Annotated in this window: 60 protein-coding genes, 2 tRNA genes and 1 pseudogene (2 of these 63 only partly in view); 28 read left to right on the top strand and 35 right to left on the bottom strand. The window is 74.3% G+C overall.

Annotated features, from left to right (window positions below):
• From A3CO_RS33350 to A3CO_RS33345, 5 genes are all read left to right on the top strand, one after another.
• Positions 1-344: the final stretch of a glycosyltransferase gene (locus A3CO_RS33350; protein ID WP_018334020.1), read on the top strand. It extends 1627 nt beyond the left edge of the window; only the last 344 of its 1971 coding nucleotides appear in the window; the start codon falls outside the window, past its left edge; its stop codon occupies positions 342-344.
• 117 nt (positions 345-461) lie between these two features.
• Positions 462-2240, top strand: a complete 1779-nt coding sequence (locus tag A3CO_RS0119975) for a carbamoyltransferase family protein (protein ID WP_018334019.1) — start codon at positions 462-464, stop codon at positions 2238-2240.
• Positions 2237-3256 carry an LLM class flavin-dependent oxidoreductase gene (locus tag A3CO_RS0119970; protein WP_211214508.1) on the top strand — a complete coding sequence of 340 codons (1020 nt, stop codon included), beginning with the start codon at positions 2237-2239 and terminating at the stop codon, positions 3254-3256. The genes A3CO_RS0119975 and A3CO_RS0119970 overlap by 4 nt, the downstream gene beginning before the upstream one ends.
• Positions 3253-4833 (top strand): amino acid adenylation domain-containing protein, encoded by a 1581-nt coding sequence (locus A3CO_RS0119965; RefSeq protein ID WP_018334017.1) that lies wholly within the window; start codon positions 3253-3255, stop codon positions 4831-4833. Before A3CO_RS0119970 ends, A3CO_RS0119965 begins: the two co-directional genes overlap by 4 nt.
• Positions 4833-5093: an acyl carrier protein gene (locus tag A3CO_RS33345; protein ID WP_157647723.1), complete on the top strand. Its 261-nt coding sequence runs from the start codon at positions 4833-4835 to the stop codon at positions 5091-5093. The genes A3CO_RS0119965 and A3CO_RS33345 overlap by 1 nt, the downstream gene beginning before the upstream one ends.
• A 70-nt stretch (positions 5094-5163) precedes the next feature.
• Here the strand turns inward: A3CO_RS33345 and A3CO_RS0119955 are convergent, their stop codons facing one another.
• From A3CO_RS0119955 to A3CO_RS0119945, 3 genes are all read right to left on the bottom strand, one after another.
• The gene (locus tag A3CO_RS0119955) at positions 5164-5916 is read right to left on the bottom strand and encodes a vWA domain-containing protein (protein ID WP_018334015.1); all 753 of its coding nucleotides are present in this window, start codon (positions 5914-5916) and stop codon (positions 5164-5166) included.
• A 149-nt stretch (positions 5917-6065) separates the two neighbouring features.
• Complete coding sequence (locus A3CO_RS0119950) at positions 6066-6992, bottom strand: AAA family ATPase (protein ID WP_018334014.1); 927 nt, start codon at positions 6990-6992, stop codon at positions 6066-6068.
• Positions 6993-7024: 32 nt separating this feature from the next.
• On the bottom strand, positions 7025-8143 hold the full coding sequence (locus A3CO_RS0119945; RefSeq protein ID WP_018334013.1) for an NDMA-dependent alcohol dehydrogenase: 1119 nt from the start codon (positions 8141-8143) through the stop codon (positions 7025-7027).
• A gap of 169 nt (positions 8144-8312) precedes the next feature.
• Here A3CO_RS0119945 and A3CO_RS0119940 point away from each other — a divergent pair, with 169 nt between their 5' ends.
• The 3 genes from A3CO_RS0119940 to katG all read left to right on the top strand — a co-directional run bounded on the left by A3CO_RS0119940 (position 8313) and on the right by katG (position 12403).
• The gene (locus tag A3CO_RS0119940) at positions 8313-9644 is read left to right on the top strand and encodes an ammonium transporter (RefSeq protein ID WP_018334012.1); all 1332 of its coding nucleotides are present in this window, start codon (positions 8313-8315) and stop codon (positions 9642-9644) included.
• Between the two features lie 87 nt (positions 9645-9731).
• Positions 9732-10199: a Fur family transcriptional regulator gene (locus tag A3CO_RS0119935; protein WP_018334011.1), complete on the top strand. Its 468-nt coding sequence runs from the start codon at positions 9732-9734 to the stop codon at positions 10197-10199.
• Positions 10200-10225: 26 nt separating this feature from the next.
• A complete protein-coding gene (katG, locus tag A3CO_RS0119930) occupies positions 10226-12403 on the top strand; it encodes a catalase/peroxidase HPI (RefSeq protein WP_033414714.1) in 2178 nt (725 codons plus the stop codon).
• 124 nt (positions 12404-12527) lie between these two features.
• Here katG and A3CO_RS0119925 read toward each other — a convergent pair whose 3' ends face one another.
• The 3 genes from A3CO_RS0119925 to A3CO_RS36115 are packed head-to-tail and all read right to left on the bottom strand — an operon-like array spanning position 12528 to position 14786.
• Positions 12528-13322: an MOSC domain-containing protein gene (locus A3CO_RS0119925; RefSeq protein WP_018334009.1), complete on the bottom strand. Its 795-nt coding sequence runs from the start codon at positions 13320-13322 to the stop codon at positions 12528-12530.
• A 1-nt stretch (position 13323) separates the two neighbouring features.
• Entirely contained in the window at positions 13324-13734 is a 411-nt protein-coding gene (gene tsaA, locus A3CO_RS0119920) for a tRNA (N6-threonylcarbamoyladenosine(37)-N6)-methyltransferase TrmO (RefSeq protein ID WP_018334008.1), read from the bottom strand.
• Positions 13731-14786, bottom strand: a complete 1056-nt coding sequence (locus A3CO_RS36115) for a flavin-containing monooxygenase (RefSeq protein ID WP_026204801.1) — start codon at positions 14784-14786, stop codon at positions 13731-13733. The genes tsaA and A3CO_RS36115 overlap by 4 nt, the downstream gene beginning before the upstream one ends.
• A 12-nt stretch (positions 14787-14798) precedes the next feature.
• Between A3CO_RS36115 and A3CO_RS33335 the strand changes: the two genes are divergently transcribed.
• The gene (locus A3CO_RS33335; protein ID WP_018334006.1) at positions 14799-15578 is read left to right on the top strand and encodes an aldo/keto reductase; all 780 of its coding nucleotides are present in this window, start codon (positions 14799-14801) and stop codon (positions 15576-15578) included.
• 4 nt (positions 15579-15582) lie between these two features.
• On the opposite strand, the gene A3CO_RS0119905 is transcribed toward A3CO_RS33335, so the two are convergent.
• Both A3CO_RS0119905 and A3CO_RS0119900 read right to left on the bottom strand, forming a co-directional pair.
• A complete protein-coding gene (locus A3CO_RS0119905) occupies positions 15583-16761 on the bottom strand; it encodes a cytochrome P450 (RefSeq protein ID WP_018334005.1) in 1179 nt (392 codons plus the stop codon).
• A gap of 59 nt (positions 16762-16820) precedes the next feature.
• On the bottom strand, positions 16821-17267 hold the full coding sequence (locus tag A3CO_RS0119900) for a MarR family winged helix-turn-helix transcriptional regulator (protein WP_018334004.1): 447 nt from the start codon (positions 17265-17267) through the stop codon (positions 16821-16823).
• Between the two features lie 131 nt (positions 17268-17398).
• Between A3CO_RS0119900 and A3CO_RS0119895 the strand changes: the two genes are divergently transcribed.
• Positions 17399-17698, top strand: a complete 300-nt coding sequence (locus A3CO_RS0119895) for a hypothetical protein (RefSeq protein WP_018334003.1) — start codon at positions 17399-17401, stop codon at positions 17696-17698.
• A gap of 7 nt (positions 17699-17705) precedes the next feature.
• Here the strand turns inward: A3CO_RS0119895 and A3CO_RS0119890 are convergent, their stop codons facing one another.
• The 3 genes from A3CO_RS0119890 to A3CO_RS0119880 all read right to left on the bottom strand — a co-directional run bounded on the left by A3CO_RS0119890 (position 17706) and on the right by A3CO_RS0119880 (position 20625).
• Positions 17706-18782, bottom strand: coding sequence for a type I phosphomannose isomerase catalytic subunit (locus A3CO_RS0119890; RefSeq protein WP_018334002.1), 1077 nt, complete (start codon positions 18780-18782; stop codon positions 17706-17708).
• The gene (locus A3CO_RS0119885; protein WP_018334001.1) at positions 18779-19624 is read right to left on the bottom strand and encodes a glucose 1-dehydrogenase; all 846 of its coding nucleotides are present in this window, start codon (positions 19622-19624) and stop codon (positions 18779-18781) included. Before A3CO_RS0119885 ends, A3CO_RS0119890 begins: the two co-directional genes overlap by 4 nt.
• Before the next feature lie 68 nt (positions 19625-19692).
• Complete coding sequence (locus tag A3CO_RS0119880) at positions 19693-20625, bottom strand: DUF808 domain-containing protein (protein ID WP_018334000.1); 933 nt, start codon at positions 20623-20625, stop codon at positions 19693-19695.
• Between the two features lie 103 nt (positions 20626-20728).
• Here A3CO_RS0119880 and A3CO_RS0119875 point away from each other — a divergent pair, with 103 nt between their 5' ends.
• From A3CO_RS0119875 to A3CO_RS38295, 3 genes are all read left to right on the top strand, one after another.
• The gene (locus A3CO_RS0119875; protein ID WP_018333999.1) at positions 20729-20992 is read left to right on the top strand and encodes a hypothetical protein; all 264 of its coding nucleotides are present in this window, start codon (positions 20729-20731) and stop codon (positions 20990-20992) included.
• Positions 20993-21058: 66 nt separating this feature from the next.
• The gene (locus A3CO_RS33330) at positions 21059-21667 is read left to right on the top strand and encodes a polysaccharide deacetylase family protein (RefSeq protein WP_051086018.1); all 609 of its coding nucleotides are present in this window, start codon (positions 21059-21061) and stop codon (positions 21665-21667) included.
• A 168-nt stretch (positions 21668-21835) separates the two neighbouring features.
• Positions 21836-22000, top strand: coding sequence for a hypothetical protein (locus A3CO_RS38295; RefSeq protein ID WP_018333997.1), 165 nt, complete (start codon positions 21836-21838; stop codon positions 21998-22000).
• 38 nt (positions 22001-22038) lie between these two features.
• On the opposite strand, the gene A3CO_RS0119860 is transcribed toward A3CO_RS38295, so the two are convergent.
• From A3CO_RS0119860 to A3CO_RS33325, 6 genes are all read right to left on the bottom strand, one after another.
• Positions 22039-22111: transfer RNA gene (locus A3CO_RS0119860), tRNA-Arg, on the bottom strand.
• Between the two features lie 117 nt (positions 22112-22228).
• Complete coding sequence (locus A3CO_RS0119855; RefSeq protein ID WP_018333996.1) at positions 22229-22888, bottom strand: SDR family NAD(P)-dependent oxidoreductase; 660 nt, start codon at positions 22886-22888, stop codon at positions 22229-22231.
• Between the two features lie 20 nt (positions 22889-22908).
• Positions 22909-23313, bottom strand: coding sequence for a nuclear transport factor 2 family protein (locus A3CO_RS0119850; protein WP_018333995.1), 405 nt, complete (start codon positions 23311-23313; stop codon positions 22909-22911).
• Positions 23310-23636, bottom strand: a complete 327-nt coding sequence (locus tag A3CO_RS0119845; protein ID WP_018333994.1) for a rhodanese-like domain-containing protein — start codon at positions 23634-23636, stop codon at positions 23310-23312. The genes A3CO_RS0119850 and A3CO_RS0119845 overlap by 4 nt, the downstream gene beginning before the upstream one ends.
• A 92-nt stretch (positions 23637-23728) precedes the next feature.
• Positions 23729-24298: a TIGR03086 family metal-binding protein gene (locus A3CO_RS0119840; RefSeq protein ID WP_018333993.1), complete on the bottom strand. Its 570-nt coding sequence runs from the start codon at positions 24296-24298 to the stop codon at positions 23729-23731.
• An 11-nt stretch (positions 24299-24309) separates the two neighbouring features.
• Positions 24310-25236, bottom strand: a complete 927-nt coding sequence (locus A3CO_RS33325; RefSeq protein WP_157647722.1) for a DNA-3-methyladenine glycosylase family protein — start codon at positions 25234-25236, stop codon at positions 24310-24312.
• A gap of 64 nt (positions 25237-25300) precedes the next feature.
• Here A3CO_RS33325 and A3CO_RS0119830 point away from each other — a divergent pair, with 64 nt between their 5' ends.
• The 3 genes from A3CO_RS0119830 (at position 25301) to A3CO_RS0119820 (ending at position 27655) form a co-directional block, all read left to right on the top strand.
• A complete protein-coding gene (locus A3CO_RS0119830) occupies positions 25301-26245 on the top strand; it encodes a helix-turn-helix transcriptional regulator (protein ID WP_018333991.1) in 945 nt (314 codons plus the stop codon).
• Positions 26246-26296: 51 nt separating this feature from the next.
• Entirely contained in the window at positions 26297-26866 is a 570-nt protein-coding gene (locus tag A3CO_RS0119825) for a hypothetical protein (protein WP_018333990.1), read from the top strand.
• A gap of 102 nt (positions 26867-26968) precedes the next feature.
• Positions 26969-27655, top strand: a complete 687-nt coding sequence (locus A3CO_RS0119820; RefSeq protein ID WP_018333989.1) for a response regulator transcription factor — start codon at positions 26969-26971, stop codon at positions 27653-27655.
• Between the two features lie 4 nt (positions 27656-27659).
• On the opposite strand, the gene A3CO_RS0119815 is transcribed toward A3CO_RS0119820, so the two are convergent.
• Positions 27660-28550: a heparin lyase I family protein gene (locus A3CO_RS0119815; protein ID WP_018333988.1), complete on the bottom strand. Its 891-nt coding sequence runs from the start codon at positions 28548-28550 to the stop codon at positions 27660-27662.
• Positions 28551-28827: 277 nt separating this feature from the next.
• On the opposite strand from A3CO_RS0119815, the gene A3CO_RS38290 reads away from it, so the two are divergent.
• Positions 28828-28977, top strand: coding sequence for a hypothetical protein (locus A3CO_RS38290; protein WP_018333987.1), 150 nt, complete (start codon positions 28828-28830; stop codon positions 28975-28977).
• A 2-nt stretch (positions 28978-28979) separates the two neighbouring features.
• On the opposite strand, the gene A3CO_RS0119805 is transcribed toward A3CO_RS38290, so the two are convergent.
• Complete coding sequence (locus A3CO_RS0119805) at positions 28980-30425, bottom strand: HAMP domain-containing sensor histidine kinase (protein ID WP_018333986.1); 1446 nt, start codon at positions 30423-30425, stop codon at positions 28980-28982.
• An 87-nt stretch (positions 30426-30512) separates the two neighbouring features.
• Here A3CO_RS0119805 and A3CO_RS33320 point away from each other — a divergent pair, with 87 nt between their 5' ends.
• Positions 30513-31919: a S1C family serine protease gene (locus A3CO_RS33320; RefSeq protein ID WP_018333985.1), complete on the top strand. Its 1407-nt coding sequence runs from the start codon at positions 30513-30515 to the stop codon at positions 31917-31919.
• A gap of 57 nt (positions 31920-31976) precedes the next feature.
• Here the strand turns inward: A3CO_RS33320 and A3CO_RS33315 are convergent, their stop codons facing one another.
• From A3CO_RS33315 to A3CO_RS33310, 3 genes are read right to left on the bottom strand one after another with little or no spacing between them, the layout of a single operon-like run.
• Entirely contained in the window at positions 31977-32711 is a 735-nt protein-coding gene (locus A3CO_RS33315; protein ID WP_018333984.1) for a class I SAM-dependent methyltransferase, read from the bottom strand.
• Between the two features lie 17 nt (positions 32712-32728).
• Positions 32729-33523 carry a TIGR04282 family arsenosugar biosynthesis glycosyltransferase gene (locus tag A3CO_RS0119790; RefSeq protein WP_084682084.1) on the bottom strand — a complete coding sequence of 265 codons (795 nt, stop codon included), beginning with the start codon at positions 33521-33523 and terminating at the stop codon, positions 32729-32731.
• Between the two features lie 26 nt (positions 33524-33549).
• Positions 33550-34242, bottom strand: coding sequence for a glycosyltransferase family 2 protein (locus A3CO_RS33310; RefSeq protein ID WP_033414712.1), 693 nt, complete (start codon positions 34240-34242; stop codon positions 33550-33552).
• 160 nt (positions 34243-34402) lie between these two features.
• Here A3CO_RS33310 and A3CO_RS0119780 point away from each other — a divergent pair, with 160 nt between their 5' ends.
• A complete protein-coding gene (locus A3CO_RS0119780) occupies positions 34403-35854 on the top strand; it encodes a hypothetical protein (protein ID WP_084682113.1) in 1452 nt (483 codons plus the stop codon).
• A 98-nt stretch (positions 35855-35952) separates the two neighbouring features.
• Here the strand turns inward: A3CO_RS0119780 and A3CO_RS0119775 are convergent, their stop codons facing one another.
• Positions 35953-37023, bottom strand: a complete 1071-nt coding sequence (locus tag A3CO_RS0119775; RefSeq protein ID WP_026204797.1) for an NAD-dependent epimerase/dehydratase family protein — start codon at positions 37021-37023, stop codon at positions 35953-35955.
• A 46-nt stretch (positions 37024-37069) separates the two neighbouring features.
• Here A3CO_RS0119775 and A3CO_RS33305 point away from each other — a divergent pair, with 46 nt between their 5' ends.
• The gene (locus A3CO_RS33305) at positions 37070-37606 is read left to right on the top strand and encodes a MogA/MoaB family molybdenum cofactor biosynthesis protein (RefSeq protein ID WP_018333979.1); all 537 of its coding nucleotides are present in this window, start codon (positions 37070-37072) and stop codon (positions 37604-37606) included.
• Positions 37607-37870: 264 nt separating this feature from the next.
• On the opposite strand, the gene A3CO_RS0119765 is transcribed toward A3CO_RS33305, so the two are convergent.
• Positions 37871-38512 carry an SAF domain-containing protein gene (locus tag A3CO_RS0119765; RefSeq protein WP_026204796.1) on the bottom strand — a complete coding sequence of 214 codons (642 nt, stop codon included), beginning with the start codon at positions 38510-38512 and terminating at the stop codon, positions 37871-37873.
• 141 nt (positions 38513-38653) lie between these two features.
• On the opposite strand from A3CO_RS0119765, the gene A3CO_RS33300 reads away from it, so the two are divergent.
• Both A3CO_RS33300 and A3CO_RS40240 read left to right on the top strand, forming a co-directional pair.
• Positions 38654-39550: a DMT family transporter gene (locus A3CO_RS33300; RefSeq protein WP_157647721.1), complete on the top strand. Its 897-nt coding sequence runs from the start codon at positions 38654-38656 to the stop codon at positions 39548-39550.
• Between the two features lie 126 nt (positions 39551-39676).
• Positions 39677-39967 carry a hypothetical protein gene (locus A3CO_RS40240; protein WP_018333976.1) on the top strand — a complete coding sequence of 97 codons (291 nt, stop codon included), beginning with the start codon at positions 39677-39679 and terminating at the stop codon, positions 39965-39967.
• 62 nt (positions 39968-40029) lie between these two features.
• On the opposite strand, the pseudogene A3CO_RS40235 reads toward A3CO_RS40240, so the two are convergent.
• The 3 genes and pseudogenes from A3CO_RS40235 to A3CO_RS0119740 all read right to left on the bottom strand — a co-directional run.
• A pseudogene (locus A3CO_RS40235) lies at positions 40030-40137 on the bottom strand (FmdB family zinc ribbon protein); the annotation flags it as partial.
• A gap of 63 nt (positions 40138-40200) precedes the next feature.
• Positions 40201-40800, bottom strand: a complete 600-nt coding sequence (locus tag A3CO_RS0119745) for a 5-formyltetrahydrofolate cyclo-ligase (protein ID WP_018333974.1) — start codon at positions 40798-40800, stop codon at positions 40201-40203.
• A 7-nt stretch (positions 40801-40807) separates the two neighbouring features.
• Positions 40808-42163 (bottom strand): UTP--glucose-1-phosphate uridylyltransferase, encoded by a 1356-nt coding sequence (locus tag A3CO_RS0119740; RefSeq protein WP_018333973.1) that lies wholly within the window; start codon positions 42161-42163, stop codon positions 40808-40810.
• 130 nt (positions 42164-42293) lie between these two features.
• Here A3CO_RS0119740 and glp point away from each other — a divergent pair, with 130 nt between their 5' ends.
• The 4 genes from glp to A3CO_RS0119720 all read left to right on the top strand — a co-directional run bounded on the left by glp (position 42294) and on the right by A3CO_RS0119720 (position 45734).
• Positions 42294-43535, top strand: coding sequence for a molybdotransferase-like divisome protein Glp (glp, locus tag A3CO_RS0119735; RefSeq protein WP_051086016.1), 1242 nt, complete (start codon positions 42294-42296; stop codon positions 43533-43535).
• 15 nt (positions 43536-43550) lie between these two features.
• On the top strand, positions 43551-44225 hold the full coding sequence (locus tag A3CO_RS0119730; RefSeq protein ID WP_051086015.1) for a GNAT family N-acetyltransferase: 675 nt from the start codon (positions 43551-43553) through the stop codon (positions 44223-44225).
• 272 nt (positions 44226-44497) lie between these two features.
• Positions 44498-45469: a divisome protein SepX/GlpR gene (gene sepX / locus A3CO_RS33290; RefSeq protein ID WP_157647720.1), complete on the top strand. Its 972-nt coding sequence runs from the start codon at positions 44498-44500 to the stop codon at positions 45467-45469.
• A gap of 189 nt (positions 45470-45658) precedes the next feature.
• A tRNA-Ala gene (locus A3CO_RS0119720) sits at positions 45659-45734 on the top strand.
• Positions 45735-45808: 74 nt separating this feature from the next.
• On the opposite strand, the gene A3CO_RS0119715 is transcribed toward A3CO_RS0119720, so the two are convergent.
• Both A3CO_RS0119715 and A3CO_RS0119710 read right to left on the bottom strand, forming a co-directional pair.
• Entirely contained in the window at positions 45809-46372 is a 564-nt protein-coding gene (locus tag A3CO_RS0119715) for a TetR/AcrR family transcriptional regulator (RefSeq protein WP_018333969.1), read from the bottom strand.
• Between the two features lie 4 nt (positions 46373-46376).
• Positions 46377-47303: an alpha/beta hydrolase family protein gene (locus A3CO_RS0119710; protein ID WP_026204793.1), complete on the bottom strand. Its 927-nt coding sequence runs from the start codon at positions 47301-47303 to the stop codon at positions 46377-46379.
• 82 nt (positions 47304-47385) lie between these two features.
• Between A3CO_RS0119710 and A3CO_RS33285 the strand changes: the two genes are divergently transcribed.
• Positions 47386-48069: a VOC family protein gene (locus A3CO_RS33285; protein WP_018333967.1), complete on the top strand. Its 684-nt coding sequence runs from the start codon at positions 47386-47388 to the stop codon at positions 48067-48069.
• Here the strand turns inward: A3CO_RS33285 and A3CO_RS0119700 are convergent.
• Complete coding sequence (locus A3CO_RS0119700) at positions 48059-48769, bottom strand: ZIP family metal transporter (RefSeq protein WP_018333966.1); 711 nt, start codon at positions 48767-48769, stop codon at positions 48059-48061. The two genes, A3CO_RS33285 and A3CO_RS0119700, sit on opposite strands and share 11 nt — an antisense overlap.
• Before the next feature lie 4 nt (positions 48770-48773).
• Complete coding sequence (locus tag A3CO_RS0119695; RefSeq protein ID WP_018333965.1) at positions 48774-50369, bottom strand: dolichyl-phosphate-mannose--protein mannosyltransferase; 1596 nt, start codon at positions 50367-50369, stop codon at positions 48774-48776.
• 203 nt (positions 50370-50572) lie between these two features.
• Here A3CO_RS0119695 and rsmI point away from each other — a divergent pair, with 203 nt between their 5' ends.
• Positions 50573-51439, top strand: coding sequence for a 16S rRNA (cytidine(1402)-2'-O)-methyltransferase (gene rsmI, locus A3CO_RS0119690; RefSeq protein WP_018333964.1), 867 nt, complete (start codon positions 50573-50575; stop codon positions 51437-51439).
• Here the strand turns inward: rsmI and A3CO_RS0119685 are convergent.
• The 4 genes in view from A3CO_RS0119685 to A3CO_RS40440 are tightly spaced (at most 29 nt apart) and all read right to left on the bottom strand, a layout consistent with a single transcriptional unit that may run on beyond the window.
• Positions 51429-52340: an NADP-dependent oxidoreductase gene (locus tag A3CO_RS0119685; protein ID WP_026204791.1), complete on the bottom strand. Its 912-nt coding sequence runs from the start codon at positions 52338-52340 to the stop codon at positions 51429-51431. The two genes, rsmI and A3CO_RS0119685, sit on opposite strands and share 11 nt — an antisense overlap.
• Before the next feature lie 29 nt (positions 52341-52369).
• On the bottom strand, positions 52370-52831 hold the full coding sequence (locus A3CO_RS0119680) for an NAD(P)H-dependent oxidoreductase (RefSeq protein WP_018333962.1): 462 nt from the start codon (positions 52829-52831) through the stop codon (positions 52370-52372).
• Positions 52828-53631, bottom strand: coding sequence for a purine-nucleoside phosphorylase (locus A3CO_RS0119675; RefSeq protein ID WP_018333961.1), 804 nt, complete (start codon positions 53629-53631; stop codon positions 52828-52830). The genes A3CO_RS0119680 and A3CO_RS0119675 overlap by 4 nt, the downstream gene beginning before the upstream one ends.
• 26 nt (positions 53632-53657) lie before the next feature.
• A protein-coding gene (locus A3CO_RS40440) for a serine/threonine-protein kinase (RefSeq protein ID WP_018333960.1) crosses the window boundary here: on the bottom strand, positions 53658-54283 show its 3' end. 2275 nt of this gene lie beyond the right edge of the window; only the last 626 of its 2901 coding nucleotides appear in the window; its start codon lies beyond the right edge, outside the window; its stop codon occupies positions 53658-53660.

The raw sequence follows: 54283 nt of genomic DNA, 5'->3' as shown, positions 1-54283 counted from the left end.
TGCTCTGCGTGCCGAGCGGCTTCGAGGCCTTCCCCCTCGTGATGGTCGAGGCCATGACACGGGGCATGCCGGTGATGGCCTCCGCGAGCGGATCGGTCCCCGAGATGCTCGACGGCGGTGCGGCCGGCGTCGTCGTCGAGCCCGTCACCGTCGAGGCCTGGTCGCGGGCCCTCGCCGGGGTGCTCGACGACCGGGCGGAGCTGGCGCGGCTCGGCCGGGCGGGCCGGGAGCGGGCCCTCGCGCTCTACACCGACGACGCCATGGTCGACGCCTACCAGCGCGCGTTCGTGACCGTCCTGGGTCACGGGTTCCCCGGATCGGAGCAACCGGCGGCGACGGTGTGAAAGGCGTGTCGGCTCCGCGTTCTGGAATCGGACATCCATGACCCCCCGATGAACCGGGAGCGTGCTCGCACGTCATAGTGGGCGAACATCCGCACGCAGCCGTGGAGGAGCCTGTCGATGATCGTTCTCGGACTCAGCGGTCTGCCGAATTCCCAACGGCGACTCCGCGAGACCAATCCCGACATCGACCCGCTCGACGCCCGGATCACCCAGGGGCTCGACAGCGCGGCAGCCATCATCGTCGACGGCGAACTCGTGGCGGCGGCCTCCGAGGAGCGCTTCGACGGTGACAAGGGCACCGGCGCGCTGCCCCGCCAGGCCATCGCGTGGTGCCTCGCCGAGGCGGGGGTGAGCGCCGACGACGTCGACGTGGTCGCCCACGGCTTCGACTACGACCGGCACCGCCGGGCCTTCGTCATGAACCGCGCCTACTTCGACGAGGTGCTGAGCTCGCAGACGGTGCGTGATGCGCTCACCGAGGCGGGCTGGCCGCAGCTTGCCGCGGCGCTCACGCCCGTCGAGCACCACCGTGCCCATGCGCTCTCCGCCATCGTCCCCAGTGGCTTCGACCGCGGCCTCGCCGTGGTGTCCGACGGCATGGGCGAGGTCGACTCGGTGTCGATCTTCCGATTCGTCGGCACCGAACTGGAGAAGCTGCACACGCAGCCGATCGCCTCGTCGCTCGGGATTCTGTACTCGATCGGCACCCGTTTCCTCGGGTTCCAGTTCAACAACGACGAGTACAAGGTGATGGGCCTCGCGCCCTACGGCGACCCGTCGCGTTATCGCGAGGTCTTCCAGAAGCTCACGCGGTTCGATCACGACAAGGGTTCGGTCGTGATCGACTGGCCGAGCGGCGCGCTCGCCGACGCCGAGCACGGCTACCCGCAGGCGCGGGCGCTGCTCGAGGAGCAGACCTTCTCGCCGCGGACCCCGGACGGATCGATCCAGCGTGACGAGGCCGACTTCGCCGCGTCGATGCAGGAGTGTTTGACCGACCTGCTGGTCGACCTCGTCGGCCACTGGCTGGAGAAGACCGGCGAGACGAGCCTGGCGCTCGCCGGCGGGACGTTCCTGAACTGCAAGTCCAACCAGTCGATCGCCGACCTCCCGGGCCTGCAGCGGCTCTTCGTGCAGCCGGCCTCCGGCGACGACGGCACGTCCCTCGGGGCGGCGTACGCGGTGGCGACCGACCTCAAGCCGGTCCGCGTGCCGTTCGACCCGTACCTCGGCGCTCGGTACTCCGCCGACGAGGTGCGCGCGGTCCTCGAGGCCCGCCCCGACCTGCAGTGGCGCGAGATGGGGATGACCGACGAGTACCTCGCCGCCGCCGCCGACGACATCGCCGCCGACCGCATCATCGCCGTGTTCCACGACCGCATGGAGTTCGGCCCGCGGGCGCTGGGCAACCGCTCCATCGTCGCCCGGCCCGACGGCGACCGGATCAAGGACCGCATCAACTCCGCGGTGAAGTTCCGCGAGGCGTTCCGCCCGTTCGCGCCCGCCGTCCACGTCGACGACCGCGACCGGCTCTTCGTCACCCGCGGCTTCGACCCCGACCACTACATGCTCTGCACCGCGCACGTCCGGCCCGAGGCCAAGGCGGCGCTGTCGGGCATCGTCCACGAGGACGACTCGGCCCGGATCCAGACCGTGACGCCGGGCCTCAACCCGACGTTCGCGTCGCTGCTGGAGAAGGTCCGGGACCGGACGGGCACCGGCTGCGTGGTGAACACGTCGTTCAACGTCAAGGGCCAACCGCTGATCATGGACCCGGCGACGGCCGTCGACACCTTCGCCCGCATCGCGCTGGACCGGCTCTACATCGAGGGGTTCGTGGTGGAGGGAGACGCAGCGCAGCGGAGCTCGACCCAGCGGGAGGGGACCGCGTCGTGACAGCAGTGGGGGGCGTGCAGATCTACTCCACCTGCCCGCAGTCGAAGGACGTGCCGGCGGGGGAGTACGCGACGGCGGTCGCGGAGGTCGCGCGGTGGAGCGAGGCCGCGGGCTGCACCGGGATGCTGGTGTACACCGACAACGGCATCGCCGACCCGTGGCTCGTCGCGCAGCACGCGATCACGGCCACCAAGCGGCTCGCGCCGCTGGTCGCGGTCCAGCCCGTGTACATGCACCCGTTCACCGCGGCGTCGATGGTCAGCTCGCTGGCCCACCTGCACGGCCGGTCGGTGCACCTGAACATGCTGGCGGGCGGGTTCCGCAACGACCTGCTCGCGCTCGGCGACCCCACCGAGCACGACGACCGCTACGCCCGCACCACGGAGTACACGCAGATCCTCCTGGCGCTGCTGCGGGGCGAGACCGTCACGCACGAGGGTCGCTGGCACCAGGTGCACAACCTGAGGCTCGCGCCCGCGCTCCCGGCGGAGCTGATGCCGGAGGTGCTGATCTCCGGCTCGTCCCCGGCCGGCCGCGCCGCGGCGGAGGCCATCGGTGCCGTCCCGATCCGCTACCCCGAGCCGCTCGGTCGCGAGACCGGGGAGGCCCCCGACGGCGGGGGCGTCCGGGTCGGCATCGTCGCGCGCGAGGACACCGCGGACGCCTGGAAGGTCGCCGAGGACCGCTTCCCCACCGACCGCCGGGGCCAGGTCGCCCACTCGATGGCCATGCGGGCGAGCGACTCGTCGTGGCACGCCCAGCTCTCCGCGGCCGCACGGGCCCAGGAGGTGGTCGACGACGGCTCGGGGGAGCCCGACCCGTTCTGGCTCGGCCCGTTCCAGAACTACCAGACCTTCTGCCCGTACCTCGTCGGGTCCTACGACCGCGTCGCCGCGGCGATCGCCCACTACATGGCCCAGGGCACCCGCGTGTTCGTGCTGGACATACCGCCGTCGGCGGAGGAGCTCGACCACATCGGCGAGGTGTTCCGACGGGCGGGGGTCGCCGCCCGATGACCCGCCTCGAGGACCTGCTCACCGCCTCGGCGGAGCGCTCACCGGGCTCGACGGCGCTCATCGGCCCGGACGGGACCGAGACGCTGACCTACGCCGAGCTCGAGGCGACGACGAACCGGATCGCCCGCGCGCTCGTCGACCGCGGGGTGGCCCCCGGCGACCGCGTCGGCGTGCTCGCGGCGAAGACGCCGTGGACGATCGCCTCGCTCATCGGGACGCTGAAGGCCGGTGCGGTGTACGTGCCGGTCGACTCGGCCAGTCCCGCCACCCGCGTCGCCCGCATCATCCGCTCGGCCGAGCCGTCGGTGCTGCTGGCCGACGCGACGGCGACGACCCTGGTCGACGGCCTGGTCGCCGAGGGTCTGACAGACCTCATGGTCGGGTCCCTGGAGGCGCCGCTCACCGGGGAGCGCTTCACGAGCGCCTTCTCCCGGGACGAGGTCGCCGCGCTGGAGCCGACCCGACCCGGCGTCGGGAAGGACGCCCTCGCGCACCTGCTCTTCACCTCGGGATCCACCGGGATCCCGAAGGGCGTGATGATCACGCACGACATGGTGTCGGCGTTCGTCGACTGGGCCCTCGGGCACTTCGGGACGAAGCCCGGCGACCGGATCTCCGGGCACCCGCCGCTGCACTTCGACCTGTCGACGTTCGACATCTACGCGACGCTCGCGGCGGGCGCGGAGCTGCACCTCGTGCCGGCGTCGCTGGGCCTCGACGCGCGGAAGACCGCCGCGTTCATCCGCGACCGCGAGCTGACGCAGTGGTTCTCGGTGCCGTCGGTGCTGACCTACCTCGCGCGGTTCGACGCGGTCGCCGAGCACGACTTCCCGGCGCTGGAGCGACTGCTCTGGTGCGGCGAGGTGCTGCCGACCCCGATCCTCGCGCACTGGATGCGGAAGCTGCCGCACGTGCGGTTCACCAACCTCTACGGGCCGACCGAGGCGACGATCGCGTCGTCGTACTACGACGTGCCCGCGGTCCCCGCCGACGAGTCGGTGCCGGTGCCAATCGGAGTGCCGTGCGCGGGGGAGTCGCTGCTCGTGCTGGACGAGGGCGCCCCGGCCCCGGTGGGTGGCATCGGCGAGCTGTACATCGGCGGGGTCGGGCTGTCGCCCGGTTACTGGCGGGACCAGGAGAAGACGGACGCCGCCTTCGTCACCGGCCCCGACGGCGAGCGCATCTACCGGACCGGCGACCTGGCCCGCACGGACGACGACGGCGTCGTGCACTTCCTCGGCCGGACCGACTCGCAGATCAAGTCGCGCGGGTACCGGATCGAGCTGGGCGAGGTCGAGACCGCGGTCAACACCGTGTCCGGGGTGAAGGAGTGCGCGGTGGTCGGCGTCGACCTCGGCGGCTTCGAGGGCACCACGATCTGCTGCGCGTACTCGGTGGCCGAGGGCGCATCCCTGCCCGTGAACGACATGCGGCGTGCCGTGGGCGCGCTGGTGCCGCGCTACATGGTCCCCGCGAAGTGGCTCGTGCTCGACGAGCTGCCCAAGAACGTCAACGGCAAGATCGACCGACCGGTGCTGCGCGAGCGCTTCCGGCCGGCCCCGAAGGAGAGCGAGTGATGTTGACCGAGACCACGGCCGCACTCCGTGCCCAGGTGGCGGACGTGGTCAGCGACCGCGCCGGGATCGACGTGCCCTCCGTCGACGAGGACCTCCTCGAGGCGGGCCTCATCGACTCGCTGGCGCTCGTCACGCTGATCGTGGCGCTGGAGGAGACCTTCGGGGTGCAGCTGCCGCTCGACGACTTCGACATCGAGCGGTTCCGGTCCGTCGCGTCGATGACCGACCTCCTCCTCGAGATGGGCGCCGAGCCGGCGTAGGTGCGCTCCGCGCCTGTGAGCAGTGATCCGTGTCCAGACACGGAAAACTGCTCACAGGCGCGGAGCGCACCTACGCGTCCAGCAACCGCGCCAACGCCGCCGGGGCCTCCGAGGCGTCGGTCATCGTCTCCACCCGGGCGCCCACCGCCTCGGCCAGGGCGACGGCGTCGGAGGAGTCGTCGGCCGGGGCGAGGATGAGCAGCTCGTCCAGGGACGCAGCGAGGGGCACCGGGTCCTTGTCGTCGGTCGAGCGGCAGTCCGAGAGCAGCACCGTGACCCGCCGTGAGGATCGCGCTCCCACGAGCTGGTCGGCCGCCGACCGCATCGCGGCCGACAGCCCCGTCACCCCGTGCCCGCGCAGGGCCAGGAGCTGGTCGACGAGCGTCTCGGAGGGCATCGGCTGGTGCAGCCCACGCCGCACCGTGGCCTCCCGCTCGAACGACACGACGGCGAACTCCTCCGGCGCCCGCCACGAGCACGCGGCCGCCGTGAGGGCGGCGGCCGCGAGCCGGCCGCCGGTCATCGACCCCGAGGTGTCGACGAGCAGGCAGAGCGCGATGCCCGGCTGCGCCCAGTCGACGGCGTGGAGGTCCTCGAGGTGGGGCGGCAGGTTCGCCGCCCGGGCCTCCATGAGGGCCTCCATCGACGCGTCGACGTCGAGGTCCCCGCCCCGGTCGGCCGGGCGGAGCCGGAGCTTGGAGGAGCCCCGGGCCCGCGACGGACCGACCTTCGAGCGTTCCAGCAGGATCGTGCCCGCCAGTCGGCGTGCCTTCTCCCGCAGCGTCTCGTCGGTCGCCTTCGTCATGTCGACGACGAGCTCCATCGCCGCGCCCGGGTCCTCCTGCAGCAGTGCGTCGAAGGCCTCCTGGTCGATCTCGCCGACCTGCGGCGAGACCGACTCGAAGTCCTCGTGACGACGGGAGAGGTCAGCCCGCGAGGTCTTGGGCGCCGCCTTCTGCCGTGACGGGCGGTCTACGCCCCCGGTGCCCGCGCCGGGCGGGCTCTGACTCCCCCCGACGCATCATCGTCCCCGGAGGCGTCGTTCGGATCGGAGTCCGACGGCTCGCGCCCGAACACCGATTCGTAGAGCTCGCGGATGACCTCCTCGGGCGTCCGCCGGGCCGACTCGATCACCTTGATGCGGCCCGACAGCGCGACGGTGGCGGCGTCGAGCCCGACCCGCCAGTCGTCGACCGCCCGGTCCCGGGCGGCGGCCAGCGACACCGTGACCCGCGCGAGGTCGATGGCGCCGCGGACCGACGAGCCGGTGCGCAGGTCACGGTGGTCCCGGGTCCGGCGGACCAGGTCGACGGCCTTCTCGCGCCAGTCGTCGGGGGTCACCGGGGCCCGGCCGGCCACGATCTGCGTCTCGTCCGCCGCGGACTGGTAGCCCATGGCGATCCGGCAGGTGCGGTCGTGCAGGGCCGCGGAGATCCGGGCGGTGCCCACCGCGTCGTACGGGTTCATCGCCGCGACCATCCGGAAGCCGGGTTCGGCGGGGATGCGCCCGAGCCGCGGCACGTGCAGCTCACCCTCGCTCATCACCGTGATGAGGACGTTGAGGGTCTCCTCGGGGACGCGGTTGAGCTCCTCGATGTAGAGCAGCCCGCCCTCGCGCAGCGCCGAGACCAGCGGCCCGTCGACGAAGATCTCCTCGACGTAGCCGTCGGCCAGCACCCGGGCCGGGTCGAAGTGCCCGACCAGCCGGGCCGGCGTGAGCTCGGCGTTCCCCTCGACGAAGTGGAAGCCGATGCTGCGCGAGTGCGCGACGCCGCGCAGCAGGGTCGACTTCCCGGTGCCCGGGGGGCCTTCCAGGACGACGTGGGTACCGCCGTCGAGCGCGGCCTGGAGAAGCTCGGTCTCCCGGCCGCGCCCGACGGTGGCGACGGTGTCCGCCAACGTGCTCCGTTCCTCGGTGCTCTCGGGCGGACTCAGTGCTCGTGGATGAGGACGCCGCGGACGTTGTCGCCGTTGAGCAGGGCGTCGTAGCCCTCGTTGACCTGCTCGAGGGTGTACGTCTTCGTGATGAGCTCGTCGAGCTTGATGTCCCCGCTCTGGTACATGCCCAGAATCTTCGGGATGTCCGTGGTCGGGTTGCAGTCGCCGAAGAGCGTGCCCTTCACCGTCTTCTTGAACAGGGTCATGATCGCGCCCGGCAGCTGGACGTTCTGCTCGGTCAGCTTGTTCAGACCGGTGAGGACGACGGTGCCGCCCTTGCCGATGGCGTCGAAGGCACCGGTGACGATCTCCTGGGTGACCAGGCCCGCCGTCACGACGGCCTTGTCCGCGCCGTTGCCGTTGGTCATCTGGCGCGCGAGGTCGGCGGCCTCCTCGATGGAGCCGACGGCGTGCGTGGCACCGAGCTCCATGGCCTTCTCCCGCTTGTTCTCCAGCGGGTCGACGGCGATGAGGTTCTTCGCGCCGGCGAAGCGGGCGCCCTGCACGGCGTTGATGCCGATGCCGCCGACGCCGGAGACGATGACCGTCTCACCGGGCTGCACGTCGGCCGCGTAGACCGCCGAGCCCCAGCCGGTGGGGACGCCGCAGCCGACGAGCACGGCCTTGTCCAGCGGCAGCTCGTCCTCGACCTTGACCACGGAGGTCTGGCTGATCGTCCCGTACTGGCTGAACGTGCCGATCATGCACATCGCGCCGTAGTTCTTCTCCGGCCCGGGGCCGGTGAACGGGAAGCGGCCGCTGGGGAGCTCGCCGGAAAGGATGTTCGCGCCCATGTCGCAGATGGCCTGCTGGCCGGTGGCGCACCAGCGGCAGACGCCGCAGTTGGGGATGAACGAGCAGACGACGTGGTCGCCCGGCTTCACGCGCGTGACGCCCGGACCGACCTCCTCGATGATGCCCGCGCCCTCGTGGCCGAGGACCATCGGGAGCCGCGCCTCGAGGTCGCCGTGGGCGATGTGGACGTCGGAGTGGCAGAGCCCGGCGTGGGTGTACCGGATGAGGACCTCGCCCTCCTCCGGACCTGCGAGGTCGAGCTCGACGATCTCGATCGGCTTGCCGGTCTCGTAGACGACAGCAGCCTTGGTCTTCATAGGGAACGTCCTCCTCGACGTCGAAACTGTGCGCTGAGCGACACATGCAACGGAGGCGATGCTCACAGATCCGCCCGGGCCCCGCCAGTCCCCACAGCCACGCGGTCCGTCGTCATGCTCGTGTCACACGTCGGCGACACACCTGTCATCTGCGTGTCAGAATCCGGCCGTGATCGACTCGGGCAGCACCGCCTGGATGTTGGCGGCCACCGGACTCGTCATGCTCATGACGCCGGGTCTCGCGCTCTTCTACGGCGGCATGGTGCGGACCCGGGCGGTCCTCAACATGATGATGACGACGTTCGTGTGTCTCGGGGTCGTCGGCGTCCTGTGGGTGGCCTACGGCTGGTCGCTCGCCTTCGGGTCCGACTCGTTCGGCGGGCTCGTCGGCGGCTTCTCGGCCGCCGGGATGCGGCACCTGGACACCGCCGTGATCGGCACGGGCGCGAGCGCGGTGCCGACCGGCGTGTTCGCGATGTTCCAGCTGATGTTCGCGGTCGTCACGGTCGCGCTGCTCGCGGGCGCGATCGCCGAACGCGTCCGGTTCTGGCCGTGGACGCTGTTCGTGGCGGTCTGGGTCACCCTGGTCTACGTCCCGGAGGCGCACTGGGTCTTCGCGATCGACGGGGCCGTCGCGCCCGACGCGGTGGGCGGCTGGATCGCCAACCGGCTGCACGCGCTCGACTTCGCGGGCGGCACCGCCGTCGAGATCAACTCGGGGGCGTCGGCGCTGGCCCTCGCGCTCGTCGTCGGGAAGCGGCGTGGCTGGCCCCGCGACCCGGTCCGTCCGCACAACCTGCCGTTCGTGCTGGTCGGCGCCGGCCTGCTGTGGTTCGGGTGGTTCGGGTTCAACGCCGGGTCGGCGCTGGGGGCCACCGCGACGGCGGGCACCGCGCTGGTCGCGACGATGCTCGCGGGCTCGGCCGCCGTGCTGTCCTGGCTCGTGGTGGAGCAGATCCGCGACGGTCGGCCGACCTCGTTGGGCGCCGCGTCGGGGGCGGTCGCGGGGCTCGTGGGCATCACGCCGGCCTGCGCCTACGTGGAGCCGCTGGGCGCGGTGGCGATCGGGCTGGCGGCGGGCGCGATCTGTGCGTTCGCGGTGCGGCTGAAGTTCCGGTTCGGGTTCGACGACTCCCTCGACGTCGTGGCCGTGCACGGGGTCGGCGGGCTCGTCGGGATGCTGCTGCTCGGGGTGCTCGCCTCCACGGCGACCAACCCGGCGGGCGCCGAGGGCCTGCTCTACGGCGGCGGGTTCGCCCAGCTCGGCCGGCAGGCGGTGGCCGTCGCCGCGGTGCTGGCCTACTCGTTCGTGGTCACCGCGCTCATCGCCTGGGTCGTCGCACGGACGGTCGGCCTGCGGGTCGACCGCGAGGTCGAGGTGGAGGGCGTCGACGAGGCCGAGCACGCCGAGTCCGGCTACGACTTCTCCCCGCTCGCCGCCGGCGCGAGCACCCGTCGGGCGGGCGAGACACTGCTCGCCGGGCGACGTCCGGAGCGCTGAGGCCGTCGCCCGTCCGTCACCCGTGCGCAATCTGCCGATCCGCGGGAAAACTTGATCTGTTCCAGATTGGCGGGCACACTCGGGGCCATGTCCACGCCGACCGCGTTCGAGCGCCAGGTGCGCGAGGCCGGTCTGCGCGTGACCCGTCCTCGCGTCGCGGTCCTCGCCGCGCTGCACGAGCACCCGCACCTCGCCACGGAGGAGATCATCAATCTCGTCCGCGCCGATCTCGGGGCGGTGTCCCACCAGGCCGTGTACGACGTCCTGCGGGCACTGACCACGGCCGGCCTGCTGCGTCGGATCGAGCCCGAGGGTTCGTCCGCGCGGTACGAGACGCGGGTCGGGGACAACCACCACCACGTCGTGTGCCGGGGTTGCGGGGTGATCGCCGACGTCGACTGCGCGGTCGGCGCCGCCCCGTGCCTCACCCCGTCGGACGACCACGGTTTCGCCATCGACGAGGCCGAGGTCGTCTTCTGGGGCCTCTGCCCCGCGTGCCGGGGCGCCGCACACGCCACCACCACCGCTCAACCCTTCGGAGGGAACACGTCGTGACCGAACACGTCACCCGAGAGACGGACATGAACACGGAGGACGCGGGCGGCTGCCCCGTCCACGCCGGCCGGCTCGCGCACCCGACCGAGGGTGGCGGCAACGTCGACTGGTGGCCCAACCAGCTCAACCTGCGGATCCTGCGCAGCCACACGCGGGCGTCGAACCCGATGGACGAGGGCTTCGACTACGCGAAGGAGTTCGCGACCGTCGACCTCGACCAGCTCGCCGCCGACGTCGACGAGTGCCTGACCACCAGCCAGGACTGGTGGCCCGCCGACTTCGGCACCTACTCCGGCTTCATGATCCGCATGGCGTGGCACTCGGCCGGTACCTACCGGCTCGCCGACGGCCGTGGTGGCGCCGGGATGGGCATGCAGCGCTTCGCGCCGCTGAACAGCTGGCCCGACAACGGCAACCTCGACAAGGCCCGCCGCCTGCTCTGGCCGGTCAAGCAGAAGTACGGCAAGAAGCTCTCCTGGGCCGACCTCATGATCTTTGCGGGCAACCGTGCCCTGGAGATCGCGGGCTTCACGACCTTCGGCTTCGCCGGCGGGCGCCCCGACGTCTTCGAGCCCGACAACGAGACCTACTGGGGTCCGGAGAACTACTGGCTGGGCGGCGACCAGCGCTACACCGGTGACCGCCAGCTCGAGCAGCCCCTCGGCGCCTCGCAGATGGGTCTGATCTACGTCAACCCGGAGGGCCCGGACGGCAACCCCGACCCGCTGGCCGCCGCGCGCGACATCCGCGAGACCTTCGGCCGGATGGCGATGAACGACGAGGAGACCGTCGCCCTCATCGCCGGTGGCCACACCCTGGGCAAGACCCACGGTGCCGCCGACCCCGACCAGTACGTCGGCCCGGAGCCCGAGGGTGCGCCCATCGAGCAGGGTGGCCTCGGCTGGAAGCAGGAGTTCGGCAAGGGCAAGGGCCGCGACACCATCACGTCCGGCCTCGAGGTCACCTGGACCGCGACGCCCTCGAAGTGGAGCCACGGCTACTTCAAGAACCTCTTCGAGTACGAGTGGGAGCTGTTCAAGTCCCCGGCCGGCGCGTGGCAGTACCGCCCCGTGAACAACGGCGGCGCCAACACGGTGCCCGACCCCGAGACCGGCGAGCTGACCCGTCAGCCCACCATGCTGGTCACCGACCTCTCCCTGAAGGTCGACCCGATCTACCAGGAGATCTCGCGGCGCTTCCTCGAGAACGAGGAGGAGTTCAAGGACGCCTTCGCCCGCGCCTGGTTCAAGCTGACCCACCGCGACATGGGCCCGATCGAGCGCTACGTGGGCGCCTGGACCCCTCAGGAGACGCTGCTCTGGCAGGACCCGGTGCCCAAGCACGAGGGCCCCGTCGTCTCCGCCGACGAGATCGCCGACCTCAAGAAGCAGGTCCTCGACTCGGGTCTCACCGTCCCGCAGCTGGTCAAGGCGGCCTGGGCCTCGGCCTCGACCTTCCGCATCGGTGACAAGCGCGGCGGCGCCAACGGTGCCCGCGTGCGCCTCGACCCGCAGATCGACTGGGAGGTCAACGACCCGCAGGAGCTGCGCCGGACGCTCTCGACCCTCGAGGGCATCCAGCAGGCCTCCGGGAAGATTTCGCTGGCCGACCTGATCGTGCTCGGCGGCGTCGCGGCCGTCGAGAAGGCCGCGTCCGACGCGGGCGTGTCGATCGAGGTGCCGTTCACCCCGGGGCGCACCGACGCGACGCAGGAGTGGACCGACGTCGAGGCCTTCTCGTACCTCGAGCCGAAGGCCGACGGCTTCCGCAACTACCTCGGCAAGGGTCACCGGCTCCCGGACGAGTACCTGCTGGTCGACCGGGCGAACCTGCTCAACCTGACCGCGCCCGAGATGACCGTGCTGGTCGGCGGTCTGCGGGTGCTCGGCGCGAACACCGCCGACTCGTCGCACGGCGTGTTCACCCAGCGGGTCGGGCAGCTGTCGAACGACTTCTTCACCACGCTGCTCGGACCGGACCTGACCTGGTCGAAGTCCGGCAGCGAGGAGGGCGTCTACGAGGCCCGCGGCACCGACGGCGAGGTGCGCTACACCGGCACCCGCAACGACCTCGTGTTCAGCTCGAACTCCGAGCTGCGCGCCGTCTCGGAGATCTACGCCGAGAACGGGTCCGAGGAGAAGTTCGTGCGTGACTTCGTCAAGGCCTGGGACAAGGTCATGATGCTGGACCGCTACGACGTGTGAGCTCCGCTCATGTGAGCACTCAGTGGGGCTATAGCCCCACTGAGTGCTCACCTGCGAAGCACACGGCCCGGGTCGGCTGCTCCACGAGCAGCCGGCCCGGGCCGTCGTCGTCCCCGGACCGGACTCAGCGGAGGGACACCGGGTCCCCGAGCGCGATGGTCCCGCCGCGCACGACCTCCGCGTACGCCCCGGCGCACGGCAGCACCCCGAAGCCGGGCACGTCGACGCGGTTCTCCCGCATCAGCGGCGTGACGGCCTTCGGCTCCTGGGGTAGGTCGCCGTGCTCGAGCGTCGGGACGGAGCACCGCGGCGTCGGCAGCGTCGCGCGGAGCACCACCTCCCCGACGTGCAGCTCCCGCCCGCGCCAGCCGTTCTCGGCGAACGGCTCGCCGTCGGAGGCGATGACGAGGTTCGGGCGGTAGCGGAGGGCCTCGACGCCGAGGTGGTCGAGGGTCGCCGTCGTGATGAGGTGCACCGGCGAGTGGTCGACGAACGTGTCGCCCTCGGTGCCCTGGGCGATCTCGAGGGTCGGGGCCTCGACCTCCGCCTCGACGCCCTGTGCGAGCACCTCCTCCGGGTCGGGCCGCTCCACCGACGAACCCGCGGGCCGCTGCGCCCGGAGCTCCACCGCCCGGCCGAGGTCGGCCGTGAGGGTCTCGACGAGGCGCGGGTCCTCGGCGTCGATCGTCTCGCCGTCCGGGGTCGTCACCACGACCCGGTCGTCCTGCACGGCCGCGGTGTACTGCAGCAGCCGCCGCCACAGCCGGGGGTGCTTCGCGGTGCAGACGTAGCCGGTCGACGGGTCGAGCAGGGCCCGCCACCGGTCGCTCTCCAGGCCGGTGGCGCCGACGACCGCGTGTTCGACCTGCTGGCCGAGCATGGACTTCACGGGGTACCGGGTCAGGGTCGCGACCTGCACGTCATCTCTCCTCGGATCGGGGGGCGAGGGCACGCTTGAGGTCGATCAGCGGGGTGCCGTCGACGGCCTCGAGGGCGTCGACGTGGATCCGTGTGCCGTCCCGGCCGAGTACCCGCACGGTGTGCAGGCCCACCGGGTTGGGGCGCGCGGGCGAGCGGGTGCTGAACACGCCGGTCGGTGGCCGCGCCGGGTCGCCGCGCGGGTGGACCACGAGCACGCCCCGGTCCGCCTCGTGCAGCCAGGTCACGACGACGAGCTCGTCCCCGGCGGCGAGGTCGGCCGCGGCCGGGGCGAGCGCGGGGTCGAGCACGAGCCAGGCGTCCGGGGCGCCCTCGTCGGCCTGCTTCGGGGCGGCACCCCGGTCGGTGAGGGCGGACTCGACGTGGCCGATCGGGCGGACCTCGAACGTCATCGGACCACGCTCCCCACGATCGTCGCGACGACGGCCTCGACCTGGTCCTGCAGGTCCACGCACGGGGTGTGCCCGGGCCGGGCGACCACGACGTGGCGGCCGGGCCCGTCGGCGATGCCGTGCAGGGCGGGCGGACCGGCGTCGAACGCGTCGGGCACGACGAGGACGTCGAGGGGGTGGTCGACGCCGTCCGCCTCGAGCCCGATGCGGGTCACGCGGGCGTCCTGCACGAGCGACACGTGCTCACGTGCGAACGCCTCGAGGTAGCCGTCGTCGAGCAGCACCGCCCCGGGCCCGCCGTCGGGGACGAGCCGCGGGTCGTCCGTCCGGGCGCGCATGGCGGCGCGGTCGGCCACGGTGGGCGCCGGCTCTCCGCGCCCCGGGAACCCCGACCGGTAGTCCTCCCGTTCCTGCCAGCCGTAGACCGGGTTGACCCGCCGCACGACGTCGACCGGGCCGTCGTCGACCACCACGAGCCGGGCGACCCGGTCGACGATCCACGGCACCAGCTGCACGGTGGCGGGCGTCGTGCCGAGGATCCCGACCCGTCGTCCGGTGAGGTCGTGGCGGTCCTCGCGCCAGTCCGCGGTCCGCACGACGAGGCCGCCGAAGCCGCCGGGGTCGAGCTCCGGTTCCACCGGGAGCCGGCCGGGGCAGGCGACGACGTGCCGCGCCCGGACCGGACCGCCGGGTGCGGTGTCCAGCCGCCACCCCCCGTCGTCGGGAACGGCGGAGAGGACCCGTGTGCCCAGCGAGACCGAGCGCCGCAGGTCGAGCCGGTCGGCGACGAAGCGGAACCAGCGCTGCACCTCGTAGCCGGCCGGGTAGCGCTCGCTCCAGCCCCAGTCGCGGACGAGCTGCTCGGAGCACCGGTACTGGTAGTGCTCGCAGGAGGTGTCCAGGTGCGAGCCGGGATAGGCGTGCCACCACCAGGTGCCGCCGACGTCGCCCGCCGCGTCGAACGCGTGCGCCCGCAGCCCCTGCTCGCGCAGCAGGTGCAGGGCGAGCAGGCCGGAGAAGCCGGCGCCGACGACGGCCACGTCGAGGTCCATCATCGGAGTCTGATGGATGGCATCCCGCTCACGACACTGAACGACGGCCGGTCGGTCCCGCGGTTCGGGCTCGGCGTCTACCACGTCCCGCCCGCGGACACGGCCCGCGTGGTCCGGACGGCCCTCGAGCTGGGCTACCGCCACGTGGACACGGCGCAGGGCTACGGCAACGAGGCGGGCGTCGGGCAGGGGTTGCGCGAGTCCGGCGTCCCGCGCGAGGACGTCTGGATCACGACGAAGCTCGACGACGGCCGGCACGGCGACCCGCGGGCGGCGCTGGCGGAGAGCCTCGAGCGGCTCGGGACCGACCACGTCGACCTGTTCCTGATCCACCGGCCCGGCGACCGGGACGTCGCGACCTGGCGGACGCTGATCGACCTGCGCGACGCCGGGTCTGCGCGCTCGATCGGGGTCTCGAACTTCTCCCGGCGGGGGGTGCGGGTGCTGATCGAGGCCACCGGCGTGGTGCCCGCGGTGCACCAAATTCGCGCCAACCCGCGGACGCCGCACCGGGCGATGCAGGCGTTCCACCGCCGCCACGGGATCGCGACGGAGGCGTGGGGGCCGTTGCGCGAGGGGCGCCTGACGACGCACCCGACGGCGCGGCGGGTGGCCGACCGCGTCGGCGCGACCCCGGCCCAGGTGCTGCTGCGCTGGCACCTGGACCGCGGCCTGATCGCGTTCCCGAAGACGACGTCCGCGGCGCGGCTGGCCGAGAACCTCGGCGTGGCCCACGTGCGGCTCACGCCCCGGGACCTCCGGGCGATCGACCGGATGCGGCGGCGGCCCTGACCGCTCAGGAGACCGTGACCTCCAGGTGCTCGTAGCCCCGCAGCCCGTTGTTGATCATGGGCGTGCGGGAGACGGCCTCGAAGCGGGACACGCGGTCGGCGAGGCGCTCGAGCAGCGACGACATCTCGAGCCGGGCGAGGTGCATCCCGACGCAGACGTGCTCGCCGCGGCCGAAGGCGAGGTGGTCCGAGGGCTTGCGGGTGATGTCGAAGCGGTCGGGGTCGGGGTACTTGCGCTCGTCGCGGTTGGCCGAGCCGTAGAGCAGGGCGACCCGGCTGCCGGCGGGGAGGGCCACCCCGTCGATCTCGTGGTCCTCGGTGAGCACCCGGGTGAACTGCGGTACCGGCGTCTCGATCCGCAACGCCTCGTTGATCGCGTGCGGGATCAGCGCCCGGTCGGAGCGCAGCAGCTCCCACTGGTCGGGGTGGTCGGCGAACAGCGCGATCATCGAGGCGATGCCGAGGATCGTGGTGTCGAGGCTCGGCGTCACGTAGTCGAGCATCATCACCGGGCACTTCTCGCGCGGCATCTCGCCGCGGTCGGCCGCCTCGTAGAGGTGCGCGGCCCAGCCGTTCGGGTCGATGCGTCCCGGCACGGCGTCGTTCTGGGCGAACGACAGGAACTCGCCGACCGCCGGCCCGGCGTCGAGGAACCGTTGGTTGCGGGGCCCCTGGACGTCCCAGATCGCGGCCGCCCACTCCAGCATCTTGCCGCGGTACTCCTCGCCGAGACCCACGAGCGTGGACACGACGGCCATCGGCAGGTGCTCGGCGAGCTCGGTGACGGCGTCGAAGCGCCCGGCCGTGACGACGCGGTCGACGACGCGGTCGGCCTCCTCGGAGATCGTCGGCGTGATCTCGCGCATGCGGTCGGGCCGCAGGGGCCGGCCGAGCACCGAGCGCATCATCGTGTGGTCCGGCGGGTCGGAGCACAGCGTGATGCCCTCGAGGTTCCGGTTCGTCTCCTCGTCGACGAAGACCGACTTCGCCGAGGAGAACGTGCGCCAGTCCATGAGCGCAGCACGCACGTCCGCGTAGCGGGGGAGCGCGTAGTGCCCGTGGCGGGCCATCTCGACGACAGGTCCCGCGTCGCGGAGCTCGCGGTAGAGGGGATAGGGGTCGATCCGGGCCTCGTCGCCGAAGAGGTCGACGTCGCTGACCGGGATGTCACGGACGGCTGTCACCCCCGCATCGTGATCGGCCGGGGGTGACGCAGGACACCACGTTGCCGCGGAGCGGAAACTCAGGCCCCGGTCACGCGGTCGAGCAGGGCCATCGCCTCCCGCACGGTGCGCTGCTCGGCCGCCGAGAGCTGCTCCTGCAGCGCGCCCGCGAGCCAGCCCTCGCCGGCGCTGCGGGCGCTCGCGAGGAGGTCCCGGCCCGACGGGGTGGCGGAGACGACCTGGCGGCGCCCGTCGTGCGGGTCGGGGTCCCGCCGCGCGAACCCACGCTCTACCAGGGCGGCCACCGTCATCGCCATCGACTGCTGCCGTACGTCCTCGGCGGCGGCGAGCTCGCTCGCGGTGGCCGGGCCGTCGCGCTCCAGGCGTCCGAGGACGGCGGTCTGCGAGGCGGTGAGCTCCGCCCGGTCGTAGTGCTCGCGCATCCGGCGGCGCAGCCGGCCCACCGTGACCCGCACGGCGCGGGCGGTCCGCACGGCCGACCCGTCGAGCTCCCTCGTCCCGCCCACGACGCCGGACTCTAGCCAGTGACGCCACCTCGTCGATCCCGTTGCGCCGCGTGCGCGGGCCCGCACGGAGGTTCGGACCAACTGTCAACCATCGTCGATCCGCCCACCGTCGGGCGTGCGGATATCCGGGTGTGAACGCTTCTCCCGAATCCGTCCCGGACCCGCTCGCGGCCCTCCCGGTGCTGCGGGAGGCCGGGGTGAGCGTCCACTGGGAGCAGCTCGACGGGCGGACGGCCTGGGTGGCCGACCCCGCGACGCGCGAGGTGTGGCTCTCCCGGGCGATCCCGCCGTCGGCGCTGCTGCGCTACTTCATCGAGGCGCTGACGGCGATCGACGCGCCGGTGCGCGACGAATCGGTGCTCGCCCTGGTGCACGCGAGCGACGACGTCGAGGAGCCGTCGCCGTCGCGCGCGACGCTGCGCTCGGTCTGAGCGTCGCTCAGAGCCCCTCGCCGAGGCCGGCGATCGCGGCGGACCCGTGCCCGGCGGTCAGCAGCGGGTCGCGGACGTCGCGGTCGAGGTCGGGCAGGTAGCCCGCCAGCACGTCGGCCGGGCCCTCGACGACGACCTCGCCGGTCACGGCGGGCAGCACCACGGTGCTCGCGCGGTCGAGGATCTCGTGGTGGTCGCCGACCGCCAGCCGGACCGGGGCGCCCACGTTCGAGAGCACGACGGCGGTGGTCACGGGCCGGTGCAGCCGGCCGGTGACCTGCCAGCGCTCGAGCGCGAAGTACGGCCCGGCGGTGAGCACGGTGGTCGTGGCGTCGTCGCCGACCTCCAGGTCGAGGCCCGGCCGGAACACGGGGCGCGGGTCGGGGTCCCACTCGGCGAGCAGCGCCTCGACGTTCGCGCGCCACGTGTCCTCGTCGAGGGCGGAACCGTCCTCCATCCGCCACGGCATCGCCTGCTGCTGCACGTCCGAGGTCTGCTCGATCTCGTACACCAGCGTGTCCGGCCCGAAGCTGTGCAGCGTCCCGCCGGGCACGTAGACCGTCTGCCCCGCGCGCACCGGCAGCCGGCGCAGGACGGCGTCGAAGTCCCCGGCCAGCAGGGCGTCTCGCAGCCGGTCGGCGTCCACGCCGTCCCGGGTGCCGCACAGCGCCGTCGCGCCCGGCGCCGCGTCGAGGACGTGCCAGGCCTCGGTCTTGCCGTGCGGGGCGGACTCCAACCGGCGGGCGGTGGCGTCGTCGGGATGGAGGTGGACCGGGAGGGCCCCGGCGGCGTCGATGAACTTGGTAAGCACGGGGAAGACGTCGTCACGCCATCCGCGGCCGACGAGCTCGTCGGGGCACGTCTCGACGAGGTCGTGCAGCGGGCGACCCGCCCACGGTCCCGACGTCACCGTCGAGACCATGCCGACGACGTCGCTCACCTCCCAGGTCTCGGCGACGGGCCCGGCCGGGAGCCCGCGACGCCCCAGCCGGTCGGCGATCGCGCGGCCCCCGAACACGTGCTGTGCGACGGGGGCGGTGACGTGCAGCGGGAGCCGCCCCGGACCCGTCGTCGGGAGGCTCACAGGATCGGGGTGCCGCCGGTGACCGCGATGCGGGCGCCGGAGACGTAGCTCGACTCGTCGGAGGCGAGCATGACGTAGACCGGCGCGAGCTCGGCGGGCTGGCCCGGGCGTCCCAGCGGGGTCGAGGTGCCGAAGCCCTCGACGTCCTCGGGCTTCATCGTCGCCGGGATGAGCGGGGTCCAGATCGGGCCCGGCGCCACGCTGTTGGCGCGGATGCCCTTCGGCCCGTACTGCTGCGCGAGGGCGCCCGTGAAGTTGGCGATCCCGGCCTTCGTGGTGTCGTAGACGATCAGCTGGGGCGGGGGCTGGTCGGAGTTCACCGACGTCGTGTTGATGATCGACGCGCCCGGGCGCATGTACGGCAGCGCCGCCTTCGTCACGTGGAACAGGCTCCCGAGGTTGACCGCCATCGTGTGGTCCCACTCGTCGTCGGGGACGTCCTCGAGGGAGTCGCGCACCATCTGGAACGCGGCGTTGTTGACGAGCACGTCGATCCGGCCGAACTCGTCCACGGCACGGGCGACGAGGTCGCGGCAGGCCTGCGGGTCGGCGAGGTCGCCGGGGACGAGGACGGCCTTGCGGCCGGCGTCCTCGACCCAGCGTGCGGTGGTGCGGGCGTCGTCCTCCTCCGCGGGCAGGTACCCGATCACCACGTCGGCGCCCTCACGGGCGAACGCGATGGCCACGGCCCGGCCGATCCCGCTGTCCGCGCCCGTGATCACCGTGGCCTTGCCCTCGAGCCGGCCGCTCCCGCGGTAGCTCTGCTCGCCGTGGTCGGCGGGCGGGTCGAGCAGGGCCTCGTGGCCGGGGTGGTCCTGGCCCTGGGCGGGCGGGTTCGTCATGAGGATCCTCGTTCTCGACGGCGGGTCGCGGCGGATAGCCCCGACCGTGTCGACGCGAAACGGACCCCTCAGGAGTGCTGTGCGGCCGACCGCGTCGGCAGCAGGTGCGCGATCGCGACGAGGATCCCGCCGACGACGAGGCCGACGACCGCCGAGCACAGCGTGTTGACCAACCAGCCGGGGCCGCCCCCGACCAGCTCCTCGAGGTGGTGCACGAACGCGTACGGCGGGTGGAACCCGAGCTCGTCCACGCCCACCAGCAGGATGTGGCCGCCGACCCAGAGCATCGCGACGATCCCGACGTTGGCCAACGTGGCGAGCACGATCGGCATCGCCGTCACGAGTCCCCGGCCGAGGCGGGCCACCGCGGTGCTCTCCCGTTGCGAGAGCGCGAGCCCGGCGTCGTCCATCTTCACGATGAGCGCCACCACGCCGTACACGAGCGCGGTGATGACGACGGCGACGACGGCGAGGATCACCGCCCGCGCCACGACGCCCTCGGACGCGACCTCGTTCAGCGCGATGACCATGATCTCCGCCGACAGGATGAAGTCGGTGCGCACCGCCGAGGAGACGACCTTCTTCTCGTTCTCCTCGGGGTTCGCCGCCACGGCCTCGTTGCGCGACTCGGCGTGCTCCTCGTGCCCCGACACCTTCTCCCACACCTTCTCGGCGCCCTCGTAGGAGAGGTAGAGCCCGCCGAGCATGAGGATCGGCGTCAGCGCCCAGGGCGCGAACTGACTGAGCAGCAGCGCCACCGGCAGGATGATGACGATCTTGTTGATCAGCGACCCGCGCGCGATGCGGCCGATGATCGACAGTTCCCGCTGCGGCTCCAGGCCCTGCACGTAGCGCGGGGTCACGGCCGCGTCGTCGACGACCACGCCGGCCGCCTTCGCACTCGCCCGCCCGGCCGCGCCCGCCACGTCGTCGAGCGAGGCGGTGGTCAACCGGACCAGCGCCGCGACGTCGTCGAGCAGGGCGAAGAGTCCGGCGGCCATGAGGCGGAGTTTATGTCCCGTATGGGCGGTCGGGAGTCGCGGGAAGCGGGAACGGTGGCGATACTCGGGACGACGGTGTGATCCAGATCGCAGGGAGGCGACGATGGCGGGATCGTGGCGACCGGGTGACTCGGTGCCGGACCGGTGGCTGCTGGACCTCGAGGCCGGCCGGGTCTCGTTGGACGAGACCGTCACGGCGCTCGCCGCCCACGAGTGGCCCGACGCGACCCCCGCGGGCACCAGCCTCGGCGACACCGATCCCTTTCCCGACGGCGGGTGGGTCAAGACCATGGACGCCGCGCACGCGGACGGCCGGATCAGCGGGGAGCAGTACCGCGCCATCTACGAGGCCTGCCGGAAGCGCTGACCTGCGTGCAAGCAATGCGTCACTGCTGCCACTGAACGCCAGGAAAGCCACATCGTCGTGCTGAGCGTGATCGAGCCCGTCCTGCGCGGGCGGGTGCTGTTCTTCGTGCCGACCCGGTCGCCCCGGTTCGCGCTGACCGTCGACGACGGGCCCGACCCGGCGACGACGCCCGCCCTGCTCGACGTCCTGCGCCGACACGGCGCGCACGCGACGTTCTTCCTCATCGGGGAGCGGGCCGCCGCGCACCCGGAGCTGGTCGCCCGGATCGCGCGGGAGGGCCACGAGATCGGCAACCACACCTGGCGCGACCGGCCGACGTGGCGGCTCGGGCCCGACGAGTTCCGGGACGACCTGCGTGCGACCCAACGGGTGCTCGTGACCCACGGTCCGGTGCGCTGGTTCCGGCCCGGCTCCGGGTGGCCGACGGCGCGGCACGTGACGGTCGCGGAGGAGGAGGGGCTGCGCTGCGTCCTGGGCAGCGCCGTGGCGATCGCCGGGGCCGGGGCCGGGACCGCCACGAGCGCCGCGTGGCTCGCCCCGGTGGTCCGTCGGGGCACGGTCGTCGTGCTGCACGAGGGACCACGCCGGTCCGGGGTCGCCGCCACCGTCGACGGGCTGCTGGAGCGCACCGCCCGACGGGGCCTCGCGGCGGTCACGCTCTCGGCGCTGACCTGAGGGTGCCCTGGCACGAGGCGAACCTGTGGTCGTCGCGTCGAGGCACATCTCGGTCGACTGCTCCAGCCGAGTGGCGGGATCGCACACCCCGTAACGGGGCCCGCCAGGTGTTCGACGCAGTGAGCGTCAGCGCCGATGGTCGGGGCTGCAGACGTCCGGGGGGTTCACGTGGGCGCGGTGATCTCGCTCTGCTTCATGATGTTCCGACTGATGTTCCTCATGATGCGGTACACGCTCGTGCTGACCGTCTGGATGGTGCAGGTCATGGTCGTGCTGTGCGCCGCGCTCATGGCGGGCGGTCGCCCGGCGCGGATGCCACGCCTGCGCCTCTGACAGCGGCAGCGGACCCGGATCCAGTCCCGACCTGAGGGCGCCCCCGGCAGGATTCGAACCTGCGACACCCGCTTTAGGAGAGCGGTGCTCTATCCCCTGAGCTACGGGGGCCCGGGTGCAGCGTAGCCGCAGCGGGGCGCCGTGCCGCGCGAGACGTACATCAGGCAGGTCTGGAGCACCGGAGACCTGCCCCACGTCACCCTCGCGGGGCGGGACGGCGACCGGAGGTCACATCTCCTCGGCGAACACCCGAAACTCGTCACGGCCGGTGTGCATCGACCACAGCGTCTCGGCGAGGACGGCCGGGTCCTTGCGCGGGTGCCTCGGCTCGATCGCCCCGGGGATGATCAGCTGCGCGACGTGGATGCCGTCGCCGGCCACCTCGTCGTGCAGCATCGTCGCGAAGGCGCCGAGCCCGGCGAACGCGATCGACGTCCCCGCAACGGCCGCGGCTGGCCGCGCGCCCGACCCGCCGTTGACGAACAGCACGGTGCCGCGCTTCAGGTACCGCATCCCGGGCAGCACCTGGTGCACCGCGGCGACCGGGCCGTAGATCGACGTCTCGACCGGCCCGACGAGGTCGGCGGCGGTCGTCTCCAGCACGGGGCGCAGGAAGTCCTTCTGCGGCAGCGGGCTGTACTGCAGCACCTCGATCGGCCCGACGGTCTCGGTGATCGACTCGAGCGTGCGAGCCAGGGCGGCCGGGTCGCGCGCGTCGGTGGCGAACCCGTGGGCGGCGACGCCCTCGCCGGCGAGGTCGGCCGCCAGCCCCCGGGCACGGTCGAGGTTGCGGGAGACGAGGGCGACGTCGAAGCCCTCCGCCCCGAAGCGTCGCGCGGTCGCCGCGCCCAGTCCCGGTCCGGCCCCGATGATCGCGATCGTCGTCACGGGGCCCTGACTGCCCGCGCTCAGGCGTCCTTGAACGTGGTCAGTTGCGCACCGATCCGTTGTGCCATCGCGGCGCCGAGGGCCTGCAGGCCGGACAGCGGCCGGACCATCACCTCGAACTCGGTGATGAGCCCGTCGTCGTCGACGTGGATGAGGTCCACCCCGCGCAGGGCCTTGCCGTCGACCGTCGCCGAGAACTCGAGCACCGCGTCCGACCCGGTGCGGAACGTCCGGTGGTATCGGAAGTCCTCGAAGACGGTGAGCACGGTCCGCAGGGCGAGCACCACCGCCGCCCGCGACGGGTACGGCGAGTGCGCGACGGGGGAGCGGAAGACCGCGTCGGGCGCGACGATCTCCTCCAGCCCGCTCATGTCCCGCCGCTCCACCATCGCGTGCCACCGGTCGAGGGTGTCGTCGAGGCTCATCGGTCGAGCGTGCCGGGTGTGCCGTCGTCGCGGACGAGCGGGTGCCCCGCGCCCGACCACGCGGTCAGCCCGCCGCCGAGGTTCACGGCGTCGACGCCGGCGTCGGCGAGCTGCTGCGCCGCCCGGCCGCCGCGCCCGCCGCCGCGGCAGGTGGTGACGACGCTGCGGCCCGCGAACTCTGCGGGGTCGAGGTCGCCGAGCGGTCGGTGCAGGGAGTCCGGGGCGTGCCCGGCCGCCCACTCGTCGGGCTCGCGGACGTCCACGAGCACCGCCTCGCCGGCGGCCAGCCGGCGCCGGGCCTCGTCGGGATCGATGTCGGTCATGGGGCCATCCTGCGCGACTCCGGGACGCGAACCCGCGGGACCTCCGAGCCCCTTCCCGACGACGGGTGCGGCGCACCCGTCGTCGGGAAGGCTCAGGCCCGGACGCGGGAGGGGTCGCGGCCGAGCCAGGCGACGAGCCGGTCGTAGGGCCCGGCGTCCTCGCCGACCTCGACGACGGGGCCGAACGGGATGTCGCCTCCGCGCGGCTGCGCCGGCAGCGACGCCCGGGCCACCTCGAGGGCGGCCCCGGCCAGCTCCGGGTCGAGGACGTCGACGACGTCGAGGGCGACCGCGAGGTCCCAGCCGTGCGCCGTGAACTCCCGGACGTAGCCCCACGCGGCCGCCCGGCCGGGCACGGTGCCCCACGGCACCGCCAGTTGCCGGTCGAGCACGGCGTCGTCGTCCCAGACGTCCGCGATCTCGCGGCGGCCGTCGGCGAAGGCGTCGGCGTAGTCCTCGACGGGGGTCTGGTGGGGCAGGTCGAAGGGGTGGCCGCCGCGGCCGACGTGGGCGACCCGGCGGTGCACTCTGACGAGGTGGGCCAGCAGGTCCCCGACGGTCCAGCCCTCGCACGGGGTGGGGGCGTCGAGCCGGAGGTCGGGGCCGAGCAGGGCGCCGACCTGCTCGGCGGCGCGGTACAGGAGAGGGCGGGGGTCGGTCACGACGGTCTCCTTCAGGCGTTCGTGATGCGGAGCAGGAACGCGATCCACATGCGGTACGGGGCGAGGGGTGCGGTGGCGGCGGCGAGGACGGCCGGGTCGGCGTAGTCGGCCGGGTCGCGGCCGTGCAGCCGCGCGAGGGCGGCGGTGGCGAGCGGCTCGTCCGGCCACTCGTCGACCACGCCGCAGGCGCGCAGCCAGACGCCCGAGGACCAGAACTCGCCGATCCCGCGGACGCGTCGCAGGGCGGCCCGGGCGCCGACGGGACCGAGGGCGCGGAGCCGGTCGACGTCGAGGTCGCCGTCGAGGGCCGCCCGCGCGACGCCGTGCAGCCGACGCACCTTCTCGTCGGCCAGCCCGGGGATCCCCTCGAGCCCGAGCAGCGTCGTCGGGGTGGGGAAGCAGTCGACGCCGGCGAGGCGGGTGCCGTGCTCGGCGGCGAGACGTCGGGTCAGGGTGGCCGCGCGGGCCTTCCCGATGCGCGGCGAGATCACGGCCCACGCGGCCGCCTCGTAGACCGACGGGAACAGGACCGGGCGCCGGCCCGGGTGGGCGGCGAGGACGGTCCCGACGGCGGGATCGCGCTCGGCCACGTCGGACAGTCCGGCGCCGGAGTGGTCCAGCGAGAGGATGCGGCCGGCCTGGGCGAGAGCGCGCTCCGGGGAGCCGGTGCCCGTCGTCGTGACGGTGACCGGGCCGTCGGGGCGTTCCTGGGTGGCCGTGATCGCGAGCGGTGCGAGGTCGTCGTCCGCGATCGCGCCGAGGACGAGGGGCCCGTCGTCGTGCCCGTACCGCGCGACCGGCGCCCAGCGCATCACCGAGGAGCGGCTGGCGCCGAGCGAGAACGGGCCGTCGGGCCGGACGAGGTGTGTCGACGATGTGGCGTTCCTGCCGCTGGATGACAGCAACGACGCTCCGCTGCCGCAAGGAGTGAGAGTCATGAGCAGCACGATGCGCCGCGATACCGGACACGTGCTGTCGTGATTCTGCAAGAATCTCCGCACCATGCGCTCGGACCGGCTGCTCGCGACCCTCCTGCTCCTGCAGGCCCACGGGCGGCTGTCCGCGCCGGAGATCGCGCGGCGGCTCGAGGTGTCCACACGGACCGTGGCGCGCGACGTCGAGGCGCTCTCGGCGGCGGGCGTGCCGGTGTACGCCGAGCGGGGGCGGCACGGCGGGGTGGTGCTCATGCCCGGGTTCCGCACCGACGTCTCCGGGCTCACCGACACCGAGATGCGGGCCCTGCTGGCGCTCACCGACCAGGCGGGCGACCTGGGCCGCGAGCTCGCGTCGGCGGTCCGCAAGTTGCTCGCGGCGGTGCCCGAGGCGCGGCGCACCGACATCGCGCGCGCCCGTCGCACCGTGATCATGGAGTCGCACGGCTGGCGGCGTCCGACGGCCGATACGCCGGCGCTGACCGTCCTGGAGCGTGCCGTCGCGGCCGACGAGCGCGTGCGGCTGCGCTACCGCTCAGCCTCGTCGGGGACGACGGGCACCTCGACGGTCGACCCCTACGGGCTCGTCAGCAAGGCCGGCGTCTGGTACCTCGTCGCCGCGCGGCGGGGCGTGCCGCGGATGTTCCGGGTGGACCGGGTCGAGGCGGCCGAGACCACCGGTGCCCCGGCCCGCCGACCCGACGACCGGGACCTCGACACGGTGTGGAGCGAGCTGCGGGACCGGCTCGAGACCGCATCCGACCCCGTCGTCGTGCAGGTGGCGGTGGACCCCGCGTGGCGCGAGCGCCTGCTGCGCGTGGTGGCCCCGCAGCTCGTCGAGCCGCCCCGGACCGACGACGCCGGGCTCGAGCTGGTCTTCCGGGCCGTCGGCGCCGCGGTCGGCGCGCTGCTCGGGTTCGGCGGCGCGGTCGAGGTGCTCGGCCCCGCCGAGGTCCGCGCGGCGATGGCGGACCGGGCCGCGGAGGTCGTGGCGATCTATGGTCCGGCCCGCTGAACCGATCTCGCCCCTGCCGGGAGCCCGCCGCGCTGGTTAGGGTTCCGCACCATGACGACGGTGCTGGTGACCGGTGGTGGCGAGCGGCTCGAGCAGGTGGCGGCCGCGGTGAAGGCGGCGGGCGCCGAGGCCGTCGTGGTGGACGACCCGGGTCGTCTCGGCGAGGTCGTGACCGGGCGGACGTTCGACGGGTACGTCCAGCTGCCGGTGGCGATGACGCCGACCGAGGGCAGCGTCGTCGCGAAGGTCGAGCAGTTCCTCACCCAGGGCATGCTCTCCCGCTTCCGCGCGGCCGCGACCGTGCTGCCGACCCTGGCGCCGGGCGCGGACGTCCTGCTCGTCGGCGGGCAGACCAACGTCGACGTCGACGCCCCCGACGACGCCGACGCCCGCGCCGCGATGCTGCGCGTGCTCGCCCACGCGCTGCGCGCCGAGCGGGCACCGGAGCGCCTGACCGTGCGGGTGGCGAACTCGTCGTGGACCGCCGAGCAGATCGCCGCCAAGGTCACCGGGACCGGCCCGAAGGGCCCGACGGAGCAGACCGCCGACGACGCCGCCATCGGCCAGGCGTACGCGGACTGGCGCGCCGAGGTCGTGGGGCTGGCGCGGGTGGAGTTCTAGGTGCTGCGCAGGTGAGCACTCAGTGGGGTCATAGGCCCACTGAGTGCTCACCTGGCGGAGCCACCTCAGGCCCCTCTCAGGACTCCTGGCCATAGTGGAGCCATGCGGATCCTCGTCGTCGACGACGACCGGGCCGTGCGCGACTCGCTGCGCCGGTCCCTGGCGTTCAACGGCTACCAGGTCGAGCTGGCCCACGACGGCCAGCAGGCGCTCGACACCATCGCGCACGCACGCCCCGATGCGCTCGTGCTCGACGTGATGATGCCGCGCCTGGACGGTCTCGAGGTGTGCCGGCGGCTGCGCAGCGCGGGGGACGACCTGCCGGTGCTGGTCCTCACCGCCCGGGAGGCGGTGTCCGACCGCGTGGCCGGGCTCGATGCCGGGGCCGACGACTACCTCGCCAAGCCCTTCGCGCTCGAGGAGCTCCTCGCGCGGCTGCGGGCCCTGCTGCGGCGCACCAACCCGGAGGACCGCGACGACACGCCCGACCCGCTGACCTTCGGCGACCTGTCGCTCGACCCCGTGACGCGCGACGTGACGCGTGGCGAGCGGCCGATCACGCTCACCCGCACCGAGTTCAGCCTGCTCGAGCTGCTCATCGCCAACCCGCGGCGCGTGCTCACCCGCAGCCGCATCCTCGAGGAGGTGTGGGGCTACGACTTCCCGACGACGGGCAACGCCCTCGAGGTCTACATCGGCTACCTGCGCCGCAAGACCGAGTCCGACGGCGAGCCGCGGCTGATCCACACCGTGCGGGGCGTGGGGTACGTGCTGCGCGCCGACGCCTGACGCGTCAACGGCCCGGCGTGATGCCCGCGACGTTGATGGCGTCCGCGCTGGGCCCGGCGACGAGCCGCGTCGTCGTCATCGAGGAGCCCTGCGTGATCGACGGGTCGCGGTAGAGGCCGAGCTTGAGGTAGTCCCCGCCGTCGAGCAGGGTGCCGCGCGGCGGGTGGTAGCCGAGCAGTGCCGGCCGTCCGTCGCGCCAGACGTCGACGACCGCGTCGGACGACGAGCGCGAGAAGTGCACGTGCAGCACGACGTCGAGGGTGTCGTCCGGGCGGAGCGCCCCGAGGTCCTGCTGGTCGGTGCCGACGTTGGCCAGCCGCAGCCGACCGCGTCCGGCCTCCAGTGCGATCGGCGGCGACCCGGTGTTGGCCCGCTGGTGCCACTGCAGGACGAGCTGCCAGGTGCCGGTGTCGGTCGGCAGCCCCTGCAGCCGGCTGACGTCGTGCACCCAGAGGTCGTCGCCCTGGTGGTACTCGGGCAGCTGCGGCAGGACCTCGGCGCGCTTCGCGCCGCCCGGGATCGTGAAGCGCATGCCGGGCCCGTCGACCACCCGCGGGAGCGGGGAACCGTCGACGAGACCGGAGCCGCCGGAGTCGTCGAAGTGGGCGGCGAAGTCGCCGACGGCGCTGTCGAACACCCCGTCGCCGGTCGCGGGACGCGCCGCCAGGGCACGCCCGGCGGCGAGCGGGTCGACCCGCGCGCTCGTCGTGGCGGGGACGTCGCCCGTGGCGAGCGCCGGCGGGGGCGGGGCGGGCGCTGCCGCGGGCTGGCCACCGGACAGCGCGACCGGGATCGCGACCGCGGCGCCCGCGAGGACGGCGGCGAGGACGAGCCGGGTGCGGGACGGCCGGGGCGGCTCCGGTGTCCGGGTGTGCCGCGGCAGGATCGAGGTCATCGGTCCCTCCCGCGTCCGGTCGCCGTCCCGTCCACGTCTTCCCAACGACGGGCCCCGCGACACGGATGCGACCGAACCGGTGACCGATCGGCCGATCGGGCCGCCCGGAACGACCGTCCGTACCCCGACCGGGCGCCGTCGTCCGGATCGGCCGGGGCAGTGCTGGGCCGGACGAGCGGACCGGTGCACAGGACACTCATGCGAACGTCGCCTGGAGTCGCTCATGGACCCGCGAGATCCTCGAGGGGTGGATGACCCGGTGGCACGGTGGGTGGCAGTGACGGGACTCGACGACGCCCGGCGCGCCGCCGCGTGGCTGGCGGCGGTGACGGTCGACTCGCTCGACCTCGCCGGGCAGGGCGTGGTGGCCTGCGTGGCCGTGCTGCTCGGGTCCCGACGACGGGTCGGGGCGGCTCGCGCGGCCTGACGTCAGGCCCGGGGCAGCCACAGCCGCAGCAGCGCGCCGCCCGACGGTGCCTCCTCGGCGGAGACGGCGCCGTGGTGGCGGGTCGCGGTCTGGGCGACGATCGAGAGCCCGAGTCCCGAGCCCGGCATGGTGCGGGCGTCGGCGGAGCGGAAGAAGCGGTCGAACACGAGCTCCCGCTCCTCGGGGGCGATCCCGGGCCCCTCGTCGGCGATCTCGAGGACGGCGGTCCCGGGCCGCTCGGGCGCGACGCCCTCCCGCAGCACCACGGTCACGGTGGCGTCCGGCGGGCTCCACTTCGCGGCGTTGTCGAGCAGGTTGAGCACCGCCCGCTCCAGCGCGCTGGCGTCGCCGACGATCTCCAGCGGCGCGAGTTCCGCCGCGAACGTGACGCCGGGAGCCCGCGGCCGGGCCCGGTCCAGGGCCCGTTCCACCACCTCGGAGAGGTCGAGGTGCTCGGCGGCGACCTCGGGCGGGTCGTCGCGGGCGAGTTCCACCACGTCCCCGACGAGCGTGGCGAGCTCGTCGATCTGGGCGCGGAGATCGGCGGTGAGCTCGGCGCGGTCCTCCGGGGAGAGGCGCGGCGCGTCGGGACGGCCGGACGCGGCGCCCTGCTCGGCCGCGACCAGCAGCTCCAGGTTGGTGCGCAGCGAGGTGAGCGGGGTACGCAGCTCGTGCCCGGCGTCGGCGACGAGGCGTCGCTGGCGGTCGATCGACGACGCCAGGGCGGCGAGCATGGCGTTGAAGCTGCGGGTGAGCCGGGCGATCTCGTCGCCGCCGGTGACGGTGATCGGCTGCAGGTCGCCGGTCCGCGCCACCCGCTCGGTCGCCGAGATCAGCCGCTCCACCGGCCGCAGGCCGGCCCGTGCGATCGCGACCCCGGTCAGCGCCGCGAGCACGACCCCGATCCCGCCCACGACGACGAGCACGATCGCCAGCCGGGAGAGCGTCCGGCGCGTGGGCTCCAGCTCCTGGGCGAGGACCAGCGCGATGCCGCGGCCGGCCTGCACCGCGACCACCCGGTACGGCGCCCCGTCGACGACGCCGGTCCGCGGTGGCTCCGGGGTCCCGGCGGCCACCGCGTACTCCGGGGGACCGATCGGCGGGACGCTGCCCTGGATCGACAGGGCGCGCCCGTCCGCGAGCACGATGGCGACCCGGTAGTCGCCGGCCGCCAACGCGTCGGGGGAGACGACGCGGTAGAGCATGGACGGGTCGGCGAGGTCGCTCGACGCCGCCGCGGTGGCCCGCTCGACCAGGCTCTCGTCGAGCTGGTCGTACAGCGCCCGATAGGCGGTGAAGAACACCGCGACCGCGATGAGCGCCACCAGCAGTCCGGCGCCGATCGACACGAGGATCGCCACGCGCCGCCGCAGCGGGATCTCCAGCAGCACGTGCCAGCCCGACGGCGGGCCGGGCCGCTCGGCGTCGTCGTCCGGACGGGTCGTCATCACCTCCGATCATCCCCGATCGGTCGTGCCGGGACCGTGACCTCCCCACCCGGCTCGGGCGCCGTCGATGAGGAAGGCTGGGGAGCCATGAGCGAGACCCCGCGTCACGACGGCGAGCCGGAGCGCGCGGGGAGCGGCGGGGCCGCGGAGCCGGGGGTCGGACTGGACCCGGACACCGTCGAGCGACCGGGGCTCGGGTCGGGGTACGGCGTGCGCTGGTCCGACGGACCGGTGCCGGGCGGCTCGTGGTCGGGCACGCCCTCCGGCGGCCCCGGCGCGGAGCGGGCCGATCTCGGCTGGGGCCGGCCCGCCCCCTCGTCGGGCATGACCGCGACCCCGCCCGGCGGCTTCCCCGCCGATCCGGGGGCGGGCTGGAGCACGCCCGGCCCGGGCCGCCCGGAGCCCGTTCCCGACGCCGGGCGTGGGGGCGTCGGGCGCCGCGGGCTCGTCCTCGTCGCGCTGGTGGCGCTCCTAGCGGGCCTCGTCGGCGGGGCGATCGCCGGTTCCCTGGCCTCCTCGTCGTCGGTCTCGCAGTCCTCGCTCGACGCGTCGGGCGGCTCCGACCCGCTGCCGCCGGCGCCGGCCGGGTCGGTGGAGGCCATCGCGTCGACCGTGCTGCCGAGCACGGTGCAGATCGTGGGGTCGTCGGGAGCGGGCTCCGGGGTGATCATCTCCGCCGACGGCCTGATCATGACGAACAACCACGTGCTCGCGGCCGGGCGCAGCGGCGGCCTGCAGGCACTGTTCGCGGACGGCTCGGCCGCGCCGGTCAGCCTGGTCGGCACGGCGCCCGCGGCCGACATCGCCGTGGTCCGCGCGACGGGCGTGGCGAACCTGCGCCCGGCCACGCTCGGGGACTCGAACGAGCTGCGGCAGGGACAGGCCGTCGTCGCCGTGGGCGCGCCGCTCGGGCTCTCCGGCACGGTGACCTCCGGCATCGTCTCCGCGCTGCGCCGCCCCGTGGCCGCCGGGGGCTCGACCGCCGACCAGAGCAGCGTCATCGACGCCATCCAGACCGACGCGGCGATCAACCCCGGCAACTCCGGCGGCCCGCTCGCGGACTCCGCGGGACGCATCGTCGGGATCAACACCGCGATCGCGAGCGTCACCGGCGGGGGCGCGGGGCAGGAGGGGGGGTCGATCGGGCTCGGCTTCGCCATCCCGATGAACCACGCGCGCCGCATCGCCACCGAGCTGGTCGAGACCGGCCGGGCCACCCAGGCGATCATCGGTGTGCAGGTGGCCGACCGTGGGGCCCGCGGCGCGACGGTGGCGTCGGTGACCCCGGGCTCGCCCGCCTCCGCGGCGGGCCTGCAGCCGGACGACCTGGTCACCCGGGTCGACGACCGTCCCATCGAGGACGCCAACGCCCTCGTGGCGGCGGTGCAGTCGAGCCCGCCCGGCCAGGTGGTCACGCTGACCGTCGTGTCCGTGGGCGCCGCACCGCGGCCGGTCGCGGTGACCCTCGGCAGCCAGGTGATCGGCGGGCGGTAGACCGCGGGCCCGGTCCGGCGGGCCCCGGTCCACCGGGTCCGGTCCGGTTGCCCCGGGCTAGCGGGCGAGGACGGCGAACGCCCGACCGTCGGACCGGGCGGTGCCGGCCGGGTCGGGCAGCGCGGACTCCGACCAGGAGCGCTCGACGACCCGCAGCCCGGCGGCCTCGGCGACCTCGTCGACCGCCTCGGAGCCGAGCACGGCCCACGGGAACCACGTGCGCGGGGCGTCCGCGTCCACCTCGTGGTCCTCGCGCACCAGGTGTGCCGCGCCCTGCCAGAGACCCGTGCCGGGCTCGACCTCGAGCAGGACGGTGCCGGACTCGGTCAGCAGCTGGTCGCAGCGCCGCAGCAGTGCCACGGGGTCGCCCCCGATGCCGATGTTGCCGTCGGCGAGAACCACGTGCTGCCAGCGGCCCTCGCCGGGGAGCCGCTCGAACGCGTCGCGGTGCAGCACGGCCGCGCCACGCTGCAGGCAGCGCTGCACGGCCTGGACCGAGACGTCCACGCCGAGGGCCGGGACCCCGCGGTCGGCGAGGGCGACGACGAGCCGGCCGGGCCCGCAACCGAGGTCGAGGGTCGCGCCCGAGCAGCGTTCGAGGAGCCAGTCGTCGAGCTCGTCCGCGTCGTCCTGCCAACGCTGGACCGCGAGCGGCAGCACCACGCCGTCGGTGCGCACGAGGCGGTGCTCGAACCCGGCGAGCGCGGCGTCGAACACCGTCCCGCCGAACGTGTCCGTGTCGGAACCCGACCGCTCCCGCGCGGCGTCCACGACGGCGAACGGCTCGGTCATGGGGCTAGACACCGATGTCACGGGCGGGCACCTCCGGACACAGCTGGGGTGGGGCGGGGGTGCAGGGCGGCGCCGGGTTCGGCCGTCCCGTCACCGTCGCCGAGGATGTCCGCGACCGCCCGGGCGAACCGGCCGGCGGGCGCGAGGGCGGCCACGGCGACGGCATCGTCGGCCGTGTCCACGTCGGACAGCGTCGCCAGCTCGGCCACGGCGTCGTCGCCGAGGGCGTCGCGGAGTGCGGCGAGCGTCCGGGGACCGGTGTCGTCACGGGAGGTCGGGATGGCGGAGATGATCGCCGCCCGGCGCGGGTCGCGCAGCGCGAGGACCCACCAGCCGCCGTCGTGGGCGATACCTAACCCGGCCGCCCGACCGTTCTCGACGGTGCGCAGCGCGTCGTCGAGCCGCGTCGCGTCGAGCTGCGGGGTGTCCATGCCGACCTGGACGGTCGCCGCACCCGGGAACAGGTCGGCGGCGTCGGCGTGCACGGCCTCGATGCGCTCGCCGAGCCCGTCGCCCCGCTGCCGGACGACGGTGTGCGACGCCAGGAGGGCCGCGATCTCGTCGCCGCGCTCGGCGTCGGCGAGGTCACCCTCGAGGGCGACGAGCACGTGTGCACCCGGGACGGCCGCGGCCGCGTCGAGGGTGTCGAGGAGGGCGGCGGCCGCGATCCGTGCCGCGCCCCGGGGGGTCGCGGGTGGGGTGAGGCGGGTCTTCGCGCGGCCGGCGACCGGTGCCTTCGCGAGCACCAGCACCACCCGGCCGACGGAACCGTCCCCCGTCGCTCCGCCCGGCCCTGCTTGGTCGTCCTGCATGATCGACGCGTTCGCAGCCGGCGTCCTCATCGGTTCACCCGGATCGAAGCGCCGTGCGCGCGGGTCCGGGCGAGGGCCTTCGTCATGTCGCGTACCGCCCGTGCCGTACCGCGCACCGAGCCGGACACCTTCGAGCGGCCGCCGGCCCGCGGCCGGTAGGCGACGTCCACCTCGCGGATCGTCCAGCCCGCCGCACCCGCCCGGATGAGCAGCTCGAGGGGGTAGCCGAAGGCGCGGTCGGTGATGCCGAGGTCGAGCAGCGCCTGGCGGCGGGCCACCCGCACCGGGGCGATGTCGCGCACCCCGACGCCCTGCACCCGCATCAGCCCGGAGAGCACGTGGTTGCTCACGCGGGCGTGCCAGGGCCAGACGCCGCGGGCCGCCGGGACGCGGCGCCCGACGACGATGTCGGCGTCGGTGTCGAGCAGCAGCCGGACCATGGCGGGGAGCTCAGCCGGGTCGAGGGACCCGTCGGCGTCGATGGTCGCGACGACCTCGGTGCGGCTGGCCTCGAGTCCGGCGTGGACGGCCGCCCCGTAGCCCTTGCGCTCCTCGTGCACGACGAGCGCGCCGCGGCCGGCGGCGAGCTCCGGGGTCCCGTCGGTGGAGCCGTTGTCGGCCACGACGGCGTCGAACCCCTCGGGGAGGGCGTCCAGCACCGCGGGCAGCGCCTCGACCTCGTTGAGACAGGGGAGCACCACATCGACACGACTGCTCACCCTGGTCACGCTATGAGGTCGGCTCCTGACGTGCGCAACCGGGTTGCCATCGCGCGTCCGCCGTGAAGCGGAGGTAAAGCTGCGCCGATCGGAGCACCTTTCCCCGCCGCCCGGGCCCTGCTCACTGCCTCCTGACGTCGGGTTCGTACCCTCCGTGGCGATGAGCACGGTGCTCGGGCCGACGCGCCCGCAGGACGACGAGGTCCCCAGGACGGCCGAACGGCGGGGCCCCCGCCTGCGCGGCGACCTGATCGCTGCCGCGCTCGGGTGCGCGCTCGTGGCGGTGGCCGCCCTCTACGGGTGGGCCGCCATCCACCGCGGGGTGAAGATCCTCGTCGGGTGGCCGCCGGTCCTCGCCGAGTGGCTGCCGCACTTCCACCGCGGCGGGATCGCGGCGATCGTCATCGCGGTCCTGGTCGTCGTCGCCGGCCCCACCATCGCCGCGCGCCTGCGCTGGGGGCCCCTGCTCCTGCTGACCTACCTCGCCGCGGCCGCCTGGACGTTCAGCCTCGCCCTGATCGACGGCTACCAGGTCGGGATCGTCAGCCGGCTGGCCACGCCCACCGAGTACCTCGTCGAGGTCGGGCGCTACCCGGGCCTGCGACCGTTCCTCACGACGTTCGCCGGCCGCATCGTCGGGATGACCCCCGACACCCTGGTCACCCACTCCTCGGGCCACCCACCGCTCGCGACGCTGGTCTACGTCTGGATCGCGGAGTACTGGAAGCCGGGTGGCGAGGCGGCCTCGCTGGTCACGCTGTTCGTCGGCGCCTCCGCCGCGGTGGCGGTCGCGGTCACGATCGGCGCGCTCGGCGGCATCCGGTGGGGCTCGCTGCGCCCCGGGTCGGTCGAGCTCCCGCTGTCGGCCGACGCGATGGAGACCGGCCGGTCCCTCGCCCGCCGGTACATCCCCTTCGGCGTGCTCTTCCCCGGCGCGGTGTGGGTCGGGGTCTCGGCGGACGGCATGTTCGCGGCGGTCTTCGCGTGGGCGGTGGCGTTCTTCGCGCTCGGGGCCGTGCGCCGCGGCGTGCTCGGCTCGGCGCTCTGCCTGCTCGGCGGGCTCGCCTTCGGTGCCAGCCTCTTCCTGTCCTACGGGCTGGCCGCGTTCGGGTTGGCGCCCGTCGCGGTCGCCGTGCTCGTGCGCCGGTGGTGGCCGCTGGTCGTCGCGGCCGTCGGGGTCGTCGTGGTCGTCGTGCTGTTCCACCTCGGCGGGTTCTTCTGGTTCGACGGCTACACCCAGGTGAAGATCCGGTACTACCAGCCCGGCGAGTTCGGCCTCATGCGCCCGTTCCGCTACTGGGTCTGGGCCAACTTCGCCGCGTTCGCGCTGGCGATCGGGCCCGCCGTGGTGGTCGGCCTGCGCCGCCTCGCCTGGTGGCCGCGGCAGGTGCCCGCGGCCATGGTCCTGCTCGTCGGCGCGGCCGTCCTCGCGGTCGCCGCGGCCGACCTCTCCGGGCTGTCCAAGTCCGAGGTCGAGCGCATCTGGCTGCCGTTCGGGACGTGGATGGTGCTCGCCTGCGCCCTGCTGCCGCCCCGCTCGGCGCGGTGGTGGCTCGCGGCGCAGGCCGTCCTGGCGCTGCTGGTCAACAGCCTGCTGCTCACGACCTGGTAGGTCGCGTGGCCGGGCCGCGATGCACGAACGGGCCGTTCGTACGTTCCAGGCGTACGAACGGCCCGTTCGTGCGGTGCGAAACCGGTCCCGACCCGCCGTCAGGAACGGATGGCGGCGCGCAGCGGGTCGGTGGCGAAGCGGGTGATGCCCTCGGCGAACCCGACCCGGGCGCGGAAGCCGAGCAGTTCCGCGGCACGGGCGGGGTCGGCGGTGACGTGGCGGACGTCGCCGGGCCGGGCGCCGCCGACGATCTGCGGGGCCGGGCCGGACATGGCCTCGGCGAGCTGGTTCGCCAGGTCGGCGATCGTGCGGACCTCGCCGGAACAGACGTTCAGCGGCGTGCAGGTGCCGGCCGGTGTGGTGTCCTCGGCGGCCTCGAGCGCGGCGACGTTGACGCCGGCGACGTCGCTGACGTGCACGAAGTCGCGTCGCTGCCGGCCGTCCTCCATGACCCGCGGTGCCTCGCCGCGCTCCAGGGACGAGCGGAAGATCGAGGCGACGCCGGCGTACGGCGTGTTCTGCGGCATCCGGGGCCCGTAGACGTTGTGGTACCGCATCGCGTACACCCGGCCGCCCGTCGCGCGGGCCCACGCGACGGCGAGGTGCTCCTGGGCGAGCTTGGTCGCCGCGTAGGTGGACCGCGGCTCGAGGGCGGCGTCCTCGGGGATGAGCTCGCCCTGCAGGTCGCGCCCGCAGACAGGGCAGGGCAGGTCGTAGCGCCCGGCGTCGACGTCGGCCTGGGTCCGCGCGGGCGGCGGCTGCACGCCGTGCTCCGGGCACGAGTAGCGGCCCTCGCCGTAGACCACCATCGAGCTCGCCATCACGAGCCTGCGGTGGCCCGAGCGGTACATCGCAGCGAGCAGGACCGCGGTCGCGACGTCGTTGTTCTCGGCGAACGCCGGGGCGTCGTTGGGGTCGACGCCGTGGCCGACCATGGCGGCCTGGTGACAGACCGCGTCGACGTCGGGCAGGAGGCGGTCGAGCAGCTCGGCGTCACGGACGTCGCCGTGCACGAGCTCGTAGCGGTCGAGCCACTCCGGGGCCTTGCCGTCGGCGTGGGCCTGGGGGAGCAGGGCGTCGAGGAGGACGGGCGTGTGGCCACGTTCGGCGAGCTGGTCGGCGATCGCGGAGCCGATGAAACCGGCACCGCCGGTCAGGAGGACGCGCACGGCGGTCACGGTAGGCGTTCGGGGCGGGCCGACTAGGGTCTGGGGTATGGAACTCCCGCGGGGCACGACGTCGATCGAGAACCTGGGCGGCAGCGACGACCTGCTCGGTCGGGCGCTCGTCGTGATCGTGGACGACCGCGTCTCCACGGGTGAACTGACCGACACCACCGGCCCGCTGGTCACCGAGCTGCTCGGCGAGGCCGGCCTCGTGGTCGACGGGACGATCGTGGTGCCCGGCGACTCGGTGGCGATCCGCAACGCGTTGAACACCGCGGTGATCGGTGGCGTGGACGTCGTCATCACCGTCGGCGGCACCGGGGTGTCCCCGCGCGCCGTGACGGCCGACGCCACGGCGGGCGTGCTCGACCGCCCCATCCCCGGGATCGCCGAGGCCATCCGCGCGTCCGGGCTCGCCGCGGGCGCCGTCGACGCCGGCCTCTCCCGCGGGCTGGTCGGCGTGTCCGGCTCGACGCTCGTGGTGAACCTCGCGTCCTCCCGCGCCGCGGTGCGCGACGGCATGGCGACGCTGACGCCGCTGATCGCCCACGTCATCGCCGAGCTCTCGGGCCTGGAGGAGAACTGAGCGAGCCCGACCGCGCCGAGGCGGCCCGGCGCCGGGCCCGCGAGGCGCTGTTCGGGGACGCCTCGCCGGCGAGCGCCGACGAGCGGGACGACGCCGACCGCGGCCGCGACGACGACACCCGCAGCTTCTACGAGCGCGAGCGTCCGCCCCACCACGACCGGGAGCGTTGAGCTTCGACCGCGAGGGTGGCGTGGGGCAGGCGCGGGCCAGTGGCGACCTGCGTGGTGTCACGCTCGCGGCCATCGGGGCCCGCGGACGTCGCGCTCACCGGAGTGTCAGCGTGACCTCCTGACCGGTGGTGGCCGCGGCCACCCGGGCGGCCAGCGGGCCGGGCAGGGCGACCACGACGACGGGGCTGCTGGTCCGGTCCTCGCCGGCCAGCACCGTGAGGACGCGGGCGCCGGGCGCCAGGATCGCGCCGCCCTGCCCGCCGGCCCGCGCACCGCCCACCACGTCGACGAGCGCCCCCGGCCGCACCAGGGCCGCCAGCGCCGGGTCGGCCAGCCGCAGCGGCACCCCGGCGGCGTCGGGCGTCCCCGCCGAGGCGCGCGCGGCGTCGGGGCCCACGAGCCGCACGTCGGTGAGCACCTCCCCGGCGCGGACCCCGCCGACGAGGTGTCCGCCCACGGCCGCCGGCGCCGCCGTGAGGGCCCCGACCGGCACCGTGTCCGGCGGACGGGAGTCGACCACCACGTCGGCGGCGGTCAGCGCCGCGCCCGGCACCAGGTCGCGCGCCGCGACGACGACGGGCGCGCCCGCCACCTCCGGCGACGCGGCCCCCACCGCGCCGATCACCACGGCCAGCGCCGCCAGCAGACCGGCGGCCAGCCGACGCAGCAGCACGGCGCGGCGCCACCCGACCGGCGGTCGCAGGCCGGCCCCGATCCGTCGTCCGGAAACCCTCACGAAAGCGACGATAGGGCCCGCACCACACCCACCGGGCGTGGCGATGACCGGCTGTGGACAATGGGGTCGGAGGGCGCCGGTTGTGGATGACCGGGTTCAGCCCGATCCGCTGGACACGTGAGGGGCTGCACCCGAATGGCCGTGGTGCTCGTCCTCCTGGCCTGCCTGGGGAACGCCCTCGCGCTCACACTGCAGCGCAAGGCGGCCCAGGACAGTGCCCGGCAGCGTGGACGGTCGGCGGGTTCCTTCCGGGACATGGTGCGCCGGCCGCCGTGGCTGTTCGGCATCGTGATCTTCGGCGGCGCCGTCATCTGTCAGGTGCTCGCGCTGCGGCTCGGCTCGATCTCGCTGGTGCAGCCGGTGCTCGTGATGGAGCTGCCGTTCACCCTGCTCGTCGGCTGGTGGATCCTCGGGGGCGCGCTGCGGCCCTACGAGTGGACGGCCGTCGGGCTGATGAGCGTCGGCCTGGTCGTCCTGCTCGCCTCCTTGCGGCCGCACGGCGGTGACGCTCTGGCCGCGGGGAACCTGCGCTGGGTCCTCGGCACGATCGTCACGCTGCTGGCGCTCGGGGTGTGCGTGTGGATCGCGGAGACCTCGCGGGCCGTGGGCAAGGCGGCGTTCTTCGGCATCGCGGCCGGCATCGGCTCGGGGTTCGTCGCCGTGATCATCAAGGCGATGGCGGACGCGCTCGCGGTCGGCGGGCTCGGCGAGGTGCTGACCACCTGGCAGAGCTTCCTGCTGATCCCCGTCGGCCCGGTCGCGTTCTGGACGCTGCAGAGCGGGCTGCGCGCCGGCCGGCTGCTCGCGAGCCAGCCCGGCCTGACCCTCGGCAACCCGATCCTGGCGTTCCTCTGGGGCACGGGCCTGCTCGGCGAACAGGTGGCCGGGGGCTGGTGGGTGCTCGGCGGCGTCGCGGGCGCACTGGTGCTCACCGTCGGTGTGTTCCTGCTCGCGCGCTCGCCGGTGCTGGCGGCCCAGGAAGGAACGCCGACCGCCTCACGGACCACGAAGGCCACGGGCAGTCGCCGCGTGCTCTGAGCCGTTCGCTCCGTCCGGGTGAGACTCGCGACCGAAACCTGTTCCGAGGCAACTCGCGTCGGGCGGGGACGTCTCTCGTTGTGCAGAGCACGGAGCCACCGACCGCTGGGGAGCGGGTCGAGCGCCGTGTGGGTCCGGGTCGCCGGCTCGGGGTCGTCGACCCGGACCTCGCTCTCGCGTCAGGCGCTCTTCGTCGCCGGCGACGACGAGCTGCTGCTCGACGACGAGCCGTTCGACGAGGACGAGCCCGAGGACCCGGACGTGCTCGACGAGCCGGACGAGGACGACGATCCCGAGTCGGACGAGCCCGAGGACGACGACGAGCCGGAGGACTCCGAGCCCGACGAGCTCGAGGAGGACTCGGACGACGACGCCGAGGTGCTCGACGAGGCGCCCGACCGGCTGTCGTTCCGGTAGAAACCGCTGCCCTTGAACACGATGCCGACCGACGAGAACACCTTGCGCAGCCGTCCGCCGCACACGGGGCACTCGGTCAGCGAGGGGTCGGTGAACGCCTGGACCTGCTCGAAGCGGTGATCGCACTGGGTGCAGGCATAGGGGTAGGTGGGCACGTGCGCTCCTGTCATCCCGGAGGGTCGCGGGGAGTGTAACTGGCACTCACCCGACGGGAGTGCCAACAACGCCACACCTCAGGCTGTTCCGATCAGCCCCGCCGTCGGGCGCCACACGGCGTGGACGCGGACGTCGTGCGGCTCGACCGGCAACTCGGGCAGCAGTTCGTCGTCGCCGACCACCGCCACGATCACGGTGGAGCCCGAGGTCAGCGGCAGCGACCGGTCGTAGTGGCCGCCCCCGCGTCCGAGGCGCACCCCGTCGGGCGTCGCGGCGAGGGCGGGCACCAGCACGACCCCGGCGGCCGCGATCGCCGTCGGCCCCTCCCGACGTCGGGACGGTTCGAGCAGCCCGTGCGGGCCGGGGACCAGGTCGCCGCGGTCGCGGAAGCCCGCCCAGTCGAGCGGGGAGCTGCCGGTGACCACCGGGAGCAGCACCCGGCGCCCGATCGCCACCGCGGCGTCCAGCATCGGGAGCGCCCCGTTCGGAGTCGCGCCGGGCTCCGAGCGCACCGGCACGTACAGGCACAGCGGGCGGGCCGGGTCGGCCCCGAGGGAGTCGAGGACGCCCGGCAGCGACGCGGCGAGGTTGGCCGCGTCCTGCCACCGCGCGGCCTCCGACCGTTCCCGACGACGCGCGAGCAGCTGCGCCCGCAACTCGGTCTTCGAGGCAGTCACGCCGCGCTCACTCCACCGTCCCGGACACCTCCGCCGGGCCCTCGACGACGACGGACCCGCGCACCGTCGTCGGCCCGGTGAACGTCACGTCGCCGCGGACCTCCAGGCGCTCGGCGCCGATCAGCGAGGGCGCGCCGGCGGGGAAGCGGGCCTCGAAGTCGCGCAGCATCCCGAAGTGGGCCTTGTCCAGCGAGACCACCGGCGGCTGCGTGTCGAAGTGCGGGACCATCGTCCCGTCCTCGCGGAGCTCCCAGAGGTCGGACCGGGCGACGAGCAGGTCGTCGGTCGTCTTCACCGGCGCGAAGCGGGTCCGCGGCACCTCCATGGCCCCCGCCCCGGCGATCGAGGACACCGCCGCGCCCATCGCCGTCTCCAGCTGCACGACCTTGGTCGAGCTCTTGTCCGTGGGGTCGACGGTCTTGCGGTTGACGATCAGCGGGAGGTCCGGTGCGGCGGGGTCGGCCTCCTGCAGGGCGGTGATCGCCTGCAGGTCGAACCAGATGTTGTTGGTGTTGAAGTAGTGCCAGCGCGTGAGGTCGCCGAAGGAGGGGTCGCCCTCGGGCACCTGGGCCGACTCCCGCAGCACCAGCTGGTCGCCCCGCATCGCGAGGTGCCCGCCCTTGCGGTCGGACTCCGTGCCGCGCACCACCTCGAGCAGGAACGGCACCTCGTGCTCGGCGAGCCACGCCGCGATCCGCGCGTCGGGCCGCGCGCCGAGGTTGTCGGCGTTGGACACGAAGCACCACCGCACGCCGGCCTCGAGCAGCGCGGCCGCGATCCCGCTGGCGGCCAGCGCCGTGTAGATGTCGCCGTGCCCCGGCGGGCACCACTCCAGCTCCGGGTTCGCGGGCCACTCCACCGGGTCGCCCGTCGAGGCGTCGAGCTTCGGCTCGATGCCCTGCAGGAAGTCCAGCGGCAGGCCCTGGTCGGCCAGGCCCTCGTGCGCGGCCAGCCGTTCCAGCGACGGCGGACGCGTGGTGGGCGAGTCCATCAGCAGCAGCGGCAGCCGGGCCCCCGTCGACGCGCGGAGCGCCAGGGTCTGGCGGGCGATGACGTCGAGGAAGCTCTGCCCGGGCTTGATCTCCAGCGTCGACTTCGGCCCGTCCAGCCCCATGGAGGTGCCCAGGCCGCCGTTGAGCTTCACCACGGCGAGCCGGTCGAACACCGAGCGCGTGGTCGCCGCGTCGGGCTCGGGGAGGTCGGCCAGGCGCGGCAGCGGGGCGACGGGGGAGAGCTGGTCGCCCGGGACCTTGCCCGCGTCGGGGTCGGCCAGCTGCGCGAGCCGCCGCCGGAACGCCGCGACCTCCATCGGGTGCGCCCCGGCCTTCTCCAACTTCTCGACGGCGGGGTGCTCGCTGGTCATGCGCTCTCCGGTACTCGAGGTGGGTGGCGTGCGGTGGGGGTCCGAGCGGTGGCGCCGAGGCTAGCGAAGGGGTCGGACACCCGCCTTGAGGGCGCGTCGTTACGCTGCTGCGCCCCTCCTCCGGGGCACCATGGGACCCGTGAGGACCGTGGAAGCCCAGATGCGACGGGTGCTCGACGCCGCGGTGCGCCCGGCCCCGATCCGGGTCGCGATCTCGGAGGCGCAGGGGCTGCTCTGCGCGGAGGAGGTCGTGGCCGACCGCGCGCTGCCGGGATTCGACCAGGCGGCCGTCGACGGCTTCGCGGTGCGGGCGGTCGACGTGCGCTCCGCCGACGTCGAGCCCGTCGAGCTGCCCGTGGTGGGGGAGGTCGCGGCCGGCTCGCGGCAGGCACACCGGCTCAGCCCGAAGCAGGCGGTGCGCGTCGCCACCGGTGCCCCGCTGCCGACGCTGGCCGACGCCGTCGCCCCGCACGACCACACCGACGACGCCGGGCCCTCCAGCCGCGCCCGCGTCACGGTCAAGCACCCGGTCGCGAGCGCCGAGTTCGTGCGCCGCACCGGCGAGGACGTCGCACCCGGCGACGTGGCCGTACGCCGCGGCGTCGTCGTCGGGCCCGCGCAGGTCGGGCTGCTGGCCGCGGTGGGCCGCACGAAGGTCCTCGTGCACCCCCGTCCCCGGGTGTCGGTCATCGCCGTCGGCGACGAGCTCGTCGACGTCGACCGCACGCCCGCGGCCGGTCAGGTCGTCGACGTGAACTCCTACGCGCTCGCGGCGGCCGCGCGGGACGCGGGCGCCGAGGTGACGCGGGTCGGCATCGTGGGCGCCGACGCGGCCACGGTGCGCGAGGCGGTCGAGGCACGCCTCGGGCTCGCCGAGGTCGTGCTGGTCGCGGGCGCGGTGGGCGGTGCCCACGGCGAGGCGGTCGCGGCCGAGCTCGGCGAGCTCGGCCCGGTGGACACGAGCCGGGTCGCGATGCACCCGGGTAGCGTCCAGGGCTTCGGGCGGCTCGGCGACGACGAGATCCCGACCTTCCTGCTCCCCGCCAACCCGACGTCGGCGCTGGTGGTCTTCGAGATCCTGGTCCGGCCGCTGATCCGGCTCGCCCTCGGGCGCCCGGAGCTGCACCGGCGCGAGGTGACGGCCCGGCTGCTCTCCCCGGTGGCCTCCCGCCCCGGGCGGCGCAGCTACGTCCGCGGCCGCCTGCTGCGCGACCGCAGCAGCGGCGAGTACCTGGCCCAGCCCCTGGGGACGGCGGGTTCGCACCTGCTCTCGTCGCTGGCCGAGGCCAACGCCCTCATCGTGCTCGACGAGGAGACGACCGAGGCCGGGCTCGACACCCCGGTCCGGGTCGCGTTCCTGTCACCCCGCTAGCGCACACTGCACTCCATGGGCGGTGCGCCGATCTGGGGAGGGACGCGTCCCACCGGTCGGCACCCCGGGTGGCCGGACCGGTTGCGGACGCTGCGGGTGCCCGCCGGGGTGGTCACGTTGCGCCCGGTGCGGTTCCGCGACGGCCGGGAGTGGTCCCGGCTGCGGCTGCGCGACGAGGACTACCTGACGCCCTGGGAGCCGATGCCGCCCGGACGCTGGGCCGACCACAACGCCCTCGTCGAGTGGCCGGGCCGCTGGGGCACGCTGCGCGCCATGGGGCGGGCGGGGACGGCGCTGCCCTACGCGCTGACCGTCGACGGCCGCTTCGCCGGCCAGGTGGTCGTCGGCAACATCGTCCGGGAACCGCTGCTCTCGGCCTACGTCGGCTACTGGGTCTCCGCGGAGCACGCCGGCAAGGGCGCGACGACCGCCGCCGTCGCCCTCGCGGTCGACCACTGCTTCTCCCGCGTCGGGCTGCACCGCGTCGAGGCGACGGTGCGCCCGGAGAACGCCGCGAGCCTCCGGGTGCTCGCCAAGCTCGGTTTCCGCGAGGAGGGGCTGCTCAAGCGCTACCTCGAGGTCGACGGCGACTGGCGCGACCACGTGGTGCTCGCGGTGACGGCCGAGGACGTGCTCCCGGACGGTCTCGTGTCCCGGTTGCTGCGCGCCGGCCGGGCCGAACGCGCCTGACCAGCGGTCCTGACGCCGGGTCACGGGCCGTCGACGGCCGGTCACGACCCTCGACCGGCGCTGGACCACCCACACGGCCCAGTCGCTTCAGGGTTTGACCAGCCCATCGAGTGGTCACCGGCCCGTGGACCCCGTCGGACGCCTCCCTCACTGGAGGGTGATGGTCACGGTTCGCACACGACACGCCGTCGCGGGTCCGGGGCGGATGGGGCCCGTGTGACTAGCGTGGCGAGCGGCTGGAGAACGAGCCACGGGTCGGGGAGGTGGGACGGGTGCCGAGTTCCTTGGTCTTCGCCGCGCTGGTGGTCGCGTGGCTCGCGGTGCTCGTCCCGGTGGTCGCCCGACGTCGCCAGATGGTGCCGCGACCCGCCGACGCCGATCTGAGCGCCCGGGTGCTGGCCCGGCCGGAGCGGCCCTCGGGCGGCGCGGCCACGAGCGTTGCGACGGGGCAGGAGGAGGTCACGATGACGAGCACGACGGACGAGGTCCGCGAGGAGGACGTCCTCGAGGCGGCGGAGGCCGCGCCCGAGGGACGCGTCCTCGACCGCGCCCGGCGCGGCCAGGACCTCCCGGAGGACGTCGACGATCTCGACGACCTCGACGGGTACGAGGGCCACGACGGCTACGAGGACGACGGGTACGACGACGAGCCCGCCCCCCGGCCCCGCGCCTACCGGCCGGGCCGCGGCGGGTTCGACGCCGAGGCGGCCGCCGAGGCGGCCCACGCCCGCTACGCGTTCCGGCAGCGGGTGGCGATCGGGCTGATCGCGGTCGCGGTGCTCTCGGTGCTCGCGGCCCTCGTCGTGTCATCGGCGCTGTGGTGGCTGTTCGCGGTCACCGTCGTCGGTCTCGGCGGCTACCTCGTGTTCCTGCGGCGGCAGACGCGCATCGAGGACGAGGTCCGCCGTCGTCGGGCCGCCCGGCTCTCCGGCGAGCGCCGTGCCCTCGAGGCGCGTCGCGAGCGCCAGGCCGAGCACGAGGAGCGCATCGCCGGCACCGAGCGGTGGGGCCGCTACGAGTCCGGGGAGCACGAGGTCCCCGAGCTCCCCGAGGCCCGTCGCGGCGACGACGGGTGGGACGACGGGCGGGACGACGAGGAGGTCCCCGAGCCCCGCTGGATCGCGCCCCGCACGCCGGCCCCCGACGTGCCCGCGGGCACCGAGCTCGTCGGCGACACCGACGACGACCCCGCCTTCTGCGAACTCGACGACCACCGCGTCCCGGCCTACCGCCGCGGCGCCTGACCGCCCCCGGACCCCGTCCGGACCTCGCTCGGATCCCGGCCCGCGGCCCTGCCGCCGCCGAGCGCGTCCACCGACCGTCGCTCTCCCCCGACGGCGGCCGGTGGACGCTCTCGGCGGAGGCAGGGCCGGCGTCGTGGGGCCACCCGCTGATCGCGGGCCGGGCGCCGTGGCGTAGAGTTCCCGCTCGTTGGGGCTGTGGCGCAGTTGGTAGCGCGACTCGTTCGCATCGAGTAGGTCAGGGGTTCGATTCCCCTCAGCTCCACCACCAGCAGCTCGGAGGCCCGGTTCCCGATGGGAGCCGGGCCTTCGTCGTGTCCGGTCCGGGCACGGGTCCGACGGTCAACGCCCGAGCGAGTCCAGGAACAGTGCCGCGGCCGCCTCGACGCGCTCACGGTCGTCGGTGGCGAGCAGGTCGAGCAGCAGCCCGCGCAGCGTGGCCACCACGACGGTGGCCCGGGCCGTGGCGGTCGCCGGGTCGACCCCGGGACCCTGGGCCTCGACGAGCACGGCGATCCAGTCGGCACCCACCGTGCGCAGGAAGCCGTCGAAGCTGCCGGGGGACTGGACGGCGTGCCCGTAGACGGCGAAGAAGAGCCGCAACGTCGGCCACCGCGCGGGATCGGCGCTCCAGGTCCAGAACGCGCGGGCCGCCGTCGCGAGGTCGGGATGCTGCTCGCCCGTCGCGCCCGACGACGCGACCAACCGCTCCCGGAGCCGGCCGAGGATGCTCTCGAGCAGCTGTTCCTTCGTGCCGAAATGGTGGACGAGGGTCGTCGTCGAGACCCCGAGGGCCGCCGCCACCGACCGGAACGAGAGGTCGGCGAAGACCTCCTCGGTCGCGTGGTCGACGGCGGCGTCGAGCAGCGCGGCCCGGCGTCGGTGATCGACGGGACGCCCGACCATCCGACTAGACCCGGCTCTCGAGCCGGACGACGGACGGGTCGAGGTCGGCGCGGGCCCGGGTCCACGCGTCGTCGCCGGGAACGAGCGCGCTGCGCAGGTAGGCCGACGTCGCCCTCGCCACGACGGCGACGCGGGCCGGGTCCTCGTCGGTGGTCTCGGCGGCCTCGTACCCGGCGATCCCGCCGAGGGAGTGCTCGCCGCCGAGCACGGTGAGCAGGTCGGTCGCACCCGGGGCGAGCCGGAATGGGTCGGTCATCCACGCGGGTCCGCGCACCGTCAGCGGACTGTGGTCGGCGTCCCCGGCGACGACGAGGGTCGGCGTGCGCAGCCCCTCGAAGGTCGGGTTCAGCCAGGGCATGCGCTCGATCATGCCGGGTGCGAGCGCGTCCCCGCCGCGCCCGGCGGTCGCGAGCAGGACACCGACCCGGACGCGCGCATCGGTGAGGTCGGCGCCCGGCACGCCGTCGGGACCGAGTACCCGTAGCCCGAGCAGGAGCCCGGCGGTCTGCCCGCCGAAGGAGTGCCCGGCGACGCCGACGCGAGTGGGGTCGACCCGTCCGGCGAGCCCGGGGACGGCGGCCGTGAGCGTCCCGAGGTCGTCGAGGACCCGCTGCAGGTCCTCGGCCCGGGTCCGCCACGGCAGGGCCGCCCGCGGGTCGTCCGGGGCGAGCCCCACGGTCCGCGAGTCGAGGTGCGTCGGCCGGACCACGACGAAGCCGTGGGCCGCCCAGGCGTCGACGAGCGGCCCGTACGCCCGCGACGACGAGCCGAAGCCGTGCGAGAACGCCACCACCGGCAGGTCCGTGCCCGTCACGGGCGCGGACACCCGGACCTCGAGATCGACTCCTCGGTCCGGCGCCGGCAGCGTCACGGGCCCGACGGACACGACGGGACGACCCGTTCCCTCGACCACGGCAGCTCCTCCTGACATTCATAGAACGTATGTGAGCCTAACGCTCGTACTAGAAAATCGCTCGCGTGCGGTGCGACGTGCTGCGCGTCACACTCGGGCCATGAGCGACGGGCTGCCGTGCTGGGCGGACCTCACGGCGGGCGCGGGGCCGGAGTTCTACGGCGCGGTGCTGGGCTGGACGTTCACCGAGGCGGGCGCGGCGGCCCACCACGAGGTGGTGGCGCTCCGGGACGGCCGTCGGGTCGCGGGGCTCGGCGGCCCGGAGGGCAGTCCACCGGGCTGGACGCTGTACGTCGCGGTCCCCGACGCGGCCGAGACCGCGGCGGCGATCGAGGAGTCGGGCGGGCAGGTCCTGCACGGGCCGGACGACGACGGGTCGGGCGGCCTCGTCGTCGTGGCGATCGACGCGGGTGGCGCGGCGTTCGGGGTGTGGGAGGCCGACGCGCACGCCGACCCGGTGACGTGGGCCGAGGCCGCGTCGGCCGAACCGGGTGCGACGAGGACCTTCTACGCGACGGTGTTCGGCTGGACCCACGCCCCGACCGACGAGCCGGGGACCACCACGCTGCACCTCGACGACGGCCCCGCCTTCGGCGCGGTGGCCTTCGCGGGGGACGCGCTCCCGCACTGGCTGGTGCACTTCGCGGTGGCCGACGTCGACGCGGCCGCCGCGGCGGCGCAGGACGCGGGAGGCCTCGTCGTCGGGAAGGTCGTCGGGAAGGAGGAACGGCGCGCCGTGCTCGAGGACCCGACGGGGGCGCGGTTCGCCGTGGTCAGCCGATGAGCTCGTCGAGCAGCAGGTAGATCAGGAAGCCGACGAAGAAACCGACCGAGCCGAGTGCGGTCTCGCCCTGCTCGTGGGCCTCGACCAGCAGTTCCTCGGTGGCGAGGTACATGAACGCCACCGCACCGAAGGCGAGCACACCCGCGAGGAGGGTGGGGGAGGCGGCGCCGAGCCAGAGCACGCCGACCGCGGTGCCCACCACCGTGAGCAGGGCGAGCGCGGTCGGGGCGACGGCGACGAGCGTGCGCGAGGCACCTCCGGACATTGCCGACGAGAGAGACAGCCCGACGAAGAGGTACTCGATCGCGAGCGCGATCGAGAGCAGCACGCCCGTCGTCGCGCCCGCCGCGAACCCGGCGCCGAGGACGATGCCGTCGACGGCGAAGTCGACCCCGGTCGCGACGGCGAGCCCCACCGGCAGGGCCGCCGCGGTCGGCCGGGACTCCAGCACCTTCCCCGCGGCACGGAAGCTGAACATCACCGCGATCCCCGCGGCGAACCCCGCGATCGCCACCCACGGCTCCTGGCGCAGGACGCCGGGGAGCAGTTCGATCGCGGCCGCGGCGAAGACCACGCCGGCCGCGAAGTGCTGGATGCCGCTCGTGACCCGGCGCCCGGGCGGGCGGATCGCCGCGATCAGGCCTGAGAGGGCCGCGGCGGCCACCGGGATCAGCGAGAAGAGAACCGCGCGGATCAGCACCGGCTCAACGCCACGAGGGAAGCCACAGCTCGGCGTTCCACCGGGCGGCGGTGATCGACGCGCCCACGAGGATCGGCCACAGCCACGCGAAGTTCGCGACGACGACCCCGAGGTAGAGCGCCACGACCATGCGCCCCGTGGACCGCCGTTCCGGCCCGGCCGTGCGGCGGCCGAGGATCTCGCCGAGCACGAGGGTGAGCGCCAGGATCAGGAAGGGGATCACGGGCGTCATGTAGAAGAAGTACATCTGGCGGTCGATGTCGGTGAACCACGGCAGGATGCCGGCGCCGTAGCCGACGAGCACGGCGGCGTAGCGCCAGTCGCGAGCGACGACCCAGCGCCACAGGCTCCACCCGAGCACGGGGAAGGCGAGCCACCAGATCGCCGGGGTGCCGATCGCCATGACCGAACCGACGCAGTCGTCGGACCCGCAGCCGGGGGCGCCCGCGCCGGACTCGTAGTAGTAGAGCATCGGGCGCAGCCCCATCGGCCACGTCCAGGGCTTGGACTCCCACGGGTGCGGGTTGCCGCGCGGGGTGTCGAGCGTCGCGTGGAACTGGAGGACCTTCGAGGAGAAGTAGGCCATCCCGCGGAACCAGTCGGGCAGCCACGTCGGCAGCATCGCGTAGAGCCCGACCGAGTCGCCCTTGGCGTCGGCGACGTGCCGGTCGGTGCCGGTCTCCGACGCGATCCAGGGCAGCCAGCTCGCGAGGTAGACCAGGACCGGGATCGCGAGAAACGCCCACACCAGGGGCAGCACGTCGCGGACCAGCGTGCCCACCCACGGCCGCGCCACCCCGGCGGCGCGGCGGGCGGCGACGTCGAAGCCGACGACGAGCGCGCCGAGGAACAGGACGTAGTACAGGCCCGACCACTTGCTGGCCAGCGCGAGCCCGATGCAGAGCCCGGCCACGAACCGCCACCAGCGGACGCCGAGCCGCGGGCCGAACGGCGTGTCGAGGATGCGGCCCTCCGCCACCACCGTCGCGAACCGGGCGCGGACGTCGTCGCGGTCGGCGAGGATGGCGGCGAACGCCCCGAGCACGAACACCGCGGGGTAGACGTCGATCATCCCCACGCGGCTCGACACCTGGCTGAGGCCGTCGCAGATCAGCAGGACACCGGCGACCGCGCCGAGCAGGGTCGAGCGCGTGAGCCGCCGCGCGATGCGGACGATCAGCAGGACGCACACCGTCCCCGCGAGCGCGCTGACCACGCGCCAGCCCACCGGGTCGTAGCCGAAGAGCCACTGCCCGACCGCCATCAGCTGCTTCGACAGCGGCGGGTGCACCACGAGCTCGTAGCCCGGGTTGTCCTCGTACCCGCCGTTGCGCAGCACCTGCCAGGTCTGCGGCACGTAGTGCTTCTCGTCGAACACCGGCGTGCCGTTGTCGCTCGGCCACCCCAGGTCCCAGAACCGGACGACCCCGCCGATCACGGTGACCAGCAGCGTGACCACCCAGCCGCGGAGGCGGTCGGTCGGCATCGGCCGCCCGATCAGGCTCTCCACCCCGCGCGGTCCCGGCGCGAGCACCCCACGCGGGTCGGCCTTCCCGACGACGGGGGTGGTCGGCTTCTCGAGCGTGCTGCCGGCCGTCACGGGAGCTGATCGTACGTCGCCCGCGACGGCGAGGGGGCGACGCGGCGTCCCCGGTCGGGCGGCACGTCCCGCCCATGATCAACAGACCGTGAGCGGGCTCCGGGTCCCGGATCGAGCCCGCTGCGGGGCCGTTGATCACCGACGGACCGCGGCGGCCCGGGAGCCGGATCACTCCGCGCCCGGTGCGCCTAGGCTCGACCCCCGTGTCCGAGGACCTCTCCCGCCGCTCCGCTCGCCCGGAGGGCGGTGTCCTCCTGCTCGCCGCCACCCCGCTCGGCGACCCCGGCGACGCCTCGCAGCGCCTGAAGGACGCGCTCGCGACGGCGGACGTGGTCGCTGCGGAGGACACCCGGCGGCTGGGCCGGCTGACGGCCGCGCTCGGGGTGACGGTGACCGGCCGCAAGGTCAGCTTCTACGAGGACGTCGAGCGGGCCCGCATCCCGCGGCTGGTCGAGGACCTGCAGGGCGGGGCGACCGTCCTCGTCGTCACCGACGCCGGGATGCCCGCCGTGTCCGACCCGGGCTTCCGCCTGGTCGCCGCGGCCGTCGAGGCGGACGTGCCGGTGCGGTGCCTGCCCGGGCCGTCGGCGGTGCTCGCGGCGCTCGCCGTGTCCGGTCTGCCCACCGACCGGTTCTGCTTCGAGGGGTTCGCACCGCGCACCGACCACAAGCGCGACCAGTGGTTCACCGAGCTCGCCGACGAGCCCCGCACGGTGGTGTTCTTCGAGTCCCCGCGACGGCTAGGCAAGACGCTCCAGGTCGCCGCCCGGGTCCTCGGGCCCGACCGTCGCGCCGTGGTGTGCCGGGAGCTGACGAAGACGCACGAGGAGGTCCTGCGCGGCACCCTCGGCGAGCTGGCGGCGTGGGCCGGGCCCGACGTGCTGGGGGAGATCACCGTGGTCCTCGGCCCCGCTGTCCGGAAGGCCCCGGAGCCGGACGACCTCGCCGCCGAGGTCCTCGCCCTCGCCGCGGACGGACGGCGCCTCAAGGACGCCGCGAAGGAGGTCGGCACCGCGCACGGGGTGCCGACCAACGCCCTCTACGAGAGCGCGCTGCGGCTCAGGGGGTGACGACCAGCTTGCCGCTGACCGCGCCCGTCCGGTTGTCCTCCTGGGCCTGCGCGACCTGCTCGAGCGGGTAGACGACGACCTCCGGGGCCCGGAACGTGCCCGCCTCGAGCTGACCGACGAACTCGGCGAGCGACCCCTCCACGCTCCCGCCGGAGGAGAACGCGACCCCGTGGTCGGCGGCGTCGGGGTGGGCGATCGTGATGACGCGGTCGGGCGACCCGGCGAGCGCGACGAGGTCGGCGAGCGAGCCCTTTCCGGCGGCGTCGAACACGGCGTCCACGCGGTCGGTCACCTCCCGGACCCGGTCGACGAGGCCGTCGCCGTAGACCACGGGGGTGGCGCCGAGGGCACGGACGTCGTCCTGGTGCCGCTCGCTCGCGGTGCCGATCACCGTGATCCCGCGGGCGAGGGCGACCTGCGCGGCGACCACGCCCACGCCCCCCGACGCGCCGTGGACGAGGAGCACCTGCCCGGGAGACAGCGCGAGCCGCTCCAGCACCCGGTAGGCGGTGGCGACGATCGTGGCCAGGGACCCCGCGACCTCCCAGGACAGGGCGGCCGGCTTCGCCACGAGCGCGGTGACGTCGGCGAGGGCCTTCTCGGCCTGCGCCCCGCCGCTCGCCGCGCCCAGCACCTCGTCGCCCACCCCGAAGGCCGTGACGCCCTCACCGAGGGCGTCGACCGTGCCGGCGACGTCGAACCCCGGGACCACCGGGTGCTCCGGGGCCTCGGCGCCCGGGGTGAAGGCCCCCGTGCGCAGCTTCCAGTCCGCGGGGTTCACCGAGGCGGCGCGCACGGCCAGCCGCACCTGCCCCGGGCCCGGCTGCGGGTCCTCCCGCTCGACCAGTTCGAGGACCTCCGGCCCGCCGTAGCGGGCGTACTGCACGGCGCGCGATGTCATGCCCGCCCCAACCCTCGGAGCGGGCCCGCTCATTCCCCGCCGAGAGCCCGCAGGGCGACGGTCGCACCCAGTTCCCACGCGGCCTCGCGGTCGGCGGCGGTGGGGGCACCCGTCGTCGTGACCGTCGCCGCCGCCGTCACCCAGCCCAGGGCGCCGGTGATGCGCAGGACGTCGCGCACGGCGCCCGCCGTGTCGTCACCGCCGTGGACGTAGAGCCCGCACGGCAGGCCCGCCGTGTCCTGCAGCGCCGGGTAGTAGATCTGGTCGAGGAAGTGCTTGAGCGCACCGGACATCGTCCCGATGTTGGCCGGGGTGCCGAGCACGACGGCGTCGGCGGCGAGCAGGTCGGCCGCGCCCGCGGTGAGGGCCGGCCGGGTGACCACCTCGACCTCGCCCGGCAGCTCGTCGGTCCGCGCCCCGGCCAGCACCGCCTCCAAGAGCTCCTGGCAGGCCGGCGAGGGCGTGTGGTGGACGACGAGCAGCCGGGTCACGACATCGCCGCGGTGACGAGGCCCCGGAGGAGCTCGCCGGTGCGGGCGGCCGCGGCGTGCACCGCGTCGAGCACGGCGAGGTGGTCGATCTTCTCGGCGGTCGTGCCCGCGGCCGGGTTCGACACCAGGGCGATCCCGGCGACCCGCGCGCCCGCCGCCCGCGCGGCGATCGTCTCCAGCACCGTCGACATGCCGACCAGGTCGGCGCCGAGCGTGCGGAGCATCCGGATCTCGGCGGGCGTCTCGAAGTGCGGGCCGGGCAGGCCGGCGTAGACACCCTCGACGAGGCCGGGGTCCAGGTCGCGGGCGGCGGCGCGCAGCTCGGGGTCGTAGGCGTCGGTGAGGTCGACGAAGGCCGGCCCGACCAGTGGGGAGCGCGCGGTGAGGTTGATGTGGTCGGAGATCAGCACCGGCTGCCCGACCGTGTACGACGGGTCGATCCCGCCCGCCGCGTTCGTGAGGACCACCGTCGAGGCGCCGGCCGCGCAGGCGGTGCGGACGGCGTGGACCGCCTGGGCCTCGCCGTGGCCCTCGTAGAGATGGGTGCGGCCGAGCAGGACGAGCGCGTGCCCGCCCGCGATCGGTACGGACCGGGCGATCCCGCGGTGGTCCGGGGCGCCGAGCGGGGTGAAGCCGGGCAGCTCGGCGACCGGGACCTCGGCGGTGGGCTCACCGATGCCGTCGGCGGCGGGGCTCCAGCCCGAGCCGAGGACGACGGCGACGTCGTGACGGTCGATCCCGGTCCGGCGCGCGAGTTCGGCGGCGGCCTGGTCGGGGGTGCTGTGCTCGGGGGTGCTCATCGGAGCCTGGACCCTAGCGGGGCGGGTCAGACGGGCGGGGCGAAGCTGTCCGCGACGGCGGCGAACTGGGCCGGGGTGCCGCCCGCGTCGAGACTCGGGGCGGTCATCCGGACGACCCACAGGTCCGTGCCCGACGGGATCAGCCGGGTCCAGGTGGTGCGGTCGTCGAGCGCCGTCGACGGTCCGCTCTGCGTCCGGTACACGGTCTGCTGCACCGGCTCGCGGGCACCCGACCGCGCCGGGGCCACCTGCGTCAGCGGCTCCACCCGCACGCCGTCCGCGCCCACCCGGGCGGGGTCGGCGAGCAGGGCGGCGTAGTCCGCCACCGTCCGCGCGGGGAAGAACCCGACCAGCTTGTCGATGCGCAGCTCGCGGTTCGCGTCGTCGGAGACGTAGCGCACGACGATGTCGCCCCCCGGCTGCTGCAGCCGGAACTGCTGCCACGAGGCGGGGACGAGGGCGGTGAAGCCCATGCCCGTGCCGCTGTAGCGCGCGTTGTCGTCGGAGTGGACGACGAGCTGCTCGCCGTCGACCACGGGACCGTCCGGCGACAACGAGATCGAGAACGGCGCCTGCCCACCGACCAGTCGGGTCACGACGTACCCGCCCAGCAGGCCGGCGAGGGCCAGCACGATCACCAGCGCCACCACGA

Origin of the sequence: Actinomycetospora chiangmaiensis DSM 45062, assembly GCF_000379625.1 — a bacterium.
Classification (GTDB): Bacteria; Actinomycetota; Actinomycetes; order Mycobacteriales; family Pseudonocardiaceae; genus Actinomycetospora; species Actinomycetospora chiangmaiensis.
The sequence above is the reverse complement of the archived record's forward strand: the minus strand, read 5'-3'. Positions and strand labels throughout refer to the sequence as shown.

Coding starts and splice junctions, on each gene's coding strand:
- A3CO_RS33335 (WP_018334006.1), top strand. CDS start 14,799: ATGGATGGCATCCCGCTCACGACACTGAACGACGGCCGGTCGGTCCCG.
- A3CO_RS0119780 (WP_084682113.1), top strand. CDS start 34,403: ATGAGCACGGTGCTCGGGCCGACGCGCCCGCAGGACGACGAGGTCCCC.
- A3CO_RS0119945 (WP_018334013.1), bottom strand. CDS start 8,143: ATGAAGACCAAGGCTGCTGTCGTCTACGAGACCGGCAAGCCGATCGAG.
- A3CO_RS0119805 (WP_018333986.1), bottom strand. CDS start 30,425: ATGACGACCCGTCCGGACGACGACGCCGAGCGGCCCGGCCCGCCGTCG.
- A3CO_RS0119685 (WP_026204791.1), bottom strand. CDS start 52,340: ATGACATCGCGCGCCGTGCAGTACGCCCGCTACGGCGGGCCGGAGGTC.
- A3CO_RS0119820 (WP_018333989.1), top strand. CDS start 26,969: ATGCGGATCCTCGTCGTCGACGACGACCGGGCCGTGCGCGACTCGCTG.
- A3CO_RS0119850 (WP_018333995.1), bottom strand. CDS start 23,313: ATGAGCCTCGACGACACCCTCGACCGGTGGCACGCGATGGTGGAGCGG.
- A3CO_RS0119975 (WP_018334019.1), top strand. CDS start 462: ATGATCGTTCTCGGACTCAGCGGTCTGCCGAATTCCCAACGGCGACTC.
- A3CO_RS33285 (WP_018333967.1), top strand. CDS start 47,386: ATGAGCGACGGGCTGCCGTGCTGGGCGGACCTCACGGCGGGCGCGGGG.
- A3CO_RS36115 (WP_026204801.1), bottom strand. CDS start 14,786: ATGGACCTCGACGTGGCCGTCGTCGGCGCCGGCTTCTCCGGCCTGCTC.
- A3CO_RS0119965 (WP_018334017.1), top strand. CDS start 3,253: ATGACCCGCCTCGAGGACCTGCTCACCGCCTCGGCGGAGCGCTCACCG.
- A3CO_RS0119815 (WP_018333988.1), bottom strand. CDS start 28,550: ATGACCTCGATCCTGCCGCGGCACACCCGGACACCGGAGCCGCCCCGG.
- A3CO_RS0119675 (WP_018333961.1), bottom strand. CDS start 53,631: ATGAGCACCCCCGAGCACAGCACCCCCGACCAGGCCGCCGCCGAACTC.
- A3CO_RS0119845 (WP_018333994.1), bottom strand. CDS start 23,636: ATGACCGACATCGATCCCGACGAGGCCCGGCGCCGGCTGGCCGCCGGC.
- A3CO_RS0119880 (WP_018334000.1), bottom strand. CDS start 20,625: ATGGCCGCCGGACTCTTCGCCCTGCTCGACGACGTCGCGGCGCTGGTC.
- A3CO_RS0119875 (WP_018333999.1), top strand. CDS start 20,729: ATGGCGGGATCGTGGCGACCGGGTGACTCGGTGCCGGACCGGTGGCTG.
- A3CO_RS33345 (WP_157647723.1), top strand. CDS start 4,833: ATGTTGACCGAGACCACGGCCGCACTCCGTGCCCAGGTGGCGGACGTG.
- A3CO_RS0119825 (WP_018333990.1), top strand. CDS start 26,297: ATGACGACGGTGCTGGTGACCGGTGGTGGCGAGCGGCTCGAGCAGGTG.
- A3CO_RS33320 (WP_018333985.1), top strand. CDS start 30,513: ATGAGCGAGACCCCGCGTCACGACGGCGAGCCGGAGCGCGCGGGGAGC.
- A3CO_RS33315 (WP_018333984.1), bottom strand. CDS start 32,711: ATGACCGAGCCGTTCGCCGTCGTGGACGCCGCGCGGGAGCGGTCGGGT.
- A3CO_RS0119710 (WP_026204793.1), bottom strand. CDS start 47,303: ATGTCAGGAGGAGCTGCCGTGGTCGAGGGAACGGGTCGTCCCGTCGTG.
- A3CO_RS33325 (WP_157647722.1), bottom strand. CDS start 25,236: ATGACTCTCACTCCTTGCGGCAGCGGAGCGTCGTTGCTGTCATCCAGC.
- glp (WP_051086016.1), top strand. CDS start 42,294: ATGGGACCCGTGAGGACCGTGGAAGCCCAGATGCGACGGGTGCTCGAC.
- A3CO_RS0119730 (WP_051086015.1), top strand. CDS start 43,551: ATGGGCGGTGCGCCGATCTGGGGAGGGACGCGTCCCACCGGTCGGCAC.
- A3CO_RS0119790 (WP_084682084.1), bottom strand. CDS start 33,523: ATGCAGGACGACCAAGCAGGGCCGGGCGGAGCGACGGGGGACGGTTCC.
- A3CO_RS33305 (WP_018333979.1), top strand. CDS start 37,070: ATGGAACTCCCGCGGGGCACGACGTCGATCGAGAACCTGGGCGGCAGC.
- A3CO_RS0119935 (WP_018334011.1), top strand. CDS start 9,732: ATGTCCACGCCGACCGCGTTCGAGCGCCAGGTGCGCGAGGCCGGTCTG.
- A3CO_RS0119830 (WP_018333991.1), top strand. CDS start 25,301: ATGCGCTCGGACCGGCTGCTCGCGACCCTCCTGCTCCTGCAGGCCCAC.
- A3CO_RS0119715 (WP_018333969.1), bottom strand. CDS start 46,372: ATGGTCGGGCGTCCCGTCGATCACCGACGCCGGGCCGCGCTGCTCGAC.
- A3CO_RS0119885 (WP_018334001.1), bottom strand. CDS start 19,624: ATGACGAACCCGCCCGCCCAGGGCCAGGACCACCCCGGCCACGAGGCC.
- A3CO_RS0119955 (WP_018334015.1), bottom strand. CDS start 5,916: ATGGAGCTCGTCGTCGACATGACGAAGGCGACCGACGAGACGCTGCGG.
- katG (WP_033414714.1), top strand. CDS start 10,226: ATGAACACGGAGGACGCGGGCGGCTGCCCCGTCCACGCCGGCCGGCTC.
- tsaA (WP_018334008.1), bottom strand. CDS start 13,734: ATGACGTTCGAGGTCCGCCCGATCGGCCACGTCGAGTCCGCCCTCACC.
- A3CO_RS0119740 (WP_018333973.1), bottom strand. CDS start 42,163: ATGACCAGCGAGCACCCCGCCGTCGAGAAGTTGGAGAAGGCCGGGGCG.